A 52,402-nucleotide genomic window follows, 5' to 3' on the forward strand; every position below is an offset into this window, starting at 1 on the left:
CCGCTTGCGTCCAGCCATGTTGTTCAGTGTCCTATCCGCCCAGTTCACGGGCAACAAGACTCTAGAACGTCCTGGCCTCGTTTACCGGGAACACGCCACTACTTGTTCCTTACAGGGTCGATTTCGGCGCTGAGGCAGTGTTCATACAGATCCGCTGGTGTCCGGAAATCTGTGTTCGTTGAGCGAATGGACCTGGGCGGACGGAGCCACTTGATTCGGCTGGTTCGCTGTCAAGTAGCTACGGAGTCTGTAGGGGTCCGCGTCGAGTTGCAAACAGCGACTAGATCGGTGGCTCCGACATTGTTTCGTCCAGTTTCGCTGGCAGCACACTGTCAATGCGGTGTTTGCTGCTTATCGGCGTTTGCGTTGTCGACGAACTCGGGCATCTTCCGTTGCCGGTCGAGGCGGCGTCAGCGTTATTTCGGGTTTTGTCGCAACGGCATACGAAGACTTCGATCGTGATGATTACCAACCGTGGTGTCGGATCGTGGGGTGAGGTTGTCGGTGACAACACAGTCGCAGCGACGATGCTCGACCGGCTCTTGCATCGCTCCGCCGTGCTCAATCTGGACAGTGATTCCTATCGGCACCGGGACCACAACGCCCCGATCGGAGAATCTCCGTAAAGGCCACCACCGGAACTCGCCAACCACTACAGTGCGGACGGCTCAAAGGTGATGAAATGCGCCGTGCATGACTGCTGTATCTCGCTGAGCCTCGTCACATCGTCGCGTATGTTTCTTAACAGGCCCATGATCGCCCATGCCGCTGGTCTCACGTAAGTGGCAACATGTGGGACATGGTGACACTAGAGCCGAGCACTGCCATCGCTACCTGTGAAAACGCACTCAGGCATTTGATGGGGCACGTGTTCCTGAAGAAATACGGTGCCGGGTGGATCGAAGAGGTGACAACCGAGAAACAGCGACAGGGCTGGCCGGAAAGGGTCGAGGCTGAACGAAACACTAGGGAACGCCGCGGTGTAGCCGAAACCGACGGACCCGGGCTCACCTACGCGAACATGTACGACTTGCTCTTGATTGCCAAGAAGTACTGGTCGGATTTATCGCCTGCCCTCCGGGATGCCTATTCACTTCTTGAGCGCATGGAAAAGATCCGCAACACCACAGCCCACGGTCGGCCGCTGGTTACCTTCGAGCGGGAACTACTTTCCGGTATCGCCGGTCAGATACGAAATCAGGTGACGTTGTACATGAGCACACAAGATCCCGCCGGGGAAATCTACCCCCGGATCGAGTCTGCGGTGGACTGCTTCGGGCATCGACTTACTGGTCGGGACGGGCCAATTGGGGAACTCTTCGAGGGCAAGGTCACTGGTGCAATTATTCACCCAGGAGACCGGGTTCAGTTCGCGATGACAGGTTTCGACACTCACGATCGACCATTGGAATGGTGGTTCACCACTCCATCGAGCTTGCGAGTCACGAGTGTATCCAATAGCAGGGAGGAGGCTGCCCTCGAATGGATCGTTACGGAAGGAGATGTCGGTGAGACTGCTGTCATCGATATCCACATGCGGGCTGAAGGCTCGCAATACCAGCGTTATCACGGATTCGACCAGCGGGCCTACTTCCAATATGTTGTCCGCCCCCCGGTGGGTTACGACCCGAAACAGTGACTACGCGAGGCAACCAGTTGATCAATGATCATAACTCCACATCGCCTGTCGACCTCTTCTACAGGCCACGGCAGCGAGATATAGCCGGGGGCTCTGATCGGAATAAATCATCTTCGCTGGCCGTGGCCTGGCGTTAGACCGTTTCGGCTCGCGCAGCCGCCCTCGCGCGTATGGGTGATTCGTTTGACGTACTACCGAAGACGTAGGCACGGTTCTGTTGGCCGGACGCCTCGACGATTCGTTTTAACCACGCACCTTCGAGCGCCTATTGCAGGGCTAAGGCCTGCCGATCCCAACGTACGGGTCACGCTGCGCCGCATCAGTAACTCTGTTGATGCGGGCGAGCATCTTCTTTGTCGCGACAGGGCCGGACGGGACTGAATGGACCGATGAATTCGCTAAGAACGCGGTCTATTGGCGGTAGTCGATCGCGGTTATCGGTGGGAGCTGGGTGTGTTAGCCCATTTGGCGCGAGCGCGTTCCATGACCTTCCGGGCGCCGCTGTGATTCATCCTCCAGCGAGCGATCGCGAGGCTTACGTCGTAGGCATCTGCCGCCTCCTCGTCGGTGGCGTTCGCTCGGGCGAGCCGGAATGCTCCGTCGTTGGGAATCAGCATTTCCCCTGAGAGCCAGTCGGCTTCGGCTTCCTGGTCGCCGCCGAGCCCGCACTTCCGCTCGTCGGAAAGAGAGACGCCGAACTTGTGCTCCAGGACGACGTGGGCGAGTTCGTGGCACATGGTGGTGCGACGACGAGTCAGGGGCTGAGCGTCGTTCTCCAGGATTACCACGCTACTTCCGTTCGGGATCAACGCCCCGGACAGTGCACTTCCGTCCGCCCGCAGAAAGTGGTCACGCGCGGCACCATCGAGCTCGCTGAGCTGTACGACGGGTATTCCGTACTCAGAAGCGAAGGCGTAGGGGTCGAACGGCATATGGGCGTCGAGGCCGATCTCGCCACGTAGCTCCAGCGCAAGACTCTTGGCCTCGGTCTTGAATCCTCGACGCACGAGTCACCCCTGCGCCCGTGCACGTTCGATGGTAGCGCCGATGACCTGTTGCAGGTACCTGACGTCGGTCTCGCTGAGGTCCTTCCGGGCGCGCAGGAGAGGCGCGAGCTGCGCCATAAGGTCAGGTTCGCGGTCGTCGAAGGCGGCACGTTTTCCGTCGCGCTCGAAGAAGTCCTCGGCCGGCATGCGGAGCCAGGCGATGATTGTGGCAAAGCCGTCGGTGTCTGGCTTGAGGCCGTTGCCGAGCCGGGAGAGCAAAGAGGGGCTCACGCCGATCTCGCCAGCTAGTGCTCGCCACGAGAGTTGGCGCTCTTGACGCGCGGCGTCTAGGGCGGCGTATAGCGCGGCCGTGTTGATCGTGGTCTTGGCCATATCCCCAGTGTGTCACATCTGCGACAGACCGTCGACTTCGACGCGAAGTGTGTTAGAATTGAAACGGAGCGTCAAGTCTAGAACGCTGTGGGAGGGCATGACAGGCAAGCAGGGCGCGGGTCGTGAAGCGTCACCCGAAGACCACGAGCAACGGCACCACTGGCAAACGCGGCATGAAGAAGTAGTCATCGAGCTGCATCAAGCTCGATGCAGCAATGTCGGTGGCGGTAACTACGGCGAATCAAACAAACGAACAAACAGGAGACGATTATGAGCGTGACTGACGCCTTCGAGACCTTTCAGGACGTCGTAAACGCTGACATCACACACGTCCGCGAAGCACGCACTCGCCGCGATCTCTTCAAGGGCGCCTTCGGCGCCGAGGACGATGTGGAGGAAGTCGTAGCGTCCGGATCGCTAGCGCGGGGGACACACAAGGACCCGATCCATGACGTCGATGTGATCGTCGTCTTCGACCAGGACGAACATCCTGAGTGGGGGTCGCCGGGAAGCTCCGCCGCGGACGCTCTCGATCACACCCGCGAGCGTGTCAACACCTTGCTCGGAGCAACGAACGGCAGTTACGACCTAGCGGTCCGACTGGCCCGGTGGCGCAACCATGCCGTCAAGTGCTTCCTGGATGACCCTGATGATCCCGACGCGTTCACGGTTGACGCCATGCCCGCACTTCGCCGCGATGGGCGACTCCTCATTCCTGAAGCGCTCTCAGAACAGTGGGTCGCATGCGACCCCGAATTCCTAATCGCCGAGGTCGCGCATCGACACGCACAGTGGAACAAGTTCGCCGGTACTGTACGGATGCTCAAGTGGTGGGCTGCCGAGCAAGACACCAAGATCAAGTCTCTTGTCATGGAGGTCCTCGCACTCGACTTCCTACCGACGGATGTCAACCAGCCGGCTGCGATCAAGCAGTTCTTCGTGAGCGCCTGCTACCACATCGAGGGCGGGAACGAGGTCGCTGATCCCGCTGGACTCTGCGGACCGATTCAGCCCGACGTCGACTACTATGCATTCGCCGACGCTCTGCGGTCCGCACGAGACAATGCCATCATGGCATTCCAGGCACAGGCGAACAATGACACTGCGACTGCGCTCAAGCACTGGCGAGCGGTCTTTGGGGACGACTTCCCTAAGACTCCTGCCTCCACCGGCAACCTGGCGCCCGCGGTCGTGCCCGCTGCGCCCCGGCCAGTCAAGGACACTCCGCAGGGATGACTCGTGCAACAGATCCAGATCGCGGAACAGACACCACGGCGCTCAACCCCGTCCTCTGGACTGAGCGCGAACCTATGCGACTTGCGCGCGATCAGATCGAGGTCCGGGCGTTCGCACCATTGCTCGAATTCCAGAGCCCCGCGGACGGCGGCTTGCCGCACGGCGGATGGCTCGGTGTCCTCCCTCGCTGGCCTTTCGAGCGGTTACAGCCCGAAGCTCTCGATGAGCTGCTCGGGAACGAGGAACTGCGAGTGCTCGTCATCTACTCTGCAGCACACCCGATGGTTCCGCCGACCATCTACTCCCTCTACCCGGAGCCAACGATCCGGGAACAGACACAGTCCGCATGGCATGTAGCCCCAGGAGGATCGCTCTGTCTACTCCGGAGCGATGGCGGCTGGCAGCCCGAGGCCAGCCTCACCGAGCTTCTAGCGAAGGCATCGGGGTGGCGGATCGAGTACGCCCTCATGAAGGCTGGAGTCATCGATGAGATGACTGTCAGTGGCATCGTCTCCGACTCCTCGCACGACCACCTTATTGACCGAGCGATTCAGCGAAGAGCTCCAACACCGGACCCGACCAAGGCGGGAGAAACAGATGTCTCCCCGTAACCCCTACATCGTGATGCCCAAAGACGCGGTCACCAAGATCGCAGGCTCCGACCTGTCGGGCGGATCACTGGTGCTCCGCCGCGTTCCCGCGGACGATATGTACGTCGTCCGGACTGTGGAAACCAGCAAGGACGTCCGTCTTCCAGCCGAAGTCCCACGCGAGTACGCCGCGCTTCGGTCAGGCGACCCCCACCATGCAGCACAGTGGATCAAGGTTAAACCGAACGACGCCCATATTCACCATCTCTTTTTGTCCAGACGCCCCAATATCTCCATAGGGTTCGAAGAATTCAGGGAGCTGGTGCCGGGCGTTAACGACCCAGGCAACAACCTTGGCGTGGTCGTCACTCACGACCCCTGTCTTCCACCGGAGCTGGTGGAGGCCGGTGCCCCGGAGTTTGCAGGCTGGGCTGTCCGGCGCAACGGTGTGGAACCGCTCGCTATCGAGATCGAGCCCGAAGCTGTAGGGCTGGCACAGTTGGCTGGTAAGTGGCCAATCGAGCAGCTCGCCGCCGACAGCGTCATGGTCGTGGGCTGCGGCAGCATCGGCAGCGCAGCAGCAGAGGCGCTCGCAGGATACGGAGTTGGACGTGTGGAACTTGTCGACCCAGACCGGTTCCTCTGGCACAACATGCTCCGCCACACTCTCGGGGCCGAAAGCGTTGGGCGATTCAAGGTGGCGGCCATGAAAGATCACCTCGCCCAACAATGGCCGCAACAGACAGTGGTTGCCCACCAACTCGACGTGGTTACCGAGGCCCACTACATCCGGCCCATCGTCGACCGCGTCGATTTGGTGCTCTGTGCCGCAGACGGTATCGCTCCCAGGCGTGTCGTGAGCCACCTGTCCAGGCGTGCACGGAAGCCGGCGATCTTGGCGTGCGTGCTCGATAGTGGCTCGATCGGAGAAGTCATCAGGCTGCGACCAACACCTCGGTTCGGGTGTCTCCTCTGTCTACGGCAGCAGCTTGCAGATCAGGGAGCGATGGACGCTGAGGCGGATCAGGAGTTGGATTACGGCACGGGGCGGCTTCACCAGCCTATGACGGCTGTGACGCCCGATCTCAGATACCTCGGCACGTACGCCGCAAAAGTAGCGATCGCGACACTGCTGGAATCGCTTCACGGTGACCACACTCAGCAGGTTCCCGGTGAACACGCCATCCTCGGTCTCCGACCCGCAGGAGACCTCGCAGCCCCTTTCGACCTCAGAAACGTCGGCGATGTTCGGTGGTCGTCTATACCCAGACCTCGCGCATCGTGCCCGACTTGCTCGCCAGAATGACTGGTCGAAGAGAGGTGCCTCCGGTGACGATCACTGACGTCGCACTCAGTGCGATCGCGCGCGAGGCTTTGCGGTCGGTCGATGGACTCGAAACTGGCGGCATCTTGCTCGGGAACGACGCGACTGATCGGATCGACATCCGACACGCCGGCGGCCCTGGACCCAACGCCACCAGCGGCGAACGCTCCTTTATGCGGGATCTCGGCCATGCCCGCCGTCTCGCGGACTCCGCCTGGTCGGAGGACCGTAGCCAGTGGGTAGGCGAGTGACACACTCACCCGAGCGGAGAGCTCTCCCCAAGCGAGGTTAATCTCCACTCCTACATGCGACATCTGCACGACCCTGAACTGGGGTTCGACAACCTCGTCGTGATCATCGCTGGATTTGATCCATCGGCACGTGTGTAGCTGCAACTTGGCTCGTCGAACGGGACCGCATCTTGGCAGTGATACCCGAAAGGCTTCATACGGCGCCTGCTGTGAATAGCCCGTACGCCAGTGATGCGGTAGGGCACACAACCTTCGTAACTGAAGAACATAAGGAGACGCCATGACAACCGATTCCACCGCCCCCGACCCAGCAGACCCCGTCTTCATTTCGTACCGCCAGAAGGACGGGACTGGTGTTGCTGCGGAGCTCGCCTGGCTCCTCCGTACCGCCGGCATCCCTGTCTGGCGGGACCGAGACGATCTGCCCCCAGGCGACACCGAGGCCCGACTCAAGCAAGCGATAGATGCCGGCATCTCCGGCGGCGTTCTCGTGACCACACCGGACGTGGTGAACAGCAGAGTCGTGAAGACGCTGGAGGCACCCCGACTCCTGGAGCTACACCGCGACCACGAAGTGTTTGCACTCGGCATCATTAACTCGGTGAAGACAGACGACGGCCGAACAGATTACGACGCTCCTGACCGGCTTCTAGAGATTCGTCCCGGCACCTTGAGCGGTGTAGATCAGCAGTCCGCCGAGCATGATGGTCTGCTGGCATTGATTCGCGGTTTGGTCTGGTACCGGATCGCGTCTCTTCGCAAGCGAATCGAGGCAACCGAACAAACGTTCCACCTGAGCCTCCAGAGCAGGAACACGCCACAAGTTTATGACCGAACCGGTGACGAACTGGACATCCGGCTTAGGCCCTCCGATCACGAACGGCTTCCGAGCGTCGATGGGCTCCGGGATCTCAAGGACACCATCGGTCTCCTTCCCGATGCAGTGACCCGTTCCGGGGCACATCGCGTACGTATTGCTGGAGGGGCCCATCTTTCCGTGGCCTTCGCAGTTGGGGCGGCCTTGCCTTCGTCTCGAATCGGACACATGGACGTGATCGACCAACAGGGCACCACCTGGGCTAGCGATGGCGAAGCGCGGTTCATCACTCAACCGCAAGTGCAGATCGTAGAACAAGGCGGCGAGCCATCTAAGATCACGACCGGCCGTCCCTCCGTAGCCGTGTATGTCGATCTCCTGCCCCAACGCAGTGACACCGCCTTCACTCGCTACATCGACGACCATAGGTCGTTTCTCGCGGCCTGGCGTCATCTCACCAGCGCGAGCGGCGCGCTTCTCGACTCCGCTGATGCAGGCCTGATCGCCGCCGATGTCACCGCGCACATCCGTGCGTTGTCGAACGACAACTCCAACGCCGAGGTGCACCTCCTGCTGCGGTGCCCGTTTCCACTTGCGCTTCTTATCGGGCGTTTGACCAACACCTTGCGTGTAGTAGTTTATGAATGGGATGACTCCGACCCCACCGACGGTGAAGATTACCGCGCGAGGTACATGCCCACCTTACGAGTACGTACATCCGCGAACTCAGGTGTCATCCAAGATGTGCTCCTCCCGAATGCGTCCTAACTCGGCCAGCCTCGCGACGAGGTGCCCGTGAGAGTGTCCGATTAACGATAGATCCGATCTCGGCCTCGGTTAGTGACCGTTCGGGGTGATGCGTCCTTCGAAGGCGATAGCGAATGTATTGAGTGCCGGTTTCCACCTCATGGTGAATCACCCCAGAGTTGATGCCCATTCTTCTGAGGGCAGGGTGAGCACACCCCTAAGACGATTGATCGCGCCCGGAGGAGGCGCCTTCGTGTGTGATCATCCGCTAAAGATCCCGCGAAACAGATTTTTGGCGCCCGCAGACGGGGCAGCCGTGCCCGCCACCTGCTCGGCTGTACACATAGGCCGACCAGCTATGACCGCACTTGGGACAGATCCACCATGGCCGTGCCCCGCTTCCGGCTGTCACGTCATCGGGCGTCAGTGCGCCGTTCTTCTTCGAATCCCATTGCGCCGCGAGGTCCGGGTGCAGCGTTGCCAGCGACTTGTCGATCCGTCGTCGCTTGATGTATTCGGACGCGTCAATGCTGCCCCACGGCTGTTCTGTCGTGAAATACTTGTCGTGCTCGGGTATGTCGAAGCCGAGAGTTTTGAGCTTTGCGAGCACTGCCTTCGCTCGCGTGACCTCGCTTGAATTGCGCGCGACCACGACGTCATGCTCGCCGATTGCCGGTAGGTCGTCACGCACGCGGATTACGATCCACCCTTGCTCTGTGAGCAATTGCGTCTTGCGTCCGTCTTTTTCGACGCTTTCGTCTAGCTTGTGGAATCTGTTGCCGTCAAATTCGATTACTACGTTCCAAGCCGAACACACCATGTCGCATTGCAGCACACGGCCGGTTACTTCGTGCGCGACTCCGTGGTACGGGTCGACAGGTACGCCAGCGGCGAGAAGTTCATGCCGTAGACGTATTTCCTCAACGCTTGTTCCCCACAGCGTGCACTTCGGGCACCCCCGAGCTTTCCGTCGATTGTTGATCATGGCCTGCCACTGGTGCCGTCTGTCGCAGATCCACCAAACGGTCTGGCCAATGTTGGCTGTGACGTCAGAGGCGCGGAGCGCTCCATTCCGGGTGGGATGCCACTGCGCGGCGATCTCAGGATCTTTCTCGGCGAGCGACTGCCCCGGTTCAGCGGCACCGAAGGTGATTGCCCGCTGACGGTCGGCACAGGAGCGGCATCCGTGACCGCTTGCGCGACTGTATATTCTGGCCTCCCACTCGTTGCCGCAGGTTGCACACTGCCACCAGGCCTTGCGACTGCTTCTAGCTGCCAGCCGCTCGGGCTTTAGAGGTGCGTTGCGCTCGGTGTGCCATTCTGCGGCGAGTTCGGGGAACCTGTCGGACAGTGAGCCCCCGGGCTTGGGCTTAGCATTTGTGTCACCGACTCGGCGCCGACCGCATTGCGGGCATCCGGCGCCGCCCCTGCCCCGACTTTGGATGATTGCGTCCCATTCGTGTCCGCATTCGCGGCATAGCCACCAGGCTCTGCGATTACTTGCCCTTCCGACATTGTCGGGAGTAACGGCACCGTTGCGTGTGGGGTGCCATTCGGCAGCGGCATCCGGAAAGCGGTCCGCGAATGAGTCACCGGGCTGCGGCGAGCCTGTCGCCTTGCTCCGCTCCGGTAGCGTCTTCGATGCGCCGGACGTGTGCGAGCGACCGCGGAGCGAGCGGCCCCGGGCGGCATACGCGCACGGCGGACACTGCGCCCCCCTTGCGCGATTCCCGATTGACGCTTGCCACTCATGCCCGCAGTTCGCGCACACCCACCAGGCCTTGCCCTTCCGCGAGAAAGCGACATCAGCGGGCGTCAGCTCCCCGTTCCGCGTCGGATGCCACTCAGCAGCGGTGGATGGATTTCTCTCAGCGAGAGAGTTACCTGGCCTTGGTATCGCCCGACTCTTGCCGGCGCACTTTTTGCAGGAACTGCCTGCGGAGCGATTGGAGACTTGCGCTTGCCACTTGTTGTGGCAGACGTTGCATAGCCACCACACCTTCTTATTGCTTGCGTATCCGACGTCGGAGGCTGTCAGGTCACCGTTCAGGGTGGGATGCCATTGAGCCGCTATCGCGGGTAGCCTTTTCGCCAACGACTCGCCTGTACGTGGCGCGGCTTTTGCCTTTCCCGCGGCGCAGCGTCCGCACGCGGGACACCCGTAACCGCCGCGCGTTCTACTGTTGACCCGAGCCTGCCACCTGTGTTGACACGTCCCGCAGACCCAGCCAACTTTCTTCTTACTGCCGGGTGTGATCGTCTGCGGGCTCAGCGGGTCGTTCAGATCGGAGTCCCACTCGCGGGCGACCTCAGGGTACTGATCGGCAACCGAGTTATCGATATTCGTCGGCTCGCTGGTCATGCGCGAAATGAGCTCGATGTTGGGGGCCGCAGAGCTTCCATCCCTAAGAGAATAGATCAGGCGTTGCCGCGGGTGGAATGTCGTCGCCGAACGGGTGGACCCGCCCAGCCTATGTGGCCACGGTACCGCCTCTCATACCGCCATTGCGCCGAGTTGACCGCGGTTTTCTGCGCTCGTCCGTGACTGTGTGCGCGGCTTATTCCGTTGTGCGGCAACAACGGAATAAGCACTTGACGGGGCTCATCAACTGCTAGTCCCCATGCACGATGCGCAAAGGTTGAGCAGTACCGTCCCCACGGCACCGATGAGAGGAGCACGCTTCCGAGGGATAAACGTAGCCCCGGCGATGTGACGTGAGTCAGAGATCGTTCCGGGGCCTTCGCAGTCTAGTTTAGGGAACAGTCTCGGGATGTCAACCAATAGGGGGTGTGGCGTTGTCGTGGAGTAACGAGGTCATCGCCGATCTGTTGACTCGGCAGTGCCTCGGTTCGTACCTCTCGGCGAGTGGCGGTGACATCGATGCGGCGATTGCGTTGTACGACTGGAACATCGAAGCATCAGGTGCAGTGTTGTCGCTGGTGTCGATGGTCGAGGTGGTGGCTCGCAACGCGCTCGACGGTCAGCTGAGCGCGTGGCCGCAGCTCACTCGGGGGACCTCGGAGTGGTTCGATCACGTGCCTCTGGATCAGCGGGGTCGGCGCGATGTCATCGAAGCTCGAGGACGGGCTGTTCGTCGGCAGCCAAGCGAGGTGCACGGGAAGGTGGTCGCCGAGTTGTCGCTGGGGTTCTGGCGGTACCTCGCGGCGTCGCGGTATTTGACGTCGTTGTGGGTGCCGGCGCTCCATGGTGCGTTCCCGCATGGCGCCTCGGATCCGCGGCAGCGCCGCGGGGAGGTCGAGCGCCGGCTTCAGAGGCTGGCGTTCGTGCGGAACAGGGCTGCGCACCACGAGCCGATCCATCAGCGTCTGCTGGTCTCTGATGTCGCGGACGCCGTCACGCTCGCTGGGTGGGTATCGCCTGATGCGGCGGAGTGGGTTCGCGCACGTGAGTCGGTGACGTCGGTGTACGCGGAGAGGCCGTCATGAAAATCGATTTGGCTGCGGACGAGGCACCCGCACCGCCTGGGAGTGAGACCCTCGCGGGGCGATGCTCAGTCACTTTTCGCGGCGGTGGACCCATGTGGTGTGTGGGGATATTCGGTGGATCGGCATGGAGTAATCGGAATTCGAGCGTGCCGCGAGAGTGTCACTACTCGGTGCAACCGGGCATGGATCGGCGTGTACCGGCGCGGACGGAAGTCGCTGGTCAGAGGCGGTCCTATAGGTGCAGATGGGTCCATCGAAATATGGTCGATCTAGCTGGGGGTCAAGTGGTCGCAGGTTCAAATCCTGTCAGCCCGACACAGAAGTGCAGTTCAGAAGCGGTTCCGGAAAAATCCGGGGCCGCTTTTTCGTGTGTGGGCTGCGAGGACGTCACCAATCGTCGATACCGCCTGCGTTCGTTGGTGCGCCGTCATATGCCGTGAATGTCATCTGTGACGAGTTCGGGGAATGGAGAGATACTCCGCGCGTATCGGTGACGGATACAAGTAGAAAACACTCGGTTCGGTATCCATCCCACCTCGACGGTGGCTGCAACCGTCACCTCGAGGTGCGCGACGTGGGTCAAGGTAGGACCAGGCGGTGATGTCAGGTGACCGGTCCATCGATGGAGTCGACGATTGCCTGGGCGACGGACTCAGGGTTGTCGATCATCGGAACGTGGCCGACGCCGGGCAGGATCGAGAAGTGTGCGGCCGGTAGGCGCCTGCGCGCGGTGGGGACGAACTCGTGGGGCGGAAAGATGCGGTCGCCCTCCGACCATGCGACCGTGACAGGACATGGGAGATCGACGAATGGCTGCATGTATTCGCTTGTGGTCAAGAGGTCCTCGGCCGCTGTACACGCCACCAGGTCGTAGAAAGAGGTCCTCGCTTGTTTCGTAGTGAGCCGGTTACCGTGCAGCGCAATGTTTCCGAGGATCATTCGACGAAGCAGCCCGGAACGCATGAGCGAGGGGGTGAGCAGACGTGTGGCGTCGGCCATCTTCTTCGTTCGCATCAATGTGACTCGGCTACGACCCGGCTTCGCGGTCGGTTCCCAGATTCCGGCGGGGGAGAGAGCGCATACCGAGCTCGCGCGACCGCGCCGTGCCAGCTCGATGGCCATCCACCCACCCATCGAGTTTCCAGCGATGTGGACCTTGGTGAGTCCTAGCTCGTCGAGCAAAGATTCGATTGCGTCGGTCAAGGCGCCGACGCTTGCTCGTCCTTGCACCGGCGGGCCGCCGCGATGCCCGAGTGCCGTGGGAACGATCAGATCGAATCTGTCGTCCAGTAACGGCGCGACGGTGTCCCAGGCTGCGGCGGACATGGTGACTCCGTGGAGCAGTAGAAGAGGGGGGCGTGTGCTCATCGGTCTCCTGGAGTTTCGGACGTCGACGGTATCGTGCCGATGGTGAACAAGAACCGGAAGTCGGTAAAGCAAGCCGGCGCGGTCGTGGTCGACACCGAACCACCGACGATGTTCTACGTCGTCAAGCAGCTCGAGTTGGCTGTGCGTGCTCGCCTGGACGAGTTGCTGAGGCCGATGGAGGTCACCGTGCTGCAGTACACGGCATTGACCGTACTGGCTCGCCGCGACGGTGTGTCGTCGGCCGAACTGGCAAGAAACTCTTTCGTCACAGCGCAGACGATGGGCGAGATGGTCACCACTCTGGAGTCCAAGGGGTTGGTCTCGCGGCGCGCAGATGAATCGAACCGGCGTCGAATGTTCGTCGATCTGACCGACGCCGGTCGATTACTCCTGGAACGATGCGACGGTGGAGTCAGAGCGCTGGAGCAACACATGCTGTCGGGTTTGTCCGACGAGAAGCGTAACGGGCTGCGCGATGCTCTGACCGAATGCCGTCGTGCGCTCGGTGTCCCGCTCGACGGTTCCTGAACTAGCGACCACCGGCAGAGGGGTTGGATGCGAACCGGGCGAGTGTCGTGGAGACAACCTCTGGTCGGCCGTTGTTCTGGAGCGGCGCGGCCGTCAGAACGTCGATGTGGTTGTACCCGGGCAGGACGATGGGAATGTCTGTCGGGTTGTTCGACTCGGGCAACGAGATACCGCCGCCACCGTGGAAGGTGACGATCGGATTCCGGCTGACGCCATCCGGGTGGAGGTGGTGCGCGGCGATGGACGGGGCGGCCGTCTGGCCTAGGTCGAAGTTCAATCGTGAGGGGAAGTACCACTCGGTGAAATCGAGGGGTGGTTCGCTGAGGCTGCGTGCGACCTCGGCGATCGACGAGACCTCGCTCGCTCGGTTCGTGTAATCGCCTTCGTTCGGAAGCGATGCTTCGGTGCCGACTTCGTCGTAGTCCAGCCACCGATAGGTGATGTCCGGGTCGCCGAAAACCGACGGTGATGCTTTGTGTGCGTCGCCGAAAGCGCCACTTCCGCTGTCGCCGAGTGCTATCGAGGACGGCAGCGGGAACGACTTGTCGACCACCGGTCCTCCGGTAAGGAATCCCATGCTGGATTGCAGGAATCCGAGGGGCTGCGAATTGTCGTCGAGCAGGGCCCCGACTGTGGCTTCGTTGGTGACCTCGAGGTCTCGTACATCTGGAGTACCTGTGATTGCCATCGCGGCGTCCTGCGACAGCAGCGTGCGAAGAGTCAGATCGATGTTGGTGTTGTTCGGCGCCCGGTCGAGCAGGGCGTTGACCCCATCCGGATCCAATGTCGCAGCCAGGCCTGCCAGCGCAAGGAGGTTCGTAGTTTCCGGATTGATGACGGCCGGGAGGCGGAGCACCGGGTAGGCCGAGTCGAGTGCAAGTGACGCCTGCTCGAGCGGCCCCGCCAAGAAGGGGGGTATTTCACCGAGATCCGGTCCGCCCACCGCGGGCATTCCGGCCTTGATGACGGTGTCGAGGGCGAAATATCCGCCGCACTGGTTGTACCCGGCATCGTCGGTGGTGGCGGCATTACCGTCGAAGTCCCACTCCGCAAAGTATCCGGTGAGGAATCCGCCGAGCGAGTGCCCGCCGCAGAGCACCTTGTCTTTCCGCGTCGTGGGATCCGGTAACTCGAGCCTGAGGATGTCGAACTGGTCCCTCAATGTTTGTTCGAGCCCCTGGCTTTCGAGCCATTGCGTGTCCGCTCCATCGGCGTATCCGGCGAACGTTCTGCCGTCGACTTCCTGACCGCTGAAGTAGTAGTTCGCGGCCGTGTCGAAATCACCGGTCTCGAGAGCGGCTTGAACTCCGTGGTGATCTTCCAAACAATTCGATCGACGGTCCAGCGCCCAGAACTCGACCGAGTTGCCTTCGGCTGCCGCGGCTGCCACGGTGTTGCGCGCGACGCTGTCGAATGCGCCCGCACCTTCGAAGACACCCGGCTGTGCGACGAGAATGCGATCTGCTGCTGCGGAGTCCTCCGGTCCCGAGGACGAGCGCCACCGAAGGTAGGACAGGGTGTCACAGCGATCTGGGTGCGGGGCCACCTCGGCGGGCAGCGGAACGCGCAACGTGATCTCGGTGCTGACGACACCGTCGACCGGGGAGCTCGACGTCCACGGGGTCTCGGTCCGTGCGGGGTCAGCGGCAGCGGTGGACCCTGTGACGATGCTCAGCGACGCGATCAGGGTCATCGTCGCGGCGGTGGACACCACGAGTCGAATCGTGTCGGATTGGTATCGGGACCGTTTCATGTAAGGGATCCTTACATGAAGGAACGAGGTCCAGACCAGGTTTCCGTCAAGTCACCAATCAGGTGTGGCGTGTATGGGATGGGTCACAATCGGCACGCGATGATCTCGTCGTATCGCCGCGGCGCCCTCGGGTGTGGGCACCGATCCCGGCTGTGAGTTACCGACATCATGAGCAAATCCCTTCGCGTGCACAGACGGCGTGGGGTCGGTCCTCACGACATCGTCAGCCACAACATCGTCAGCCACAACATCGTCAGCTACAACGTCGCCAGAATATGGTCGTCACGCTGGGGTGGCAACGCCTGCGATCGGAAAACCGTCGTTCGAAGAGTTTCGGAGGTGTCACCGGCGCTTGGGTGACCGTGTGTGCGCAGAGTGATCGCATCCTGTCGAATGCGTTGTTGCAGAATCGAATTACCGACTATCGTGTACCGCGTTATTATGGCGACTACGAAAGAGGCTGCCGGACAGCGCATCGCAGCCGTCCACTGTGAGGGGTTCGGTTCGACAGGGGGGCAACCCCCGTCTATCAGATCAGTTGTCCGAACGAATGTAATTCCTTTGATCCTGCAGGCCTGCTGCACAGTGTCTTCGCAGTCGGCTAGAACGCGGCTTCCTTCGTGGCGCGTCCCCGGCGAACAGCTGTTGGAGTGAGTCCCCACCAGCGTCGGCAGCAGCGCGTGAGAGCAGACTGCTCGGAAAGGCCGAGCAGCGAGGCAACTTGCCCGAAAGGGAGGTCGGTACCGGCCAGGTAGCGGCGGGCTGCACTGCGGCGGCACTCGTCGAGTATCGACCCGAACGACGTTCCCTCCGCGGCCAACCGGCGTTGAAGTGTCCGCGGATGCAACGCCAACACGTGAGCGACGGAACTGACGTCGGGGACTGTCGTCCCCAGTGAACAGGTGACGGTGGAGCGTACTCGAGGTGCTACGTCGTCCGACTCCGAATTCGTTGCCTGCTGAAGCATGAAGGCCAACACCAGCTGCCGTAGATGAGGGTCCGCGCCGTCCAGCGACGTTCGGAGCAGACTCGTCGGTAGCCGAAGACGCGCAGCGGCACCACCTGTGTTCACGGGTGCCCCGAAATAGGCCTCGTACACTTCAAGCGACGCCGCAGGTACGTACGGCAATTCGACACTACGGAGACCATAGGGTCCGCCCGTCAACGACACGATCGCGCGGTGGATGAAACCGAGGCCGAGGTCCGTTCCCTGCACCGGAGCGGGCAGACCTTCGGTAGACCCATAGCGGAGTGCACTGACGCCCCTTACTTTGAGCGGATCTTCCTCGAGGCTCACACTCAGCGATTCGCCGTGTACGAACAAGTAGCGAGAGGTGCACTCGAGTGCGTCAGCGATGGTGGGGGAGTTCTGAATGACCAGCGCAAGAGGGCCAAGCATTCCCAGGTCCTGACGGCGCGCTATTCGAAGGCCGAGGTCGGAGCAATGCAGGTCGGTGGCAGCTCGTTCCAGCAGCGCTGCTACCGACCAGTCCGACACCAGAAGGTCGTCGGTGTCGAGTGCTGCAGCCGGAACATCGAGTGCCGCGGCGTAGCGATCTGCGTCACCGCCTAGCTCGGCGACCGTGGACCGAAAGCCACGCAAACCGGCCGATCTGATCAACGCCATGTCGTACAGAGTCAAATAGTTGTCGTGTGGTGTCAAGTCAACCGACCTGGTACGCGCCAGACTGGAGTGATGGGAAAGAGCGATGCGAGGACGGTCGAGTCGTACGTCGACGTGGTGATCGTGGGTGCAGGTTTGTCGGGTATCGGCGCAGGCTATCGAGTGCAGACCGAATGTCCGGACAAGACCTATGCGATCCTCGAGGCTCGTGAGTCCATCGGCGGAACATGGGATCTGTTCCGCTATCCAGGGGTCCGATCGGATTCGGACATGTTCACACTCGGGTACGAATTTCAACCGTGGACCGAGGGAAAATCGATCGCTGATGGTGCGTCGATACTGCACTACATCACAGATACCGCTCGAATCCACGGAATCGACCAGAACATCCGTTTCCGCACCAAGGTGGTGGAAGCTCGGTGGTCCAGTGTCGAACAGATGTGGACCTTGATCATCGAGAAGAGCGACGATACCGGCACTCGCTCCGAGACACTCCGATGCAATTTCCTTTACTCGTGCGCTGGATACTACGACTACGACAACCCGTACAACGCCGAGTTGCCAGGCCTGGAAAACTTCGAGGGGACTGTCGTACACCCCCAGTTCTGGCCGCAGGATCTCAATTACACGAACAAGAAGATCGTTATCGTGGGCTCGGGTGCGACCGCAGTGACCTTGGTTCCCTCCTTGGCGAAGGACGCAGCTCGAGTGACGATGCTGCAACGGTCGCCCACCTGGATAAGTCCGGTTCCCTCTCGCGACAAGTTCGCCGATCGTGTTCGCGCGGTCCTCCCGGCCGGGCCGGCCCACCGTCTGATTCGGACCAAGAACATCCTGTTCGGGATCGGGTTCTACCAGTTCTGCCGAAGACGACCCGCCGCCGCGCGGAAGCTGTTGACCGATCTGAGCACCCGGATCCTGGGTGACGAGAAGATTGTCGCCGAGCACTTCACGCCGTCGTACAACCCATGGGATCAACGGTTGTGCGCCGTGCCGAACGCAGACCTGTTCAAGTCCATCGAAAAGGGTGATGCGTCGGTGATCACCGATCGAATCGACACATTCGTACCGGGCGGTGTTTCACTCGAATCAGGTACGACGATCGACGCCGACATCGTGGTCACGGCAACCGGTTTGCAACTGCGCGCGTTCGGTGGGATGTCGTTGATCGTCGATGGGGAACCCGTAGCGCTGTCGCACCAAGTCGTGTGGCAGGGAACGATGATGACCGGGGTTCCCAACTTCGCCATCTGCATCGGTTACACCAACGCGTCGTGGACTTTGCGAGCCGAGTTGACGTCGAAGATGGTCTGCAAAGTACTGCGCTACATGGATCGAACCGGCGTGCGTGCTGTTGCGCCGCACACCGGCGACGACGTGGCTCGACAGCCGTTGCTCGACCTCGCGTCGGGATACGTTCAGCGCTCGATCGACGCATTTCCGGGACAGGGCAAGCGCCACCCGTGGCGTATGCGTCAGAACTACGTGCTCGATGTACTGAGCCTGCGCAGAACCAGGTTGTCGGCTTCGCTGCGACCGGTTGCGAAGCCGCCCGCATCGGTATCGGACATCCGAAGCACGGTGGGTGTGTCGTCGTGAATCCGACCGAAAAGTGTGCGGTCCCAATCGAACTATCGAAGGAGTTTTCCTGATGAGCACAGCCAAGTCCGTGCGGGGCAAGGTTGCCGTCGTCACCGGCGCCGGATCCGGTATCGGACGCGCCCTGGCCCTCGATCTCGCGAATCGGGGTGCGTCGATCGCGATCGCAGACGTACACGAACAGCGATTGGCCGACGTGTCCGACGAATTGACAGCGCTCGGTGTGAATGTATACACCGAAGCTCTCGACGTCCGAGACAACGACGCATGGAAGCAGTTCGCGAACAACGTGTTCGAGCATTTCGGAGTGGTGCATCAGTTGTACAACAACGCCGGGATCGCGGGAAATCATCCGTTTTCTCGCGAAGACGACGGATCGTTCGAGCGAATCATCGACATCAACATGTGGGGTGTGGTGAGGGGGACCCGTGCCTTCCTCCCTCACCTGGTCGCGTCGGGCGACGGTCACGTCGTGAACATCTCCAGCCTCAACGGTCTGCTGGGATATTCCGGATTGACGGCTTACTGCACGTCGAAATACGCCGTACGCGGTTTCACCGAGGCGCTCCGCGTGGAGATGCTCACCGAGAAACGCCCCGTCCGCGTTACCGTCGTTCACCCGGGTGGCGTACGAACGAACATCAGCGCCGACGCGGTCGAGGCGTCGAAGGAAGCGGGCAACTGGACGCCAGAGAAGGATCGCCGCGCGAAGGCATACGAGGCCAAGTACTTGAAGATGCTCCCCGCGGAAGCAGCGAAGACAATCGTCGACGGCGTCGTGAAAGGCAAGGGTCGGATCCTCGTCGGCCGCGACACCCGGATGATCGATCTCCTCGTACGACTGTTGCCTGGCCGCTATCCCTTCCTCGTCGCGTCGGTTCAACGAAAAGAGGCACAGTAGGCCGAGAAAGGCGTTGAAGGACCCGCTGTCGTTTGCCCGCGGGCGCACTGGGTACAGCACAGGGACAACATCCAACGACGACCGCTCGGCCGGAATCGCCAAGGTAACCAAGCTGCTGAGGGGTCACAGCTGTGCATGTTCACCTCGCACGGCCGCGACGGACACCTGTTCTCTCGTCCAATGGCATTGCAAGAGCATGATTTCGACGGCACCTTGTGGTTCTTCGCTCGAAACGACTTGCGCAAGGTCGGTGCCGGAATCGATCTCCAGCTCTCCGGACACACTCACGCAGGTCAGTTATGGCCTCTGCGGTATCTCGTTCCCTTGCAACGACCCTCGATCGAAGGGCTCGTCACCGTCGCGGGCATCCCCGTCTTCACAACGCGCGGCGCCGGTACGTGGGGACCGCCCGTGCGCGTAGGTGCCGAGCCGGAAGTATCGATGCTGGAACTAAGTTCGGTTGGTGCGTGACCTCGAGGCACTTATCGAAGTGCGCGCGGCGGGCCCACCTCACGCCCCCAACCCCACCACCAACCGCATCACGAGTTCACCGTCCACCACCCGGGTCCGTTGTTCGCAGATGGTGTTCATCAACGCCGTGCCCTCCACGATGTCGCGCCGGTGGGTCAGCAGTCCGTCGATCGCGTCGTCGGCTGCGGTCAGTGCCGTAGCCGCCGCGGTGAGTTGGTCGTTGGTGACGCCTCGATTACCAGTGAATGCCACTCGCTGCGCACCGCGGCTGAACGTGGTGACCGCGGGAGGCGTCGGGCCACCGGTGTTGGCTTGCCTCACCCCGGCGATGTCCACACCTGGTAGCAGGCCCGACGTCGCCTTGGCCGGCACCCCGCCGATAGGGTGCACGGCCACTACCCGATCCCCGAGACGCCGTATCGCCTCGTCGATCGAGGCGACAGTTCCCGCGCGGTGGGTCGCGCCGAGCACCGCAACGGACCCGGTGATGTGACGTTCCCAGTCGTCGCCGGAGGAGAAGTTCTGCACCGAGGGCAGGTAGTTGGCGGTCCACTTCGCACCCAGCTCCGTACGGTGCACCATCGCCACCTCGACGGTCGGGAACATCACCGAGGGTGCAAGCGTGGCCGCGAGGTTGCCGATCAAACCGTCCCCGAAGATGAGAAGCGTTTGCGGGGTCTCGCGCGCGAGACACGACAGTGCATAGCGAACCACGGCATACGGTTCCACAAGGGTCGCTCGGACACTCGACAAGTCGTCCGGCAGCAACGACACCAGACCGCTGCTGACTGCGGACGCTCCGATCACGACGCGTTCCTGAAACAGACCTTCCACATTGTGGCCGAGTAGGAAGGACGAATCGTGGGGATGGGTCGGGTTGACCACCACGCGGTCACCCACTGCGAATTCCGACACTCCTTCGCCCAGCTCGACGACTCGCGCAGCACCCTCGTGCCCGACGATCGGGGACGGATCGTTCCGGTTTCCCCGCACGATCTGAATGTCGGTTCCACACAGCGACACCGCTTCCGGCGCGAGCAGCAGCTCGCCGGGCCCAGGGGAGGGCGTCGGGCGAATCTCGACGGACGAGTGGCTACCGTGCCGGACGATGGCGCGGTGGGTGAGTTCGATTGTCATCGTTCCTCTTTCAAATCTTTGTCACACGAAGGTAACCGTCGGCGATTGCGTCCGCTCCGGAGAGTGTGTCGATGTCGCCGGGCGCGCACACGTGGATGATCTCGCGAACCCGATCCGACGTGAGCGAGTCGGCATACGAACGCGAGCCGGCAAGCTGCGCAATGAGTTCGCGCTCGTAGAACTCGACCAGTCCCTCCGCTACCCCGCCGCCGATCCCGATGCGGTCGAGTCGCGGATCGAGCGTGATCATGGTGCGGATCAACTCGGCAATGGGTTCGACTACAACGGTCAGCAATCGAGCGAGGTCATCGGTACCCTCCGCCAGCGAAGAAGCGAAAATCCGCTCCTCGTAGTCGATTCCGAGGACTTGCGCGACCGCCGCCACTCCGGGACCGGACGACATCGACGAAATGTGCCCGACGCCACCGCACGCGCACGGCAACCGCAGCACGGCCGGAGGCGCGGAACTGACGGCGCGCACGTGCCCGACCTCGCCTTGCAATCCGCGGTGATCGACCGGAACAACCTTCTCGGCCAGGTAGGCCGTGCGCACCGCGATGCCGCTGCTGATCGTGATATACGCCAGGTGCCGATCGGTGGGGCGCGCGAACCGTCGAGCGTACGACGCCAATCCTGCCGTCACGTCGTTGACCAGGGTCCAGCGCACATCGGGGCGTCGAGACGACAGCATGTGCAGTAGCGGAATCTCGCCCGAGGGCGCGTCGCCCCACAGTGGCCCGGAACCGAGTGCCACGCCCTTCTGCTCGTCGAGCGCCGCGCCGCAGGACATGTTCACCCTTGCACCGTGCGGCACGTGGACGTCGAGCGTATCCACCAACTGTTGCAGCAACCTGTCCACGGACAGGCCAGGCTGTTGCAGCACACTGGGCGCCGGGAACCGTTCGATCGCGCTCCCTACACGAATGCGCAGCCACGTACCACCCAGATCGACGGAGACAGTATCGGTCATCGCACGGGAACCGCGTCGATCACCGGATGCACGTCTTTCGCCGGGTGCAGGTCGATGACCAGCGACCGGTCGCGCATCTCGACCCGCAGGGAGTCGAAGTTGTCGACGCGCGCGATGTTCTGGCCGGGCTCGTCGCCGATGATGATGCACCGCATACCGGCATTCGCCGCGGCAGCCATTCCGGCCGACGAGTCCTCGAACACGATGCACGACTCGATGGATGCGCCCAGTTGCGCTGCCGCAGAGAGGAACCCGCCGGGGCCGGCTTGCCGACGGTCACGTCCTCCGCGGCGACGGCGATCCGCGGCGTCGGGAGCCCGGCGGCGGTGAGGCGTCGGACCATCATCGATCGCGTCGCCGACGTGACCACCGCCCACCGCTCGGGCGGCACCGACGCAAGGAATCTCGCGGCGCCGGCAATCGGCTGAACCGGCACCACGCTCCGGCGCTCGCGCTCCCGTATCCACTGCAGCTCGGATCGTACGTCGGCTGCGGGTCCGAGGACGCGCAGAACGATATCGGCGGCGAGTCGGCCCGGAAGTGCCTCGGCAACAATCGATCTGTCGACGTCGTGTCGCTGGGCGAACTCGAACCAGACCGCCTCGATGGATGCGTGCGAGTCGACGAGGGTGCCGTCCATGTCGAACAGGAACGCGCCCGCAGTGATGGACTGCCGAATCGGACTGGACTGCAGACTCATACCGTGACCCCCATCCCCAGGTTTTCTCCGGCGAAGCGGACGAGTTCGAGATCGTGCTCGGTGGATCGCCGCAACCGTTGATCGCCCGGATCGGTATCCAGAACCACGGTGCCGGCGCCGAGCCCCTCGAGAAAATCGATGTCCGAGTGGATCTGCTCGACGCTGCCGTACCCGAGGGGACGGTTCGGCGACTGGACCGGAGTCTCGGTGGGCAGGAAGTAGATACGTGGGACGAAGTCCTTGCCGTCGTCGAGGGCGTCGGCGCCGGCCGCGCACAGCTGCCTCGACGGGTGCAGCGGATGCCACCCAGTGCCCACGCGGTTCGTCCGCGCGATCGCAGCGGGGCCGTTGCCGCCGATCCACAGCGGCGGGTGCGGCGTCTGGGCGGGCAGCGGCCCACCGTGCACGCGGCGCGGGGTGCCACTGGCGCCGAGGGCCCCGTAGGTCTCCGACGACCATGCCGCCACCAGCGTGTCGAGGGTGTCATCGGTCAGCCGCCCGCGTTGGTGATAGGGGACACCCAGCACGTCGAACGCCTGAGACGTCCACCCGACACCCACGCCGACGATCAACCGCCCACCGCTGAGTGTGTCGATGGTGGCCGTCGCGTGCGCGAGGTGCGCCGGATGGCGGTGGCTGCCGATGAGCACGCCGCTACCCAGACGAATGGTGTGGGTCTGACCCGCCAACCACGACAGCGTCGCCAGGCACTCGTAGAACGGCGCAGGCGAGCGGCGATGGGCGTCGTCGGTCAGCACCACGTGATCCGACAGCAGCACGTTGTCGAAGCCGGCGGCTTCGGCGGTGGTGGCCCACGCGAGGATTCCGTCGGGATCGATCTGCGGCCCGAAGTTCGGGAGGTTGAGTCCGTACCTCACAGCGCACCCGGAAACAGTCGAACGCCGTCGCGCCGACCCTCAGCAGGAAGCGTCAGGAAGTTGCTGCCGTTCGCGGTGAGTGGGCGTGCGGCGTATCGACGGCCGATGTGGTGTTCGAACAGCTCGATGTTCAGCTCTCCCACCGACACCATTGCCATCCGCGACGTACCTTCCACGTCGAGGTCGAACTGCGCGGTCATGAAGCCGCGGTCGGCCTCGATGTCGGTCCGCAGAACTTCCGTCGCTGCATGGTGATTCACGAGGCGGTCGATGGCCGCGTCCAGATCGGCGACGCTGTACCCCGAGTGGTCCAGTCCGCGGCACGTGGGCAGAGTGGCCGACGGTAGGTCCTCGCGTCGGTGATGCAGCCGGGCGTCTGTGTCGCCGTAATAGCCCGGCACCTCGGGCCAGTTCTGCAGTTCGAACAATGTCCCCCACGGTGAACGGAAGTAGACCCATCTGTTGCCGGCAATCGGGCCTTCCGGCACGGTGATCACCTCGCCGAGAACGGACACACCGTCCAGCCCGGCAAGGTGATCGGCAGCGCGTTCGATGTCGCCGACGGTGAAGCAGAGGTGATTGGTGCCGATGTCGACCAGGCGCGGTGGGGCCTGATTCGGGCTGTGCGAGGACGTGAATTCGATCGATGTGGAGCCGACCGGAACCGTCGCGCCGTTTCCACTCTCGACGCCGAGCAGAGACGCGACGAAATCGGCTGCCTCGTGCGCGTCGGGAACAGTGATTCCGATCGTGCTGAGCGATGTTCGGTCATTCGTGGTGACGGTCATGGGATCAACAGCACCTTTCCTCGTGTTCCACCGGCAGCGAGCAGGGCGTGAGCCTGCGGGGCTTCGTCGAATCCGAATGTGCGAGCGATCGGCACGGTGATCTCCCCCGAGGAGACGAGTGAGGCGAACTCCGCCAGGCCGGGCCCGTCCTCGTTCACGTAGCTCTTACCCGGGGTGATGCCCCGCTGTGGTTCGGGTTGGTCGCCGTCTTCGATGGAGACGAACGATCCGCCGTCACGCACACCGTCGATGGCCTCGACCACTCCGGCGGTGTCGACCACCGCGTCGTACTTCCGTGGCTCGAGATCGACGGGCTTGTCCAACACCGTCCCCACGCCGAGCGTGAGAAGGTCGTCGGTGTCCGTCTCCCGCGCCAGCGCGTCGACCCGGTGGCCGCGCGACAACAGGATCGCCGACGCTATGCGCCCCACCGCGCCCGCAGCACCGGTCACCACGACGGTGGCGCCTGCCGGAAGCGTGATCTTGTCGAGCTGTTGCACGGCGGTGAGCGCCGCCAACGGGATCGCGGCCGCATGCTCGAGGCCGACGCCGGTGGGGGCGTGGGCGAACAGCGATTCGTCGGCGACGACGCGCTCGGCGTACGTACCGAAACGGTGCGCCGGCTGCGCGATCATCCCGATGACGGTGTCGCCGGGGGTGAATCGAGTGACGGACGAGCCGACTGCTTCGACCGTGCCCGACACGTCCCATCCCAGCACCGCGGGATACGTCAGTTCGATGGGCAGGAAGCCGGACCGGGTCTTGAGGTCTACCGGGTTGACGGCCGCGGCGGCCACCGACAGGGTGATATCGCCGGGCCCGGCGGTGGGCTCCTCGATCTCGCCGACGGTGAGGACGTCGGGTTCCCCCTTGCCGTGAACGATGATGGCTCTCATGCAGCTCCCTTCGATGTGGCGGCCTTCGATGTATCGGCCGTGTGCAGTTCGCCGGCATAGCGTGCGTTCTCCTCGGCGGCGGTGAGTACGAGTCCGCCGTCGACCGTGATGGTGGTTCCGGTGACATAGCTCGACGCGGAGCTCGCGAGAAACACCGCGGCAGTGGCTACTTCGTGCACACCCGCCGGACGACCGAGCGGGATCGCGGGCCGGTCGATGGCGGCGTAGGAGGACTCGTCGTCGACGCCGTTCATCGCGGTCGCCGTTTCGCCCGGTGCGACGCAATTGACACGGATACCGTGCTGCGCGAATTCGAGGGCGAGCACCTTGCTCGACGCCGCCAGCGCCGCCTTGCTCGCGCAGTAGATCGATCCCCCGGTGATGGGCACCGAGTCGTGAACCGAGGTGACGTTGACGATGGATCCGGCGATATCGTCGGCGATCATGCGGCGACCCACCGCCGACGCCAACGCCAACGGCGTGACCGTGTTGATCGCCAGCACATCCTCGATGCGGCCGACGTCGAGCGCATCGGCCGGAGAACGGTCGTTGACACCGGCGTTGTTGACCAGGCATCGGATCTCGCCCAGGCGATCTGCTGCGTCGAGAACGGTCTCGACGGCGGCATGGGCGTCGCGCAGATACAGCCGAAGCGGGACGACATCGACGGGATGACTCGCACGAATATCGTTGACCAGGACGTCGATTCGCTCGATTCCGTTGCCGTAGCCGAGGATGAGGTTGTGCCCTTCCGTGGCGAGCGCAAGCGCGATGGCGCGGCCGATGCCGCTGCTCGCGCCGGTGACGACCGTGTAGCCGGGTCTAGTCAATGGAGATCACCACCTTCGGCCGGGTTCGGTGGCTTTCGAGTCGATCGAAGGCGGATTTCGCGTCCGAGAGGGGCACGACGCTGTCGATGAGCGACGCCAGGGCGGGCCGGATGAGGGGGAACAGGGCCGCTGCACGCCGATAGTGATCGACGCCATGGCGCACCCCGATGATCGAGATTCCGGCCAGCGCAACCGCTCCGGGGTCGATGGACTCCGACTGCGCGGCGACCCCGACGAGTATGCACTTTCCGCCCGGTCGGAGTACGCCGATTCCCGTTCCCAGCGCGCCGTCGCCACCCGAGGCTTCCACGACGATGTCGTAGGGTCCTGCCAGGGCCTCGGTACTGGTGAAGCTGTGTGCGGCGGAGCCGGGACCGAGGTGGGCGATGGGTCGTGGTTCGAGCACGTCGACGGTGACGGGGTACTGCGACAGCATGGCGATAGCGAGGCTGCCGATGGTCCCCGCTCCGATGACGAGGACGCGATCGCCTGGGGAGACCGACGCCAAGTCGACGGCTTCGAGCACGGTGACCAGGGGTTCGATGAGAACATGTTCCGGTTCGGCCGGAGCGCGGCCCAGGGACACCAGGGCGCGACGCGGCATGACGAGGAATTCGGCTGCAGCGCCGCCGTGCTCGTAGAGGCCGACCTCACGGAGGTCGGAACATTGATTGCGTCGACCCGATCCGCAGGCCGTGCACGACTGGCAGAAGATCATCGTGCTGCCGGTGACGGCATCGCCGGCGGCGAGGTCATGGACGTGAGCGCCGGATTCCTGCACGATGCCCACCCACTCGTGTCCGAAGTGATGCGGATACGACGTCTTCCCGTCCACCAGATACGACGACGTGCCGTGCAGTAGTTCGAGATCCGTACCGCACAGGCCGACGTACTTCACCGCGACGACGACGTCGTCAGGACCGCATTCAGGCGCGTCGAGTTCGACGACCGACACCGAGTGAGGTGCGTCGATCACGGCCGCTCTCACGCGGCCACCCGGGCGGTACGGCGACTGAGGAACAGCAATCCGACGGCGGCGACGGCGAGAACAGCCCCGATGGCGGGCAGAATCCCGACACTGTTGCCGCCGGACAACGCAATGGACCCGATCCACGCGCCCGCGGCGTTCGCGAGCTGGAAACCGGCAATGTTGACCGTCGCGGCGAGGTGCGGCGCTTCACTGGCCGCGCCGATCAGTTTGGAGGCCAACGGCGGAATGATGGAGAAGCCTGCGGCGCCCAGGACGAACATCCACGCGAACGCGAACCACGGGGTGCCGCCGAACAGGAACAGCACCAGCAGTGCCGCGGCGAGTGCGGTGAGCGCGACGTAGAGCGTCTTGTCCAGGGCCTTGTCGGCGAAGTGGCCGCCGAGTTGGTTGCCGACCACCGAGCCGACCCCGAACACGAACAGCACGATGGTGACGGTGGACGCCGAGATCGCGGCGTGGTCGGTGAGGTACGGCGCGATGTAGGTGAACACGACGAACAGCGCGGCCTGGCTCAACGCGGTGAGGCCGATGGCCCAGAGCACCGGGCCGCGGGTGAACACGCCCAGTTCCGAGGTGACGCTGCCGGTCTGATGAGACGGCGCGGCGCGTCGGGTCGAGACGATGAGGGCTGCGGTGACGACGAGCTGGAAGATCGCGATGATGGCGAACGACCAGCGCCAGCCGAGTTGGGTGCCGATCAACGTGCCCAGCGGAACACCGAGAACCGTAGCGAGGTTGAGGCCGAGCGTGACGCGGGCGATGACGCGGCCCTGGAACTCGGGGGCCACCAGGGAGGTGGCCAGCACGAGGCACAGCGCGAAGAACGTCGCGTGCGGAAGCGCGGTGATGACCCGGAAGACGGCCAGGGTGGCGAAGTTCGGCGCCAATGCGGTGCCGATGTTGCCGACGATGAACAGGGCCATCAGCGCTGCGATGAGCGGTGTTCGCGGGACCCGGGTGGTGACGATGGTGAGCAGCGGGCCGCCGATCACGACGGTGACGGCGTAGATCGTGACGAGCAGGCCGGCCGTCGAATTGCTCACGGCGACGTCGGACGAGATGTCCGGGAGGACACCCGCGACGAGATATTCGACGGTGCCGACGCCGAATACGGCGAGGAGCATCCAGAGGATGGCGACGTTCGCGTTGGTAGGACGCGTGGCTGCGGGCTCGCTCAGACGTGTCTCGGTGACCATGGTCTATCCCTTCGTTGAGTTGTCGTGGCCGGTGTATTCGACGACTGCACATCCCCAGGTGAATCCGACGCCGATGCCGGTGAGCATGATTCGGTCACCCGGGTCCAGCGCCTCGGTTCGGCGGAGCAGATCGAGACCGAGCAAAGGATCGGCGGCACCGGTGTGGCCGATCTCGCGGCCGAGTTCGACAAGTGTCTGATCAGGGCGGATCTTCAGCGGCTCGAAGCATTGCTTGCGGAGCAGCACATTGCCGAAGTTCGGGACGATCCACCGGGTGATCTCACCGTGGTGCGTGGCGGCATCACCCAATGCTGTTTCGGCGCAACGCGACAGGGCTGCCGAGTTGCGGGACCAGAATTCGTCGATGGAATGCGTTTCGGTGAATCCGGCTACCCGCTTCCGCAGGTCGAGCGGACCGTCGGTGCCATAGACCTGCATGGCGAGACTGTCGTGGCCGCGGTGCATCTGCTCGAGGTGCGCGTCGCTCACCACGGAGGTGGACAGCAGGCGGAACGGGCCGGGATCCGGACCGATGACGGCGGCCCCCGCGCCGTCGCCGTAGACCAGTCCGCTGTCGGAGTTCCACCGATCGAACAGGGGCTCACGCCACGCGTCGGATGCGGTGACCAGGCCCTTGCCGCGACCGTCGAACCAGCGTCCGATCATCTCCATCCCGACGATCGCGCCGGCGCAGGCGGTCCGGATCTCGATCGGCAAACAGTCCTCGATACCGAGTTCGTTCTGGATGTATGCGCCGCAGTTCCACGCCTCGAGCCCGTTGTGCAGGACAACGGCGTGGACGAGGAGGTCGACGTCCTCGGTGCTGATTCCGCTGTCTTCCAACGCAGCTCGGCCCGCGAGAACGGCCATGTCCGGAGCGGACTCGCCGAGGTCGGGGTTGGACACTGCCGCCGACGTCTGCCCGGTCTTCTGATGCTCGACCTCCTCGAAGCGGCCTGCGGCGACCATGTCGGCAGCCTGCACTCGCGCATCCGGCAGATACGAACCGAAGCCCTCGATGTAGAGGCTGTCCCACTTCATGACGCGACCCTCGAGACCGTCGGTTCTCCGAGTTCGGCGTTCTTTCGGCTCAGCAATTTCAGCGCGGAGGCGATTTCGCCGGGCGTGACGTCGTTCGCGAAGTGGTGACCGCCGATGCCGACGGGGAGCGGCAATCGCTGCCGACCGTCACGGTGACGGACGGTGTCGGCGAGTGCGGCGTCGAGCAGTCCTGTCTTGTCCAACACGTCGTTCCAGACCGGCAGCCCGAGCTGCTTCATGACCGTCAGTATCCGGTCGAGGTCGGCGCTGCCGAGGCTGCCGCGCAGGAAACCCAGTGCCGACGTCAGGGCCATGTCGATGCCGACGGCTTCACCGTGTAGCAACGCGGGCAGCGCTTCCATCTCCAGAGTGGGGGAGAACGTGTGCCCGTAGTCGACGCACCGTTCGAGGCAGGACTCCCACAGATTCGGTTGCAGTTCCTCCAGCATCAGATGGATGGACTCCGCGATGACCTGCGTTGCGGCAGTGTCGAGTTCGCCTGACGTCCCCTGAAAGTTGTCGGCGATCAGACGCGGACCGTACGTATCGAGCAACTCGAACAGGTCGACCGACTTGATCAGCGCCATCTTCAGAATCTCCGCGAGACCGTTGGACAGGTGCCGGTCGTCGAGGGTGCGGAGAAACGCGCGGTCGACGTAGGTGGCGATCGCCGGCGCGTACGTTCCGAGACGGTTCTTGCCCATGGCGTAGTTGACGCCGGTCTTGACGCCGACACCGGCGTCGACCAGGCCGATGAGCGTGGTCGGGATGCGGATGTAGGGGGTTCCACGGCGGTACACGCTGGCGGCGAATCCGACGACGTCGAGCAGTACGCCACCACCGATGGCGATGACCGGCTCGCGGCGCCGGTCGATGCCGAAGCCGTTCATGGCGTCGACCACCCGGATTACCGAGCTCCACTCCTTGACTGTCTCGTCGGCTCGCATGGGCACGAAGTGTGCGTCGACGCCGTGGTGTTCGAAGTACCTGCGGATACGGTCGCCGTGGATGCGGTCGACATTGGCATCGATGATGATCAGACGACGGTCGCCGCGGGTCAAGGGTGCCGCGCTGCAACTGTCGAGTAGCTGCGTACTTTTCAGCGCGAACAGGTCTCGCGCGGCGATGACATGGTATTCGACTTGCTTGACGGCCTCGACCTTCCATGCGGAGTCGGCGTCCGTCGTGTGGCTGAGTCCCAGTTTGAATGAAGCGGCACTACGCATTTCGATCCCCCTGGACGATGAACTGCAAGCTCGGGCTGTGACGGTTCCTTTGCGGTGCTTCGGCGAACCAAAGTTCGTACCCGAGGGTAAGGGATTCGCGTAGTGATCGCTACAGGAGTAGACTGGATCACAATTCGGAGCGAGATCAGGAGGTCCTATGGCAGGCGTACCGGGGCAGGGGCGGAAGTTCGACGTGGGCACCGCGCTGGAACAGGCGATGTTTGCCTTCTGGGAGCATGGCTACGAGGGCACATCCGTCTCCAAGCTGACCTCCGCGATGCACATCAACCCGCCGAGCCTCTACAGCGCATTCGGTGGTAAAGAAGGCGTTTTCTTCGCTGCCGTGGAGCATTACCTCGCCACACGCGGTGACTTCATGGACCGCGCCTTCTCGGAGGAACCCCATGCGGTCAAGCTGATCTCCCGGCTGTTGTATGACGCCGCGTCGCACTACACCGACGAGTCGTGTCCGGGTGGGTGTCTCATCATCAGCTCTGCCGTCAGCGTCACCGCTGCCAACCAGGGTGTCGCAGATCGATTGCGCGACATGCGCAATGCCAACGTGGCGCTTCTGTCGGAGCGCATCACCGTCGGCATTGCCGACGGCGTCCTCCCGACATCCTGGGATCCTGTCGAGATCTCCGAATACATCGGCGTGATCATCCAGGGCATGTCGCAACGAGCCCGCGACGGCGCCACGCGTGCGCAGCTCGAGCGGGTGGCCGACCGAACCTTGGCGTCCTTGGGTGCAGCGGCTGCGACGCCTCTGCGCACATGATCACTGCCAGCCCTGTCGAAGACTGATGACCTAGGTCAGTTGAATTCGGGTCGAGTCCGAGCGCATCACGATTGACGTTCCGTTCGGCTCACCGACCGTTTCGGGGTCATCTGGATCATCGACGTCGTTGCACCCTGGGGCTGAACTCCGAAGGCTGCGTGAGAATGGGTTGGCGTGGTTCAGGTGTTCCTCACCCCCGGCGTGAGTTCGAGACTCTGCGGCGCTGTTCGCAGAACGAGCATCGGGTTGCGCGTTTCGAAAAACGGGGAGGCTCCCTGAAATGCGCCCTCGATTCGACATTCGAGTACGGCTCGGAACCTACTCCGGAGTAGTCGTCGGTGCTCCGGCGACTGCGGCCGGGCGGGCAAGTGAATCCAGTCGAATACGTTGTCGCAGTCGTGGATCACCGCCTATCGTGCTGTGCATGATCATCGTGACTACGAACGAGATTCCTGGCCATCGCATCACAGCGGTACACGGTGAGGTGTTCGGTTTGACCGTGCGCTCGCGCCACATCGGATCGAATATCGGTGCCTCGTTCAAAGCGCTCGCGGGCGGGGAACTGAAGGGCATCACCACGCTCTTGCAGGAAACTCGCACCGAAGCGCTGTCCCGATTGTCGGCGGAAGCCACGGCGAAGGGTGGCAATGCCGTGGTCGCGTTTCGATTCGAAACCAACGATTACGGCGACACCGGAGGAGTCGAGGTGTGCGCCTACGGCACCGCGGTCACCACCGAACCCAGTTGAGGGTTCCATCCGGACGGGTGCGATAACGGTCGGGTCCAAGTCCCTTGTCGTTTGCGGGGGCTCACTGTGGGTACAACCCTGAAATGACAATCGACGACGACCGTACGGCCGGTATCTCCAAGGTGACCGAGCTCCTGAGGGATTCGAAGCTGTGCATGTTCACCACGCACGGCCGTGACGGACACCTGCTGTCCCGTCCAATGGCACTGCAGGAGCACGACTTCGACGGTTCGTTGTGGTTCTTCGCGCGCAACGATTCCCGCAAGGTCGGCGACGTTCGCGCTGACAGTTCGGTGAATGTGTCGTTCCAGTCGGGGACAGCCTGGGTTTCCGTGTCCGGACGAGCAGAGATCGTTCTCGACGAGGCGAAGAAGAAGGAACTATGGAATCAGGCGGCGGCGGCATGGTTCGACGACGGCCCTGAGTCTCCCGAGGTCGTTTTGATCTCTGTCGAAGCGGAGGGCGCGGAATACTGGTCAGCGCCGGGGTCCAAGGTATCGACCCTGCTCGCGTACGCCAAGTCCAGGATTACGGGTGACAAGCCGGACGTCGGCACGAACGACACCGTCGAAATGTAGAAACTGGCGCGCTGGAGGAGGGTAGGGTGGCGGCCTCTGGACGGTGCAGGCACGAACGGTGATCGAGGGTGTGCGTGAAGTATTACGAGATGTTCGCTGGCGGCCCGCACGCGTCGAGCATCGTTCTCGGCCTGATGCGCATCGAAGCGCTCGACGATGCGAGTATCGCCAAGCTCGTCGGGACCGCTCGCGATGCGGGTGTTTCGGTGTTCGACCACGCTGATATCTACGGCACAAGTCGACACGGATGCGAGCGTCGATTCGGAGACGCAGTGACATTCCTGCCCTCCGAACGCGAGCAGGTCGTCATTCAAAGCAAGGTAGGGATCCGGGACGGGTTCTACGACTTCTCCAAGGCGCACATCCTCGACACCGTCGAGAAATCGCTCTCCGCGCTGCGCATGGATCATCTCGACGTGCTGCTGTTGCACAGGCCGGACAGTCTGGTCGAGCCCAGCGAGGTCGCCGCTGCATTCGATGCTCTGCACTCGGCCGGAAAGGTGCGCAGTTTCGGCGTCTCCAACCACACACCCGGTCAAATTCAGTTGCTTGCCACCGAGGTGACGCAGCCGCTGATCATCGATCAGGTGCAACTGAGCCTCACCCATGCGCCGTTGATCGCTGCGGGTTTGGCGTCGAACATCGGTGGTCTCGACCAATCGATCGACCTGAGCAACGGCCTTCTGGATTACGCGCGCATCAACGACATAGCCTTGCAAGCTTGGTCGCCCTTCCAGAGCGGCTACACAGGAAAGGTTTTCATCGGTGATCGCGAAAACTACCCAGAACTGAACGACGCTCTCGACGATCTCGCCCGCGATCACGGTGTGACTCCCACTTCCATTGCGACGGCATGGCTCACGCGTCATCCGGCAAAGATCCAAGTTGTCCTGGGAACGACCACGCCGAGTCGAGTAGCTGAAGCCGTGGCCGGCAGCGGTATCAGTCTGAGCCGGGAAGAGTGGTACCGACTCTTCCGAGCCGCCGGATACAGCCTTCCTTGACGGTCAGCGCTCGTTTGCTCGGATTCGTTTCGACCATCGTCGGACAGCTGTGAGCTCGTGCAGTCCCAAAGGTGCAGTGGGCGAGAGACAATGCGTCGATTCACTACTTCTGCACACGTCCTCGCATCTGGGCGGTAGGTAATCTGTGGGAATGGCGGCTTTCGAGGTTGGTGACGGGGTAACAGCAACGGGTGGGCCCATGAGCGGTGTCTACGGCACTGTGGTCTGGTTCTACGAGGAGAAGAACCAGATCCTGGTTCGTTTCGGTGCTACTCAACAGATGTACTTCGCGCCCGACGAATTGAAGCGTTGGGGCGGGTAGCGCCGGCGAGGCTGGAATCGTCGATCTTCGGGGCAGCCTGGAGTCATTCGGTCGAATGAATGTCTTTGGAGAGCGCCCGATCGTCCGGCGGACTGCATATTCTGAGACTTCGGAGTCTGTTTGTGCGACAGGAGCGATTGCGTGTGAGTTCACCTTTTCTGACCAAGGGCGAGAACGTCGCGTTACCGGCAGAGGTAACCGAACTGGATGTCATCGTGTCGTGGGTGGATCCGGACCGAGATCTCGATGCATCGGCTCTCCTCGTCGACGACAGCAACCGGGTTCGATCGGACTCCGACTTCGTGTTCTACAACCAGCCCGAGTCTGCCGATGCCGCAGTTCGATACTTGGGACGTAGCAGTACCGACGAGGGCAAACAGGAGCGGATATCGATCCATCTCCACTCGCTTCCGGCGGACGTGCTCAAGGTAGTGATCGCGGGAAGTTCGGAGGGGCGCCCACTGAGCGACTTCGGAAAGCTGGCGCTGCAGGTCAGAGACAGATCCGGTTCGATACTGGGTGAGTTCGTCACGGTTGATGCGACATCGGAGCATGCCCTCGTGTTCGGTGAGGTGTACCGCCGGGACGGCGTATGGAAGGTTCGGGCGGTGGGCCAGGGGTGGGAGTCCGGACTTGCCGGTTTGGCGCAGGATTTCGGTGTCGACGTCGACGACGCTGATCGAACCGAACAGGTCGACGACGTCGTCGTGGTCGAAGTCGCAGATTCGCATGCGCAGGCCAGGACGGAAACGGGCGAGGTCGTCGAAGTCTCGATAGTCGATGTAGATCCGCCCAAACGAGGCGTTCGAACGAAAAAGCCAGTGGCGAAGAAGGCGTCGCCGCCTCAATTCACTCTGGCGGGAGGGGAGGGGTGGCACACCGCCCGTTTGTTCTCCATCTCGGGTGTCGGCTCGGGTGAAGAGCAGGAGAAGCGGGCGACCTCCGCACTCATCGCAACAATGCAGGCGGTGCGTCCGTTCGCTCGCGCCATCTGTTCGCGCGCTGGGGCGCCGGCCGGTCCGTTCGAGGGGTACCTCGAGGTTCCCTTCGTCAAAGGTGATGGCAAGGTCATCCCCGACGGCGTATTTCGGGTGTCCCGCGCCGGACACGTATGGACGGCACTGCTCGAGGTGAAGACCGGCACCGGCAAGCTGACGAAGGAGCAACTCGAGAACTATCTCGACGTTGCCAAGCGGCACAAATACGAGGTCGTGCTCAGCGTGTCCAACGACATTCCGGCGTCGGTGGGCGAACTTCCGGTTCAGGTGAGCAAGTTCAAGCTGAACAATGTTGCCTTGCGGCACATGTCCTGGTCCGAAGTTATTCACGAAGCTCGAATGTTGCTGTCACACGGCGATCTCACGGACTCACTGCAAGTTTGGATCCTGAGCGAGTTCGTTCGATATCTGACTCATCCCAAGTCCGGCGCGACGGAATTCGTGGACATGGGGCGTCACTGGGTCGCGGTGCGCGATTCGGTGTCGGCAGGCACGCTTCGTCCGAGCGACGCGAAGGCACTGTCGGTCGCCAACACATGGGCGTCGTTGTCACGGCATCTGGCGTTGCGTATGACAGCGGATCTGGGAGCAACGGTGAAGCATCACCTGCCCAGGAAACTCGGCAGCCACCCGCAGGCTCGGAACGAGTTCATCGTCAACCATCTCGCCGCTACCGGTTGTCTTGTTGCCACGCTCCGCATACCCGATGCAGCGGGTGACGTCACCGTCGAAGCGGATCTGCGTACCAACAAGATTCAGTGCAGTACGAGTATCGACGCCCCGGCCGACGGAACGTCCCTCCGACGCGCGTCGTGGTTGTTGAAACAGTTGAAGGATGCGCCGGCGGACGTGCTCGTCGAGGCGGTGTTCGCCGATGTCAGCGAGGTATCGTGCGAAAACCTGGCGACCGTCCGCGCTGACACGAAATCACTGACTTCCGGGCGGGTCAGTGAACTGCGACGGTTCACCCTCACGTCACCCTCGAAGATGGGCAGCAAGCGGTCGGGAACTGCTGCGAGCTTCATCGGCAGTGTCACCGATGGGATAGATGCGTTCTACCGTGATGTGGTGCAACCGCTGAAGCCTTGGGTGCCGTCCGCGCCGGAATCGACCACGAGCACAGTCGATTCGTAGTGAGGATGCCAACCTCCGTACTTCATGCTGGCGCATGGAGTGGATCGAGATGCAGTTCCCATCGCGCACTGGTAGCCCCAGCATGATGTTCGAACCCCACGACAACAGTCACCGTGCAAGCGAATTCGCTCCCGTTGTGCGGCACCGGAAACTGGGTGCCGGTATCCGGGTGCGGTCAGGGCAGCACTCCGGGTAATCCTGGATGTGCTGCCCTTGGGCAATTCGTACCGTTGTTCCATGCGAACACGAGGCAGCACCGAGCGAACGAAGGCTTCGACTGCAGCGTTCGCGGTTGCCGCCGGGGCCGGGGTGGTTCACGGGTTGGCAAGCATGTACTGGGCGCTCGGCGGGCGATGGCAGCTCGAATCGGTCGGGGAGTGGGCCGTCCAGCTTTCGGCTGAACACCCGCTGAAGACCGGGCTGGCGCTGGGGACGATCGCTGTCGTCAAGCTGGTTGCGGCGGTCGTGCCGTGGGTCGACGAGCGTCATCAGGGGCGCTTCCACCGCCCGTTGCGGGCGGTCGGTTGGGCGGGCGGATTCGTTCTGGTCGGGTGGGGCGGCATGTCGACCATCGCGGCGGGCGCGGTGCTGGCTGGACTGTTCACACCGAGCGGTGGATTCAACGAGACGACGATGATCGGACACGCGATCGTGTGGGATCCGCTGTTCGCGCTGTGGGGAATCGCGTTGTTGACAGCGTTGTGTTTGACGCGCACCGCAGAATCATCGACTGCGGGCCTCGGTCGAGTGCGTCACCGCTGAAGCCCGATCTGCCGATAAACCAATACCTGCAGCCACGGAATCCGAATACCCATCGAGAGGCATTCGACGTCGACGTCGGGGCCTGCTGACTGGAGGAGTGAGTTCATGCGGGGCGACAGGAACCATCTCAGGCTCGTCGAAGATGCACCCGAGGTGTCCGCGTCGGTCACACGAAGCGATGCAGCCAACGTGATCGCAGTCCGAGCCGACAACGTTCGCGCAGGTCAGGTCTGCGAGGTGTTGCACGCGGGTGTGTTCGCACTAAGTCACCGCGTGGTGGTTCCCGAGGGTCACACGGGCGTCACGATGTCGACCTTCGCGCTGGTGGAAGGCGACTACGAGGTCTCATTGCGGATCGACGGCGTCCTTTACCCGAGCGCCGGTCCAGAGTCGGTTCGTGTGGGCGAACGACGCACCGAGCCGACGACCGCGCCCTCCACGCCGAAGCCGTCGTACCCGAACATCCGTACCGCTGCTGCCGGGCCACGCAGCCTGAGCCGACCGCGGTCGGCACAGGTCACTGCGCACTCGCGCTGAGCACCTGTCGACTCGTCGTGGGTGCGGCGGTCACGTCGTCTTCACGGTGCCCCCATCCACGATCACGTCGTGTCCCGTCATTGATGCAGCCGCGTCGGACACGACGAATCCAATGACGTCGGCTATCTCGGAGGCCGGCGCCAATCGACCGGCCGGAATCCCACCGAGCGAGTCCATGAGAACAGACATGCCCTCTTGCTCGTTCACATCGCGAGCCGCGGCTATCCGCCTGGCCAGATCGAGTGCGCCGTCGCTCTGAATCCCGCCGGGTGAGACCGTGTTGACGCGGATTCCACGAGGAGCGAGCTCGTTCGCGAGCCCTTTGCTGTACGTGCGCAACGCTGCTTTGGCAGCGGCATAACCCAGCGTCCCGTCGTACAACGGCATCCTGCCTTGTATCGATCCGACGTGCACGATCGCACCCGCTCCGTTCGCGAACAGAAGCGGCACCAACGCTCTGTCGATGCGGACTGCTGCCAGCAGGTTGAGCGCGAGTTCGTCGTCCCAGTGAGCATCGGTCATCGTCGCGTGACCACCGCCCGGCGAGGAGGACCCGCCGGCAACGTACACCACGATGTCGACTCCGCCCGCTTGCTTCGCTGCTCGAGCAATCTCGGCCGCCGATGTCGGATCTGTGACGTCGACCTGGATCGTGCCTGTCGCTCTGGTTTCGGGTGCAGCTGTACGGCCAACCGACAGCACAAGTGCCCCGGCATCTGCGAGGCGATCGACGACAGCTGCCCCGAGGCCTCGAGTCCCGCCGACGACAACTGCTCTTCGGCCGATCAGCGACAGGCTGGTCGGGTAGTCGATTCGAGAGTCCGGAGAAGTTTTCTCGTTCATCGTTCTACCGTCGATCCTCCCTGCGGGGGAGAGTCAAGTTTTCGAGGCTCCGTCTGCCGTCGCTTATCGGTTTCGCTGATAACGGGTATCTGGATTATCTCTTTGACCGATGCCGCCACCGCATACGAGAGTTGTGGGCAACCCCATCTGTTTCGACCGAAGGCATCTTTCGTGGATACTGCTTCTTTACCTCTCCCGTCGTTCGCGCTCGGTACGGCCTTGCTCGCGGACGGGCCGCACGCGGTAGTGCTGTCGTCCGGCAAACTTCTGGACCTCGATTCCGTCGCAGAGAGGCTCGGACTCGACGCTCCCGTCCACACGCGGCTGGTCCTGGAAGAGTGGGACCGGGTATTGCCGCTGCTGCGAGAGGCGGTGAGATCGAGCTCGGGTGCTTGGACCGATCTGAACGATGCGACAGTGCTGGCGCCGATCGAACCGCGTCAGATTCTCCAGGCCGGCGCCAATTACCGTACGCACGTCATCGATCTTGCTGTCAAGCACGCGGACATCGCGAACGGACGAACCGAAGAGCAGGTTCGAGCGGAGACCGCAGCGATGATGGACAAGCGGAAAGCCGAGGGTGAACCCTATTTCTTCGTGGGCCTACCGTCTGCTGTCACCGGACCCTACGACGCTGTCACTTTGCCGCCCGGCACCGAGAAGAACGATTGGGAACTCGAGTTGGCCGCGGTGATCGGACGCTCCTCGTACCAGCTGTCTCCTGACGAAGCGTTGGAAGCAGTCGCAGGTTTCACGATCGCGAACGATCTGACCACCCGAGAGCTGGTGTTCCGCCGAGACATGCCGGAGATCGGGACGGACTGGTTACGCGCCAAGAACGCGCCAGGATTTCTTCCGCTCGGACCGTGGATCGTGCCCCGCAGTGACGCGGGCGAGGTGTCGGCGATGCGCCTGACGCTCGAGGTCGGCGGACAGGTGATGCAGGACGAATCGACCAACGACATGCTGTTCGACGTCGCGGCACTGGTGTCGGCTGTATCCCGCACGGTTCGACTGCTTCCCGGCGACCTCGTGCTGACCGGAAGTCCGGCAGGAAACGGTATGCACTGGGGGCGCCTGTTGCGCGACGGAGACGTCATGACGTCGACGATCACCGGGCTCGGATTCCAGCAGACGCCGGTGGTGGACGCGTCATGACATCCGTACTCGTCGTTGGGGCTGGACTTGCCGGATCCGCGGCCGCGATCGCATTCGCGCGGGGAGGCGCGTCGGTCGACGTCGTCGAGTCGAGCCCGCGCGATCTCGCGCTCGGATCTGGAATAACGCTGCAAGGCAATGCACTCCGCGTCCTGAGAGAGCTGGGAGTATGGGACGAGGTGCGTGAACACGGGTATGGATTCGACACCCTCGGCTTCAGGGCACCCGACCCGACGGGGACGCTGCTGTTCGAAATGAAGGACGCACGTACCGGTGGATCCGATTTGCCCGCGAGTATGGGGATGGAGCGGCCGGTGCTGGCGTCGATCCTGCATGCCGGAGCCGAACGGGCCGGCGCGCGCATGCGGTTCGGTATCGCAGCTCATTCCCTGGCTCAGGACGGATCTGCGGTGGATGTGACGTTCTCCGATGGAACACTGGGTCGATACGACTTGGTGATCGGAGCCGACGGCGTTCGGTCGTGGACGCGCAAAGCCGTGGGAATCGATCTGATGCCGAAGCCAACGGGGATGGGTATTTGGCGGCTCGTCGGACCACGCCCGAACAGTGTCACGCGTACCGACATCATCTACGGCGGCGCGGGATATATTGCGGGATATTGCCCCACAGGCCCGAATTCGATGTACGCGTACATCGTCGAGGACGCTCGGGATCGAACCGGCTCCAGCCCCGAACAACGCCTGGAAGTGTTGCGAGGCCTTGCCCAGAATTACCACGGCCCGTGGGACGACATCAAGAACCACATCGATGATCCAGCGACTGTCAATTACACCTGGTTCGAAACTCACGTGCTGGACGGCCCGTGGCATCGCGGTCGCGTCGTACTGATCGGTGACGCAGCACATTGTTGTCCGCCCACAGTGGCGCAGGGGGGAGCGCAGGCGCTGGAGGATTCGCTCGTTCTCGCCGAGATGGTGCTCGCGACGGACGAAATAAGTGAAACGGTGCTCGAGGCGTTCACCGCTCGGAGGCTGCCGAGGGCTCGTGCCGTGGTCGAAGCCTCGGTCCAGATCGGCACCTGGATGTTGGAGCACGATGCCGATGCCGATATTCCCGGCCTGATGGGGCGTGTCGCTGCCCTCGTAAGCGAGGCACCGTGAGTATCGAAACAATCGACGTTCACGCCCATGCAATCGTGCCCGAGGTGGAGGCCGCGGTCGCAGGACAACCAGGGCTCGACGCGTACCGAGCACTCGACCGAGTACGAAACGGGGCGGAGTCACAGGCCGTGTCCCGAGACATGGTCGCGCGTCGTGCCGCTCAACTGACCGATCTCGATCGACGGCTGACCGACATGGACCGAGCCGGTATCGACGTTCAGGTCGTGTCCCCGTCACCCTCGCAATACCACTACTGGGCGGACCGCACGTTGGCCGAAATCGTGACGGCGAGCGCCAACCGGGGAATCGCAGCACTGGTCGCCGAGGAGCCCAGTCGGCTTGTCGGGCTCGGCTTGGTCGCCCTGCAGCATCCCGAGGACATGGTGAGGGCTTTGAACGACGCCGTCGTCACGTGCGGATTGGCCGGCGTGGAGATCTCGTCCTTCGCACCCGGGGTAGAGCTGTCGGATGTCCGACTCGAACCGTTCTGGGCGCGAGCAGCCGAGCTGGGCGCGGTGGTGTTTCTTCATCCCTTCGGGTGCTCGCTCGACGAGAGGCTCGATCGTTTCTATCTGTCCAACACGGTGGGGCAACCAGTAGAGAACGCCGTAGCGTTGTCACACATCATCTTCGCCGGTGTACTCGATCGTCATCCAACGTTGAAGTTGATCGCTGCGCACGGTGGCGGGTATCTACCCACGTACGTCGGTCGTTCGGACCACGCGTGGGCAGTGCGTCCGGAAGCGCGCCGTTGCGTCGACCGACCCAGCAGCTATCTGCCGCGAGTCACATTCGATTCGTTGGTGCACGGCCCCGCCGCACTTCGAACTCTGATCGACGCGGTCGGACCAGACTCGGTCGTGCTCGGTTCCGACTATCCGTTCGACATGGGCACCGTGGATCCAGTCGCCGAAGTACGCGCGGCAGCCTTGTCGGAGCGCACAACACTATCCGTTCTCGGTGACAATGCCGCTCGCCTCGGGCTGTCACCGATCTCGAGAGGAGCTGACTCATGAACGACTACGCGTTCACGCACCTACGGCATGTGGATCTCGCGGTGCCCGATTACCAGCAGCAGCTGGAGTTCTACACCAACCAGTGGGGATTGACGAATGTCGGAACCGACGGAGACATCACCTATCTCGCAGCAGAGGGATCGCCGGAGCAGTACGTAGTTCGCATCCGAAACAGTGCTGAGAAGCGACTGGATCTGGTGTCCTACGGTGTCGCCGACGCCGTTGCGGTGGACAGTCTGGCCGAAAAGTTGGCGGTCGGTGGTGTTCAGCTGGTCGACGAACCGGGAACACTGCACACGATGGGCGGTGGATACGGATTCAGATTTTTCGACATCGACGGTCGCACGGTGGAGGTATCTGCCGATGTGGCTGTGCGACAGCACCGGAAGGTCGAGGAGGGTGAGTCGATCCCTGTCAAGCTTTCGCATGTCGTGCTCAATTCTCCGAACCCCGAGGCGACGGTTGCGTTCTACGACAAGTGGTTCGGGTTCAAATTGTCGGATACCCTCATGCACCCGCGAATGGGCGAAATGATGTGGTTCCTGCGCACCAACGCGCAGCACCACAGCATGGCGATCGCGCGCGGACCGCACGTCTCGTTGCATCATGCGTCGTTCGAGCTGAGGGGTATCGACGAGTACATGCGTGGGACCGGTCGAATGCTGCGGGCCGGCGTCGAGAAGATCTGGGGTCCGGGGCGCCACAAAGCCGGAAACAACACCTTCTCGTATTTCCTGGACCCCAATGGCAACACGATGGAATACACCACCGAACTGGAAGTCCTCGACGAAGACACCTGGCATCCTCATCTTCTCGATTTCTCGGCTCCCGAGGTGTCCGATCAGTGGGGTACCGCCAACGCCATGAACGAGTTCGTGGCACAGAGATCCTTCAACGACCCGGACAAGGGTCTGTTCGTGGCGCCGCCGGTATGAGGTTCGCAACGTACGAACTCGGAGGCCGGATAGCGACCGGCGTGGTGCACGCAGACCGCGTGCATCAGATCGACGAATCCGTCCAGTCGCTTCTGGACGGAGGTCTGGATCGTGCGCTCGAGATCGGTTCGCGCGCACTCGGTGGCCCGTCGACGGACCTGAGCGAGGTCAGTCTTCGAGCGCCGTTGCAGCCGAGAACGATCCGCGACTTCGTCGCATTCGAAGAGCACGTCGAGGGCGTACGACGCAGCATGTCCGGCGAGGGCGGTGTCGGCGAGGCGTGGTACGAGGCACCTCGGTTCTATTTCACCAACCCGTACACGGTGACCGGTTCGGGCTCGACGATCAGCCCTCCAGCCGCATGTCGAGAACTGGACTTCGAGTTGGAGGTGGCTGCCGTGATAGGTAGATCCGGGTCGAGCGTGTCGGTCGAGGAGGCAGGCAACCACATATTCGGCTACACCATCTTCAACGATTGGTCTGCGAGGGACGTGCAGAGACGAGAGATGCAAGTAGGCCTCGGACCGGCGAAGGGCAAGGACTTCGCCAGTACGCTCGGCCCTTGGATCGTGACTGCGGACGAGTTCACCGACCGACGAGATCGAGACGGGTTTCTCGAGCTTTCGTGCTCGGTAGACGTGAACGGTGAGCGCGCGGGACACGATTCGTTGGCCAACATGGGTTGGAGTTTCGACTCGCTCGTTGCTTACGCGTCGCGCGACTCCTGGGTCCACCCCGGCGATGTACTGGGCAGCGGAACCATGGGCAACGGGGGTTGTCTTGCCGAGCTGTGGGGTCGACGTGGAGAGAAATCTCCTCCGCCCCTGCACCACGGAGACATCGTGACGATGACCGTCGAAGGTATCGGAACGTTGACCAACACTGTCGGTGAGAGCCGACGAGTTCCAGTTGTGCCTCCCGCCCGGATCGTCGACCACGCACGAGTTCGTTCCGAGAGGATCACCGAATGACCAGCACCGACCGCGTTTTCGTTCTGGATCGTAGTGACCCCGAGGGTGAGATTGCGAAAGCTGCTGAGCGCAATCGAAATTGGGGGAAGTGGGGTGAAGATGACGTTCGCGGCACCATGAACTACGTCACCGACGAACTACGCGCTGCAGCAGGCTCTCTGATCAAGCGGGGTGTCTCGTTCTCGCTGTCGCAGAGTTTCGATATGGACGGTCCGCAGAAGGGTTGGCGACGGCGAACGAATCCAGTTCATACGATGCTCGACACCGGCACCGATGCAGTCGCGGGTATCCAGGGGTTTCCACACGGTCTCGGTGGCGCGGACGATGTAGTGTCCATGCCGCTTCAGTGTTCGACGCAATGGGACGGGCTCGGACACATTTTCGACCACGGAATTGCGTGGAACGGACGACCCGCGGATTCAGTCGTAACCAGCCTGGGAGATGGAGTTACCGGCATAGAGACCGTGGCGAACGGAATAGTCGGACGTGGTGTTCTTCTCGATGTGGGTAGGCAATTCGGTGAGGACGGTGAGTTACCGGATGGCTTCGCCATCACGACGGAACATCTGAAGTCCACCATCTCGGCGCAGGGTGTCACCGCTGAAGTAAGGCGCGGCGACCTCGTGTTGGTGCGTACCGGACAACTCAGTCGTGTACGCCGCGAGGGCTGGGGAGAGTATGCGGGCGGGGCAGCTCCCGGCCTGTCCTTCACCACAGCCGACTGGCTGCACGACAGTGAGATCGCGGCTGTAGCGACCGACACGTGGGGCTTCGAGGTTCGACCCAACGAGTTCGACGTGGCGTTTCAGCCGTTGCATCAGGTTGCGATTCCCAACATCGGCTTGTTTCTCGGTGAGATGTGGGATCTCGACGAGTTGAGTGCCGATTGCGCTACCGACGGTGTGTTCGAGTTCTTCCTCACCGCTGCTCCCATCCCGGTGACCGGCGCCGTCGGAGCACCGGTCAATCCGATCGCGGTGAAGTAGGCTTTCGTACCGTCATTTCAGTTCGCGAGTGGCCAGTTCCGCGGCCCGAAGAACGATCTCACGGAGAAAGATGTGCTCCGGGTCGCGGTTGTAGACGGGGTGCCACCACATGGCTTCGACCAGCTCTCCGACCTCGACCGGGCACTGCATCGTCCGTAGACCTGAATTGAGGGGGAGCAGTTTGACCAATTGCTCCTGAAGTAACGCTATGCGATTGCTGCCTGCAACGAGGTTGGGGACGGTGAGGAAGCTCTCGGTGACGATCTGTACCTGCGGTTCGATTCCTAGCATCCGTAGCTGGCGGTCGGCCGGGGTGGCGGCGGAGTTTCCATGAAAAACCACGACCCAGGGTGATGTCTTCAAGTCCTCCACGGTGGCCTCGGCCCCGATGGTGTCGTTGTCCGACGAGACCACCATGACCCAGCGGTCCCGATACAGATCCTGGTGGGGTAGATCGGTGACGAATCCGTGCGGTACGAGCATGAGGTCTGTTCCGACGAGCGTTTGATCGGCGCGCGCGACCGAATCCGGACTGGTGGGTCGAAAGCGTAGGCGGGCGTGCGGTGCAGCCTCGGTGAACAGTCTCGCAAGAGTGTCTCCGAGAACCGTTATGCCGTAATCGCTTACCAGGACATCGAACTCGCGTAGCGACTCGGCCGGATCGAATTCCGGCTGAGCTGAAAACACACGTTCGACACCGTCGAGAGCCAGCCTGGCACGTTGGCGTAGCTCGGCCGCCAGTGGCGTGAGGTGGTACTCGTTTCCGACGCGGTACAACAGCTCGTCGTTGAAATGCCTACGCAGGCGTGCCAGTGCCGCCGACAGCGTGGGTTGACTCGAGCCGAGCTGCCCAGCCGCCTTGGTCACACTCTTGTGCTGGAGGAGCGCGTCGAGCGAGACCAGCAGGTTGAGATCCAGGTTCGAGACACCGATGACCTTTCGCACTGCCCGAGTATAGTCCGCGAAGACATCGCTCAGGGCTTGCTCGGAGCGCGCAGCCATGTGCCCCGAACGTCTCGATCGGCGGATTGCACCGTCGCGCAGCGAATTCTGGCTCGACGCGGCTGAGACGAACACAGGGACGCAACGTGCCCGGCGCGCGTCTGTGCACTACCGCGGTTTCCGGCCCACAAGTGTCGATGTGACCGATCGAACGGCCTCCACGATGAACTCGCGTCGGCGTTCTGCTCGTGCGTTCTCGTCCGAAGGGAGGCCGGCGATCTGCCGGTCCGTGGCCTGCAGAGCTACCCAGCCGTCGACCAGGGTGATGATGGTGATCAGGATCTCTTGGGCGTCGGCTTCCGACAGTTCGGGGACTGCCGCGCGAGCCTCACCGACGAGGTTTCGGGCGTGTTCACGGCGAGATTCGTCCGCGTGGAAGGGCTCTCGTTCCAAACCTTCCCAGAACAGCAGTCTCGTCAAAGATGGATTTGCGCGCTGGTAATCGAATCGCCTGCGTGCGTAATCGGCCAGGGCTGAGGGGCCGTGTCCGGTGATTGCAACCGCGGTGAGCGACGTCGACAGCTCCTTGTTCAGTACGGCGCTGAAGAGTGCTTGCTTGTTACCGAAGTATTGGTAGATGCGTTCCTTGCTGATTCCGGCCGCGGAGGCGATGCGATCCACGCGAGCACCGGCAAGGCCGTGTGTTGCAAACTCTCCGGTGCCGGCCTCGAGCAACGAACGCTTCGTACCTTCGATGTCCCACGCCACGGGCTCACTCTAGTCCATCTCCAACTGTTCGGTTGGAGATTCGACGCGACCGGGCATACGCTCATCTCCAACTGTTCAGTTGGAGATGGAAGGTCGGTTGCATGGAGTCGCTCGCGGTTGCCTCCGCAGTTTTGGAACATCTCGCTCAGCCGAGAGCACAACGGCGTCCGGTCGGTGACGCCCGACAGGCGACGATCGCGTCGACCGGAGCCCCGTCGATTCATGTCAGGGTTCTGCTGACCTGGATTTCGATCTTCCCCCTCGTCACCCTTGGTATGTCCGGCATGGCATTTCTCGGTCCGATCACAGGGGCGTGGCCCACCTGGTTCAGAGCCCTTCTCTTGACGGCCATCGTGGTTCCCACGTCGGCGTACTTCGTCGTTCCTCGGTTGATGGTGCTGTCGATGAAATGGACGCGGTGGCGTATGCGCCGCAGAGAATTGTCGGCTTAGTGCGGGTCGTCGTACAGGTCGGTCAAGCTGCCGGATCGGTCCAGATGCGGTAGCAGGACATCGCAGATGTCTCGGAGCTGCAGGAGCTGTTCTGCGGTGAGGGCGTCGACGACGTTGCGGCGGACTGCAGCGAGGTGGTCCGGTGCGGCCGACTCGACTGCGTGCCAACCTTTCTCGGTCAGAGTGGCGTTCGTGGCGCGCCCGTCGGTAGGGCACGGGCGTCGTTGTATCAGATCGTGCGTCTCCAGCCGTCGTACCACGTGCGACAGGCGCGCCAAGGTCGAATTCGTCCGCCGGGCGAGAACATTCATGCGCAACGTACGGTCGTCTGCCTCGGACAACCGCGTGAGGACGAAGTACTCGAAGTGGGACAGCCCCGCGTCTCGACGCAACTGCTGTTCCAGAACCCCGGGTAGCAACTCCACGACAGCGAGGAGTCGCAACCACGCTGCACGCTCCATCTCGTTCAGCCAGTTGGTGTCCATGGTCACACCGTACCTCTTTTACTTGACGCTACAACAAAAAGGGCGCAAGGTTGAAGCATCAACCAACCGAATCGTTTCTCAGGAGTTCGTCATGGCAACTGTGTCCATCATCGGAACCGGCAACATGGGCAAGGCAATCGGAGAGCTGGCGGCCAAGGGCGGTCACTCGGTTCAGGAGCTGACGCGCACAGACGCGGCAACGCCGGTGTCCGGAGACATCGTCGTATTAGCACTGCCGTTTTCGGCGCTCGATGACGTCATCGCCGAGCGTGGCGACTCGCTCGCGGGCCGAGTCGTCGTCGACATCACGAACCCGGTGAACTTCGAGACTTTCGACTCCTTGACCGTTCCGGCTGATAGTTCCGCGACGGCGAAGATCGCTGGAGCGCTCCCGAACGCCCATGTGGTCAAGGCTTTCAACACGAACTTCGCAAGCACCCTCGTCGACGGAACTCTGGGGCAAGCGCCGACGTCTGTGCTGATTGCAGGCGACAACGAGGACGCCAAGTCGGCGCTGGCGCAGGTCGTCGAATCTGCAGGCCTCGTGGCCGTCGACGCCGGTTCACTCGCTCGTGCGCGTGAGCTCGAGAGCGTCGGGTTTCTGCAGATGACACTGGCTGCACGCGAGAAAATCTCGTGGACAGGCGGCTTCGGCCTCACTGCGTGACCGAAACCTACTGACGAGAGCGACACCCCCATGAACGAGCACACCGATCCCGTCACCTCGACCTACGGTTCGACCGACGACAACGCTCCACTCGTAGTTCTGCTGCACGGCCGCGGATCCAACGATGAAGACATCATCTCGATCGCCCCGCACTTGCCGATCGGCCCACGATATGTGGCAGTTCGAGCACCGATCGCCGAAGGGGGTGGGTTCGCGTGGTTCGCCAACCGCGGAATCGGGCGACCGATCGCCAGTTCCCTCGAATCGACGATGGCATGGTTTCGGAGCTGGTTGGACTCCGTTTCGTCCGCCGGCCGACCGGTGATACTTGTGGGCTTCAGCGGCGGTGCGGCGTTCGCGGGTGGACTTGCTCTGGATGACCCTGCCCGTTACGCCGGCGCGGCAATCCTTTACGGCACGCTCCCGTTCGACGCGGGTGTCCCGGTCGACGCGGGCCGTCTGGCCCACCTCCCGATCTTCATCGCACAGGGCGACGACGATCGAGTCATTCCGGCTGAGTTGCTCTCGCGAACGTGGGAGTACGTGACCAGTGAATCGGGTGCCCCCGCCGATGCTCATCGCGACCCGGGTGGTCATGGACTGAGCGCCCCGATCGTGTCGGCTTTGGGGGAGTGGATCGCATCCAGAGTGCACTTCATCGCGAGTCGACCGGTGCCGACACCGGGACCGCGAAGTGATGTCGACTGGCCGACGGTGACGGGTGGACGACTGTCTGCGCGTCGCGGCGGCCATCCACGCGTGTCGTGGTCGATTCCGCAGCAGCAGCTCTCCGAAACAGCACCGGCAGCGCTACAGGAGAGACTGTTGCACGACATCGCGGTGCTCCCTGGTGTGGCAGTGGGTCCCTCGCACATCTCGGTACCGGGAGCCCGCGCGTTGACGATTGCAGATGGGGCAGCAGTCAGTGAGAACTTTCTGGTGCCCTCCGCGCGCGAGTTCGCGCATCTGCATCCGTCGTACGACGGCTCGTTGCATCTCGTACTTCCTGCCGACCAGGCCGCGGATCTGGTCGCTCACGGACGTGGACGGATGCATCCGTGGGCCGGGACACGTCTCGCTGTCGGTTTCGTGATGGTCTACGGACCCCGTGACGAGGACGAGGTTCAGCTGATCGGTCAGATCGTCGAGGCCAGCTACGTCTTTGCAACGAACGGTGCTGCATCCAGTGGACTCGCATTCAATGCAGCCGGGGCCGACGCGTGATTGCGGCAGCGAACGCCGCTCGAATTCTCGCGGCTGCACGGTTGTCCGGCCACACCGTAGAACCGTTCAGCGATACGGAGTCCGGCCTGACCGAGGATTGGGGCTACGCAGTACAAGACGAGGATCACCGGAGCCGAGTGGCAGACGGCGAGCGAACGATCGGCGCGAAGCTCGGATTGACCAGCCGAGCGAAGCAACGAAGAATGGGCGTGGACACGCCGATCGTCGGGTTCCTGACAGACGCGATGCTGTTCGAGGCAGCTCGAGTGACACGCGAACTGCACCGTTGGGTGCAGCCGCGCATCGAGCCGGAGATTGTATTCGTGACCGCCCAGGACATCTCGGCGCCGATCACCCTGGACGAGGCCGCGATGCTCGTGGACTCAGTGACTGTCGGGGCCGAGATTCTCGACTCCCGCTTCACCGATTATCGGTTCGGTCTCGGTGACGTGATTGCCGACAACACGAGTGCTGCTGGAGTGCTCCTCGGCCCACCGCACCGACTCGACCGCATCGGTGCACTTGCGTCGCTCAGCTGTGCCGTGGAAGTGGACGGAGCGGTCGTGCACGAGGCTGCGGGGTCAGCCGTTCTGGGCGATCCGCTGCGGTCCTTGGTGCTACTCGCAGAGCACGTGGCAGCGTGCGGCAATGTGCTTGCGGCAGGATCGTTAGTGCTCGCCGGTGCGATGACCGACGCTGTCACCCTACGCACCGGTCACACGTATTCGCTTCGCGTCGATACCCTCGGTTCATTGGATTTCGCTACCTAGCGAGCACACCGGTCATCGAAGATCAGCTTTGACACCAGCCTCCAACCCCAGGGCACCGGCCTCACCGCGGGTACTCACGTCGAGCTTCTTCAAAATGCTTGCGACGTAGAACTTCACGGTGCTTTCGCTCAGTGCCAACTCAGCCGCGATGGCCTTGTTGCGCCTACCGATTGCCAGATGGCCGAGCACCTGGAGTTCGCGCGCGTTCAGATTTGCCAACAGCTGTTCGTCCGGTAACGACGCCGGCGGGTCCAGGGGCAAGGTGATTTTCACGCGCGAACCCCACCCGGGGGTCGATTCGAACGAGATCTCTCCGCGCAGCGTCTGTACCCTGCCCGTGAGCTGTAACGACAGGGCGTCGAGATCGACCGAACCGCCTCCGTCGTCGCGTAATTCGAGAAGGAGATTTGTGCCGTCGCAGTCCCAGGCAATGCGGATTCGGCGTATGTCCGGCTGTGCGGCGTAGGCCAGCGCGACAGTTCTCACCGCGGCGCGTGCGGCGCGCGCGACCTCCCCAGGCACCGGCCGACCGTCGGCGGGAGGATCGACGTACTCGACGGCTATGGACTGCTGATCGAGCAGTGGACCTAGCTCGCCACGCAGCCGCGCGAACGCCGTGGTCACAGCTTCCTGGGCGAGTTCTCGATTGGACTCCTCCGTCGACCGGAGTCCGATCAGAGCAGCCGACGCTGTGAGACTTGCTGTCTCCCTGGCCCGTCGATCGTCGAGATCGTTAGATCGCAGGGTTGCCAGCAGTGATGTCAATGTCCCCGCCTGCACATCGACCATTTCGGAAATCGCTCGTGCACGTTCGCTGGACGCCGCCAGTGATTCAGCAAGATAGGCGGGCGACGCTTGGATCACTTGCTGTTGGATCGCTGTAGCCACCAAGCCGAACGCGGCGCCGGTTCGCGAATGGATGTCGAATCTCTGTGCAGACGGTCTCGGAACCAGTACCAGCAATGTTCCGGTCGCGTCGTCGAGCAGCGCGGCGATCCGGCGCAGCTCGCCTCCCAGTGCAGCGCTGTTGTCCATCGAAGGCTGCTCCGGTGAAAGCGACTCTTTGATCGCATCGAGTTCGGCAATCGTGGTGCTGTCGACGATGGTCGGATCGCCACTGACTTTCCTGGGTCGCCCGGTGCATTCCCTGGTGAAGATGATCAGGGCCGAATGAGGGTAGTCGGTGCCCACCCATGCGGAAAACCGTGAGGCGATCTCGACCAGGGGTCCGGACACGACGTCGCGAACGGTTCTGAACAACTCCGTCGCAGCGGAGTCGATCGGCGTCGAGGGTGTTGCCATGACACGAGCTTAGTACTAGGCCACTGGCCGAGTACTGGCCATTCGATCAGTGAGGTCTGGCCATAATGCGGAGTTCTTCCGACGGTGCGTAGGGGCAACCTGGAGTCGTACACACACGGAAAGGTTCTCGATGGGATCGACGACAAGCGAATTCGCACAGACGTTCTCGGCGGCACGTACACGTGTACTCGACGAGAACGCCCGAGTACTGGCCCAACTCGATGACGCCGCCTGGCGCAGTGCTGCTCGAATCATCGGTGATGCCACAGCAGTTTTCGTCATCGGAAACGGACGAAGCAGGTTGGCCTCGGAGATGGCCGCCATGAGACTCATGCACCTCGGGCTGACTGTCCATGTTGCCGGAGAGTCCACTGCACCTGCCGTCGCGCAGGGTGACGTGGTCATTGCGGTATCCGGCTCTGGTACGACGACGACGGTTGTCGCCGCGGCTCGCACCGCACTCGACGTCGGTGCATCTGTGATCGCTGTGACCACGGCAGCCGATTCCCTCCTGGCAGACACATCCACCCTCGTACTGACCATCGAAGCCGCCGACAAACTGGACCGAAGTGGCACTGTCACGACTCAGTACGCGGGCAGCCTGTTCGAACAATCCGTGCTCCTCGCATTCGATGCACTCTTCCATTCCATGTGGGTCGAGAGCGGGCAAACCGCGGAAACATTGTGGGCTCGCCACGCGACCATCGGATGAAGTGCTCGAAACCCGAATATCAACTCTCTCAGAAGGAATCATCATGACAAAGCTTCAGGTTGCGTTGGATCTACTCACCACCGCTGACGCACTCTCGCTGACCAACAAAGTGGCACCGTACGTCGATATCATCGAACTCGGCACCCCGCTCATCAAGAGTGAAGGTCTGCGCGTCATCAGCGCCATCAAGGCCGCACACCCGGACAAGGAAGTTTTTGCCGACCTCAAGACCGCCGATGCGGGCTTTTTGGAAGCAGACATCGCATTCGCAGCAGGAGCAGACATCGTCACAGTGCTCGGATCTGCAGGTGACGCAACAGTTAAAGGCGCAGTCGAAGCCGGCACCAAGCACGGCAAGAAGGTTGCCGCCGACCTGATCGGTGTCGTGGACCGCGTCGAGCGGGCACGTGAACTCTCGAAGCTCGGGGTCGCGTTCGTCGAACTACACGCGGGTCTCGACGAGCAAGCGCAACCGGGCTACTCGATTCAGGCATTGCTCGACGACGGCAAGATCGCGGGCGTTCCGTTCTCCATCGCCGGTGGCGTCAAGGTCGACACCATCGTCGCAGTTCGTGATTCCGGCGCCGAGATCGCTGTTGCGGGTGGCTCGATCTACAGCGCCGAGGATCCTGCTGCTGCCGCCAAGGCTCTCCGGGATGCCTTGTCCAGCTGAAAAGCGTAGATGCACAGCTATATTCGGACGCACAAGAACCAAGAAGGAGATTCGATGCCGCAAACTGTGCGTGCTGTCGTTGCCAAGGCCAAGGGTGAGCCGGTCTCGATCGAGCAGGTCACTATTCCTGATCCTGGTCCCAACGATGTCGTGGTGAGGATCGCCGCGTGTGGGGTCTGTCATACCGAT

53 protein-coding genes and 3 pseudogenes are annotated in these 52,402 nt (G+C 62.6%); 34 read left to right on the plus strand and 22 right to left on the minus strand.

Annotated elements, in window-relative coordinates; all coding sequences use genetic code 11:
* Positions 1-335 precede the first annotated feature (335 nt).
* Both CH293_RS22555 and CH293_RS22560 read left to right on the plus strand, forming a co-directional pair.
* The gene (locus CH293_RS22555) at positions 336-626 is read left to right on the plus strand and encodes an ATP-binding protein (RefSeq protein WP_217900779.1); all 291 of its coding nucleotides are present in this window, start codon (positions 336-338) and stop codon (positions 624-626) included.
* 173 nt (positions 627-799) lie between these two features.
* A complete protein-coding gene (locus CH293_RS22560) occupies positions 800-1,639 on the plus strand; it encodes a hypothetical protein (protein WP_141217212.1) in 840 nt (279 codons plus the stop codon).
* 434 nt (positions 1,640-2,073) lie between these two features.
* Here the strand turns inward: CH293_RS22560 and CH293_RS22565 are convergent, their stop codons facing one another.
* Positions 2,074-2,646: an ImmA/IrrE family metallo-endopeptidase gene (locus CH293_RS22565; RefSeq protein WP_094721545.1), complete on the minus strand. Its 573-nt coding sequence runs from the start codon at positions 2,644-2,646 to the stop codon at positions 2,074-2,076.
* A 3-nt stretch (positions 2,647-2,649) separates the two neighbouring features.
* Complete coding sequence (locus CH293_RS22570; protein ID WP_094721546.1) at positions 2,650-3,018, minus strand: transcriptional regulator; 369 nt, start codon at positions 3,016-3,018, stop codon at positions 2,650-2,652.
* A gap of 270 nt (positions 3,019-3,288) precedes the next feature.
* Between CH293_RS22570 and CH293_RS22575 the strand changes: the two genes are divergently transcribed.
* From CH293_RS22575 to CH293_RS22595, 5 genes are all read left to right on the plus strand, one after another.
* Positions 3,289-4,254 (plus strand): nucleotidyltransferase domain-containing protein, encoded by a 966-nt coding sequence (locus CH293_RS22575; protein WP_094721547.1) that lies wholly within the window; start codon positions 3,289-3,291, stop codon positions 4,252-4,254.
* A gap of 74 nt (positions 4,255-4,328) precedes the next feature.
* Positions 4,329-4,865, plus strand: a complete 537-nt coding sequence (locus CH293_RS22580) for a hypothetical protein (protein WP_217900780.1) — start codon at positions 4,329-4,331, stop codon at positions 4,863-4,865.
* Entirely contained in the window at positions 4,852-6,150 is a 1,299-nt protein-coding gene (locus CH293_RS22585; protein ID WP_094721549.1) for a ThiF family adenylyltransferase, read from the plus strand. Before CH293_RS22580 ends, CH293_RS22585 begins: the two co-directional genes overlap by 14 nt.
* Before the next feature lie 23 nt (positions 6,151-6,173).
* Positions 6,174-6,419: a hypothetical protein gene (locus CH293_RS28410; protein ID WP_217900781.1), complete on the plus strand. Its 246-nt coding sequence runs from the start codon at positions 6,174-6,176 to the stop codon at positions 6,417-6,419.
* Between the two features lie 280 nt (positions 6,420-6,699).
* Positions 6,700-8,004, plus strand: coding sequence for an SAVED domain-containing protein (locus tag CH293_RS22595; RefSeq protein WP_094721550.1), 1,305 nt, complete (start codon positions 6,700-6,702; stop codon positions 8,002-8,004).
* A gap of 247 nt (positions 8,005-8,251) precedes the next feature.
* Here CH293_RS22595 and CH293_RS22600 read toward each other — a convergent pair whose 3' ends face one another.
* Entirely contained in the window at positions 8,252-10,345 is a 2,094-nt protein-coding gene (locus CH293_RS22600; protein WP_094721551.1) for a zinc-ribbon domain-containing protein, read from the minus strand.
* Positions 10,346-10,779: 434 nt separating this feature from the next.
* Between CH293_RS22600 and CH293_RS22605 the strand changes: the two genes are divergently transcribed.
* A complete protein-coding gene (locus CH293_RS22605; protein WP_094721574.1) occupies positions 10,780-11,430 on the plus strand; it encodes a hypothetical protein in 651 nt (216 codons plus the stop codon).
* A gap of 603 nt (positions 11,431-12,033) precedes the next feature.
* Here CH293_RS22605 and CH293_RS22610 read toward each other — a convergent pair.
* A complete protein-coding gene (locus CH293_RS22610; protein WP_094721552.1) occupies positions 12,034-12,798 on the minus strand; it encodes an alpha/beta fold hydrolase in 765 nt (254 codons plus the stop codon).
* A gap of 42 nt (positions 12,799-12,840) precedes the next feature.
* Here CH293_RS22610 and CH293_RS22615 point away from each other — a divergent pair, with 42 nt between their 5' ends.
* Entirely contained in the window at positions 12,841-13,326 is a 486-nt protein-coding gene (locus tag CH293_RS22615) for a MarR family winged helix-turn-helix transcriptional regulator (protein WP_241483904.1), read from the plus strand.
* A gap of 1 nt (position 13,327) precedes the next feature.
* On the opposite strand, the gene CH293_RS22620 is transcribed toward CH293_RS22615, so the two are convergent.
* Together CH293_RS22620 and CH293_RS22625 are read right to left on the minus strand one after the other, a co-directional pair.
* A complete protein-coding gene (locus CH293_RS22620) occupies positions 13,328-15,079 on the minus strand; it encodes a hypothetical protein (protein ID WP_255122957.1) in 1,752 nt (583 codons plus the stop codon).
* A 601-nt stretch (positions 15,080-15,680) separates the two neighbouring features.
* The gene (locus tag CH293_RS22625) at positions 15,681-16,706 is read right to left on the minus strand and encodes an AraC family transcriptional regulator (protein ID WP_094721553.1); all 1,026 of its coding nucleotides are present in this window, start codon (positions 16,704-16,706) and stop codon (positions 15,681-15,683) included.
* A 69-nt stretch (positions 16,707-16,775) separates the two neighbouring features.
* Between CH293_RS22625 and CH293_RS22630 the strand changes: the two genes are divergently transcribed.
* The 4 genes and pseudogenes from CH293_RS22630 to CH293_RS28665 all read left to right on the plus strand — a co-directional run.
* Positions 16,776-18,302, plus strand: coding sequence for an NAD(P)/FAD-dependent oxidoreductase (locus tag CH293_RS22630; RefSeq protein WP_094721554.1), 1,527 nt, complete (start codon positions 16,776-16,778; stop codon positions 18,300-18,302).
* Positions 18,303-18,354: 52 nt separating this feature from the next.
* The gene (locus CH293_RS22635) at positions 18,355-19,203 is read left to right on the plus strand and encodes an SDR family oxidoreductase (protein ID WP_037112668.1); all 849 of its coding nucleotides are present in this window, start codon (positions 18,355-18,357) and stop codon (positions 19,201-19,203) included.
* Positions 19,204-19,338: 135 nt separating this feature from the next.
* Positions 19,339-19,392, plus strand: a pseudogene (locus tag CH293_RS28660) (pyridoxamine 5'-phosphate oxidase); the annotation flags it as partial.
* A 66-nt stretch (positions 19,393-19,458) separates the two neighbouring features.
* Positions 19,459-19,674 (plus strand): annotated as a pseudogene (locus CH293_RS28665) (metallophosphoesterase); the annotation flags it as partial.
* Between the two features lie 39 nt (positions 19,675-19,713).
* Here CH293_RS28665 and CH293_RS22645 read toward each other — a convergent pair.
* Genes CH293_RS22645 through CH293_RS22695 form a run of 11 tightly spaced genes read right to left on the minus strand, consistent with a single transcriptional unit; the run spans position 19,714 to position 30,327 of the window.
* Positions 19,714-20,811: an alcohol dehydrogenase catalytic domain-containing protein gene (locus tag CH293_RS22645; protein ID WP_094721556.1), complete on the minus strand. Its 1,098-nt coding sequence runs from the start codon at positions 20,809-20,811 to the stop codon at positions 19,714-19,716.
* A 10-nt stretch (positions 20,812-20,821) separates the two neighbouring features.
* Positions 20,822-21,781, minus strand: a complete 960-nt coding sequence (locus CH293_RS22650) for an ROK family protein (protein ID WP_094721557.1) — start codon at positions 21,779-21,781, stop codon at positions 20,822-20,824.
* A gap of 19 nt (positions 21,782-21,800) precedes the next feature.
* Entirely contained in the window at positions 21,801-22,481 is a 681-nt protein-coding gene (locus CH293_RS22655) for an HAD family hydrolase (protein WP_369597572.1), read from the minus strand.
* A complete protein-coding gene (locus CH293_RS22660; protein WP_037139184.1) occupies positions 22,478-23,359 on the minus strand; it encodes a TIGR03619 family F420-dependent LLM class oxidoreductase in 882 nt (293 codons plus the stop codon). Before CH293_RS22660 ends, CH293_RS22655 begins: the two co-directional genes overlap by 4 nt.
* Positions 23,356-24,147 carry a VOC family protein gene (locus CH293_RS22665; RefSeq protein WP_037112903.1) on the minus strand — a complete coding sequence of 264 codons (792 nt, stop codon included), beginning with the start codon at positions 24,145-24,147 and terminating at the stop codon, positions 23,356-23,358. Before CH293_RS22665 ends, CH293_RS22660 begins: the two co-directional genes overlap by 4 nt.
* Positions 24,144-25,043, minus strand: a complete 900-nt coding sequence (locus CH293_RS22670; RefSeq protein WP_094721558.1) for an NADP-dependent oxidoreductase — start codon at positions 25,041-25,043, stop codon at positions 24,144-24,146. The genes CH293_RS22665 and CH293_RS22670 overlap by 4 nt, the downstream gene beginning before the upstream one ends.
* Positions 25,040-25,873, minus strand: coding sequence for an SDR family oxidoreductase (locus CH293_RS22675; RefSeq protein ID WP_094721559.1), 834 nt, complete (start codon positions 25,871-25,873; stop codon positions 25,040-25,042). The genes CH293_RS22670 and CH293_RS22675 overlap by 4 nt, the downstream gene beginning before the upstream one ends.
* Positions 25,866-26,861, minus strand: a complete 996-nt coding sequence (locus CH293_RS22680) for a zinc-binding dehydrogenase (protein ID WP_094721560.1) — start codon at positions 26,859-26,861, stop codon at positions 25,866-25,868. Before CH293_RS22680 ends, CH293_RS22675 begins: the two co-directional genes overlap by 8 nt.
* On the minus strand, positions 26,858-28,060 hold the full coding sequence (locus CH293_RS22685; RefSeq protein ID WP_094721561.1) for an MFS transporter: 1,203 nt from the start codon (positions 28,058-28,060) through the stop codon (positions 26,858-26,860). Before CH293_RS22685 ends, CH293_RS22680 begins: the two co-directional genes overlap by 4 nt.
* A gap of 3 nt (positions 28,061-28,063) precedes the next feature.
* Positions 28,064-29,101, minus strand: a complete 1,038-nt coding sequence (locus CH293_RS22690) for a 3-oxoacyl-ACP synthase III family protein (RefSeq protein WP_094721562.1) — start codon at positions 29,099-29,101, stop codon at positions 28,064-28,066.
* The gene (locus CH293_RS22695) at positions 29,098-30,327 is read right to left on the minus strand and encodes a sedoheptulose 7-phosphate cyclase (RefSeq protein WP_094721563.1); all 1,230 of its coding nucleotides are present in this window, start codon (positions 30,325-30,327) and stop codon (positions 29,098-29,100) included. Before CH293_RS22695 ends, CH293_RS22690 begins: the two co-directional genes overlap by 4 nt.
* Before the next feature lie 157 nt (positions 30,328-30,484).
* Here CH293_RS22695 and CH293_RS22700 point away from each other — a divergent pair, with 157 nt between their 5' ends.
* The 8 genes from CH293_RS22700 to CH293_RS22735 all read left to right on the plus strand — a co-directional run bounded on the left by CH293_RS22700 (position 30,485) and on the right by CH293_RS22735 (position 37,188).
* Complete coding sequence (locus CH293_RS22700) at positions 30,485-31,105, plus strand: TetR/AcrR family transcriptional regulator (protein WP_094721564.1); 621 nt, start codon at positions 30,485-30,487, stop codon at positions 31,103-31,105.
* Positions 31,106-31,529: 424 nt separating this feature from the next.
* Positions 31,530-31,853 carry a YbjQ family protein gene (locus CH293_RS22710; RefSeq protein ID WP_026348243.1) on the plus strand — a complete coding sequence of 108 codons (324 nt, stop codon included), beginning with the start codon at positions 31,530-31,532 and terminating at the stop codon, positions 31,851-31,853.
* Positions 31,854-31,936: 83 nt separating this feature from the next.
* Positions 31,937-32,431 carry a pyridoxamine 5'-phosphate oxidase family protein gene (locus CH293_RS22715; protein ID WP_094721566.1) on the plus strand — a complete coding sequence of 165 codons (495 nt, stop codon included), beginning with the start codon at positions 31,937-31,939 and terminating at the stop codon, positions 32,429-32,431.
* A 74-nt stretch (positions 32,432-32,505) separates the two neighbouring features.
* Positions 32,506-33,435 (plus strand): aldo/keto reductase family oxidoreductase, encoded by a 930-nt coding sequence (locus CH293_RS22720; protein ID WP_037112912.1) that lies wholly within the window; start codon positions 32,506-32,508, stop codon positions 33,433-33,435.
* A 151-nt stretch (positions 33,436-33,586) separates the two neighbouring features.
* Complete coding sequence (locus tag CH293_RS28280; RefSeq protein ID WP_170945327.1) at positions 33,587-33,757, plus strand: hypothetical protein; 171 nt, start codon at positions 33,587-33,589, stop codon at positions 33,755-33,757.
* A gap of 143 nt (positions 33,758-33,900) precedes the next feature.
* Positions 33,901-35,889, plus strand: coding sequence for a TerD family protein (locus CH293_RS22725; RefSeq protein WP_094721567.1), 1,989 nt, complete (start codon positions 33,901-33,903; stop codon positions 35,887-35,889).
* Positions 35,890-36,126: 237 nt separating this feature from the next.
* Positions 36,127-36,651, plus strand: a complete 525-nt coding sequence (locus CH293_RS22730; protein ID WP_037112915.1) for a DUF3995 domain-containing protein — start codon at positions 36,127-36,129, stop codon at positions 36,649-36,651.
* A gap of 105 nt (positions 36,652-36,756) precedes the next feature.
* A complete protein-coding gene (locus CH293_RS22735; protein WP_037112918.1) occupies positions 36,757-37,188 on the plus strand; it encodes a hypothetical protein in 432 nt (143 codons plus the stop codon).
* A 30-nt stretch (positions 37,189-37,218) separates the two neighbouring features.
* Here CH293_RS22735 and CH293_RS22740 read toward each other — a convergent pair whose 3' ends face one another.
* Positions 37,219-38,031 (minus strand): oxidoreductase, encoded by an 813-nt coding sequence (locus CH293_RS22740; protein ID WP_241483911.1) that lies wholly within the window; start codon positions 38,029-38,031, stop codon positions 37,219-37,221.
* Positions 38,032-38,202: 171 nt separating this feature from the next.
* Here CH293_RS22740 and CH293_RS22745 point away from each other — a divergent pair, with 171 nt between their 5' ends.
* The 6 genes from CH293_RS22745 to CH293_RS22770 are packed head-to-tail and all read left to right on the plus strand — an operon-like array spanning position 38,203 to position 44,218.
* Complete coding sequence (locus CH293_RS22745; RefSeq protein ID WP_037112921.1) at positions 38,203-39,189, plus strand: fumarylacetoacetate hydrolase family protein; 987 nt, start codon at positions 38,203-38,205, stop codon at positions 39,187-39,189.
* The gene (locus CH293_RS22750) at positions 39,186-40,310 is read left to right on the plus strand and encodes an FAD-dependent monooxygenase (RefSeq protein ID WP_094721568.1); all 1,125 of its coding nucleotides are present in this window, start codon (positions 39,186-39,188) and stop codon (positions 40,308-40,310) included. The genes CH293_RS22745 and CH293_RS22750 overlap by 4 nt, the downstream gene beginning before the upstream one ends.
* Positions 40,307-41,326, plus strand: coding sequence for an amidohydrolase family protein (locus CH293_RS22755; RefSeq protein WP_094721569.1), 1,020 nt, complete (start codon positions 40,307-40,309; stop codon positions 41,324-41,326). The genes CH293_RS22750 and CH293_RS22755 overlap by 4 nt, the downstream gene beginning before the upstream one ends.
* Positions 41,323-42,261: a VOC family protein gene (locus CH293_RS22760; RefSeq protein WP_037112928.1), complete on the plus strand. Its 939-nt coding sequence runs from the start codon at positions 41,323-41,325 to the stop codon at positions 42,259-42,261. The genes CH293_RS22755 and CH293_RS22760 overlap by 4 nt, the downstream gene beginning before the upstream one ends.
* Complete coding sequence (locus tag CH293_RS22765) at positions 42,258-43,232, plus strand: fumarylacetoacetate hydrolase family protein (RefSeq protein ID WP_037112929.1); 975 nt, start codon at positions 42,258-42,260, stop codon at positions 43,230-43,232. The genes CH293_RS22760 and CH293_RS22765 overlap by 4 nt, the downstream gene beginning before the upstream one ends.
* Positions 43,229-44,218: a cyclase family protein gene (locus CH293_RS22770; protein WP_176460093.1), complete on the plus strand. Its 990-nt coding sequence runs from the start codon at positions 43,229-43,231 to the stop codon at positions 44,216-44,218. Before CH293_RS22765 ends, CH293_RS22770 begins: the two co-directional genes overlap by 4 nt.
* Positions 44,219-44,230: 12 nt before the next feature.
* Here the strand turns inward: CH293_RS22770 and CH293_RS22775 are convergent, their stop codons facing one another.
* The gene (locus CH293_RS22775; protein WP_241483912.1) at positions 44,231-45,163 is read right to left on the minus strand and encodes a LysR family transcriptional regulator; all 933 of its coding nucleotides are present in this window, start codon (positions 45,161-45,163) and stop codon (positions 44,231-44,233) included.
* A gap of 165 nt (positions 45,164-45,328) precedes the next feature.
* On the minus strand, positions 45,329-45,928 hold the full coding sequence (locus tag CH293_RS22780) for a TetR/AcrR family transcriptional regulator (RefSeq protein WP_037112930.1): 600 nt from the start codon (positions 45,926-45,928) through the stop codon (positions 45,329-45,331).
* Between the two features lie 101 nt (positions 45,929-46,029).
* Between CH293_RS22780 and CH293_RS22785 the strand changes: the two genes are divergently transcribed.
* On the plus strand, positions 46,030-46,380 hold the full coding sequence (locus CH293_RS22785) for a hypothetical protein (RefSeq protein ID WP_037112931.1): 351 nt from the start codon (positions 46,030-46,032) through the stop codon (positions 46,378-46,380).
* Here the strand turns inward: CH293_RS22785 and CH293_RS22790 are convergent.
* The gene (locus CH293_RS22790; protein WP_037112933.1) at positions 46,377-46,865 is read right to left on the minus strand and encodes a MarR family winged helix-turn-helix transcriptional regulator; all 489 of its coding nucleotides are present in this window, start codon (positions 46,863-46,865) and stop codon (positions 46,377-46,379) included. The two genes, CH293_RS22785 and CH293_RS22790, sit on opposite strands and share 4 nt — an antisense overlap.
* Before the next feature lie 91 nt (positions 46,866-46,956).
* Between CH293_RS22790 and CH293_RS22795 the strand changes: the two genes are divergently transcribed.
* Genes CH293_RS22795 through CH293_RS22805 form a run of 3 tightly spaced genes read left to right on the plus strand, consistent with a single transcriptional unit; the run spans position 46,957 to position 49,526 of the window.
* Positions 46,957-47,532 carry an NADPH-dependent F420 reductase gene (locus CH293_RS22795; RefSeq protein ID WP_094721570.1) on the plus strand — a complete coding sequence of 192 codons (576 nt, stop codon included), beginning with the start codon at positions 46,957-46,959 and terminating at the stop codon, positions 47,530-47,532.
* 30 nt (positions 47,533-47,562) lie between these two features.
* Positions 47,563-48,756, plus strand: coding sequence for a luciferase family protein (locus CH293_RS22800; protein WP_094721571.1), 1,194 nt, complete (start codon positions 47,563-47,565; stop codon positions 48,754-48,756).
* Positions 48,753-49,526 (plus strand): 2-keto-4-pentenoate hydratase, encoded by a 774-nt coding sequence (locus CH293_RS22805; protein WP_217900782.1) that lies wholly within the window; start codon positions 48,753-48,755, stop codon positions 49,524-49,526. Before CH293_RS22800 ends, CH293_RS22805 begins: the two co-directional genes overlap by 4 nt.
* 12 nt (positions 49,527-49,538) lie before the next feature.
* On the opposite strand, the gene CH293_RS22810 is transcribed toward CH293_RS22805, so the two are convergent.
* Positions 49,539-50,828, minus strand: a complete 1,290-nt coding sequence (locus CH293_RS22810) for a LuxR C-terminal-related transcriptional regulator (protein ID WP_094721572.1) — start codon at positions 50,826-50,828, stop codon at positions 49,539-49,541.
* A 130-nt stretch (positions 50,829-50,958) separates the two neighbouring features.
* On the opposite strand from CH293_RS22810, the gene hxlB reads away from it, so the two are divergent.
* From hxlB to CH293_RS28670, 3 genes and pseudogenes are all read left to right on the plus strand, one after another.
* Complete coding sequence (gene hxlB / locus CH293_RS22815; RefSeq protein WP_094721573.1) at positions 50,959-51,540, plus strand: 6-phospho-3-hexuloisomerase; 582 nt, start codon at positions 50,959-50,961, stop codon at positions 51,538-51,540.
* Between the two features lie 43 nt (positions 51,541-51,583).
* Complete coding sequence (gene hxlA / locus CH293_RS22820) at positions 51,584-52,213, plus strand: 3-hexulose-6-phosphate synthase (RefSeq protein ID WP_037112944.1); 630 nt, start codon at positions 51,584-51,586, stop codon at positions 52,211-52,213.
* A gap of 54 nt (positions 52,214-52,267) precedes the next feature.
* Positions 52,268-52,402: pseudogene (locus CH293_RS28670) on the plus strand (S-(hydroxymethyl)mycothiol dehydrogenase); the annotation flags it as partial.

It is taken from the genome of Rhodococcus sp. 14-2470-1b, assembly GCF_002259415.1.
Lineage (GTDB): Bacteria > Actinomycetota > Actinomycetes > Mycobacteriales > Mycobacteriaceae > Rhodococcoides.

Excerpts from the sequence above, each read along its gene's own strand:
- CH293_RS22555 (WP_217900779.1), top strand. The coding sequence starts at position 336 with ATGCGGTGTTTGCTGCTTATCGGCGTTTGCGTTGTCGACGAACTCGGG.
- CH293_RS22560 (WP_141217212.1), top strand. The coding sequence starts at position 800 with ATGGTGACACTAGAGCCGAGCACTGCCATCGCTACCTGTGAAAACGCA.
- CH293_RS22570 (WP_094721546.1), bottom strand. The coding sequence starts at position 3,018 with ATGGCCAAGACCACGATCAACACGGCCGCGCTATACGCCGCCCTAGAC.
- CH293_RS22575 (WP_094721547.1), top strand. The coding sequence starts at position 3,289 with ATGAGCGTGACTGACGCCTTCGAGACCTTTCAGGACGTCGTAAACGCT.
- CH293_RS22580 (WP_217900780.1), top strand. The coding sequence starts at position 4,329 with ATGCGACTTGCGCGCGATCAGATCGAGGTCCGGGCGTTCGCACCATTG.
- CH293_RS22585 (WP_094721549.1), top strand. The coding sequence starts at position 4,852 with ATGTCTCCCCGTAACCCCTACATCGTGATGCCCAAAGACGCGGTCACC.
- CH293_RS22595 (WP_094721550.1), top strand. The coding sequence starts at position 6,700 with ATGACAACCGATTCCACCGCCCCCGACCCAGCAGACCCCGTCTTCATT.
- CH293_RS22600 (WP_094721551.1), bottom strand. The coding sequence starts at position 10,345 with ATGACCAGCGAGCCGACGAATATCGATAACTCGGTTGCCGATCAGTAC.
- CH293_RS22610 (WP_094721552.1), bottom strand. The coding sequence starts at position 12,798 with ATGAGCACACGCCCCCCTCTTCTACTGCTCCACGGAGTCACCATGTCC.
- CH293_RS22620 (WP_255122957.1), bottom strand. The coding sequence starts at position 15,079 with ATGAAACGGTCCCGATACCAATCCGACACGATTCGACTCGTGGTGTCC.
- CH293_RS22625 (WP_094721553.1), bottom strand. The coding sequence starts at position 16,706 with ATGGCGTTGATCAGATCGGCCGGTTTGCGTGGCTTTCGGTCCACGGTC.
- CH293_RS22630 (WP_094721554.1), top strand. The coding sequence starts at position 16,776 with ATGGGAAAGAGCGATGCGAGGACGGTCGAGTCGTACGTCGACGTGGTG.
- CH293_RS22635 (WP_037112668.1), top strand. The coding sequence starts at position 18,355 with ATGAGCACAGCCAAGTCCGTGCGGGGCAAGGTTGCCGTCGTCACCGGC.
- CH293_RS22645 (WP_094721556.1), bottom strand. The coding sequence starts at position 20,811 with ATGACAATCGAACTCACCCACCGCGCCATCGTCCGGCACGGTAGCCAC.
- CH293_RS22650 (WP_094721557.1), bottom strand. The coding sequence starts at position 21,781 with ATGACCGATACTGTCTCCGTCGATCTGGGTGGTACGTGGCTGCGCATT.
- CH293_RS22655 (WP_369597572.1), bottom strand. The coding sequence starts at position 22,481 with ATGAGTCTGCAGTCCAGTCCGATTCGGCAGTCCATCACTGCGGGCGCG.
- CH293_RS22665 (WP_037112903.1), bottom strand. The coding sequence starts at position 24,147 with ATGACCGTCACCACGAATGACCGAACATCGCTCAGCACGATCGGAATC.
- CH293_RS22670 (WP_094721558.1), bottom strand. The coding sequence starts at position 25,043 with ATGAGAGCCATCATCGTTCACGGCAAGGGGGAACCCGACGTCCTCACC.
- CH293_RS22685 (WP_094721561.1), bottom strand. The coding sequence starts at position 28,060 with ATGGTCACCGAGACACGTCTGAGCGAGCCCGCAGCCACGCGTCCTACC.
- CH293_RS22690 (WP_094721562.1), bottom strand. The coding sequence starts at position 29,101 with ATGAAGTGGGACAGCCTCTACATCGAGGGCTTCGGTTCGTATCTGCCG.
- CH293_RS22695 (WP_094721563.1), bottom strand. The coding sequence starts at position 30,327 with ATGCGTAGTGCCGCTTCATTCAAACTGGGACTCAGCCACACGACGGAC.
- CH293_RS22700 (WP_094721564.1), top strand. The coding sequence starts at position 30,485 with ATGGCAGGCGTACCGGGGCAGGGGCGGAAGTTCGACGTGGGCACCGCG.
- CH293_RS22710 (WP_026348243.1), top strand. The coding sequence starts at position 31,530 with ATGATCATCGTGACTACGAACGAGATTCCTGGCCATCGCATCACAGCG.
- CH293_RS22715 (WP_094721566.1), top strand. The coding sequence starts at position 31,937 with ATGACAATCGACGACGACCGTACGGCCGGTATCTCCAAGGTGACCGAG.
- CH293_RS28280 (WP_170945327.1), top strand. The coding sequence starts at position 33,587 with ATGGCGGCTTTCGAGGTTGGTGACGGGGTAACAGCAACGGGTGGGCCC.
- CH293_RS22730 (WP_037112915.1), top strand. The coding sequence starts at position 36,127 with ATGCGAACACGAGGCAGCACCGAGCGAACGAAGGCTTCGACTGCAGCG.
- CH293_RS22735 (WP_037112918.1), top strand. The coding sequence starts at position 36,757 with ATGCGGGGCGACAGGAACCATCTCAGGCTCGTCGAAGATGCACCCGAG.
- CH293_RS22740 (WP_241483911.1), bottom strand. The coding sequence starts at position 38,031 with ATGAACGAGAAAACTTCTCCGGACTCTCGAATCGACTACCCGACCAGC.
- CH293_RS22750 (WP_094721568.1), top strand. The coding sequence starts at position 39,186 with ATGACATCCGTACTCGTCGTTGGGGCTGGACTTGCCGGATCCGCGGCC.
- CH293_RS22760 (WP_037112928.1), top strand. The coding sequence starts at position 41,323 with ATGAACGACTACGCGTTCACGCACCTACGGCATGTGGATCTCGCGGTG.
- CH293_RS22765 (WP_037112929.1), top strand. The coding sequence starts at position 42,258 with ATGAGGTTCGCAACGTACGAACTCGGAGGCCGGATAGCGACCGGCGTG.
- CH293_RS22770 (WP_176460093.1), top strand. The coding sequence starts at position 43,229 with ATGACCAGCACCGACCGCGTTTTCGTTCTGGATCGTAGTGACCCCGAG.
- CH293_RS22785 (WP_037112931.1), top strand. The coding sequence starts at position 46,030 with ATGGAGTCGCTCGCGGTTGCCTCCGCAGTTTTGGAACATCTCGCTCAG.
- CH293_RS22790 (WP_037112933.1), bottom strand. The coding sequence starts at position 46,865 with ATGGACACCAACTGGCTGAACGAGATGGAGCGTGCAGCGTGGTTGCGA.
- CH293_RS22795 (WP_094721570.1), top strand. The coding sequence starts at position 46,957 with ATGGCAACTGTGTCCATCATCGGAACCGGCAACATGGGCAAGGCAATC.
- CH293_RS22800 (WP_094721571.1), top strand. The coding sequence starts at position 47,563 with ATGAACGAGCACACCGATCCCGTCACCTCGACCTACGGTTCGACCGAC.
- CH293_RS22810 (WP_094721572.1), bottom strand. The coding sequence starts at position 50,828 with ATGGCAACACCCTCGACGCCGATCGACTCCGCTGCGACGGAGTTGTTC.
- hxlB (WP_094721573.1), top strand. The coding sequence starts at position 50,959 with ATGGGATCGACGACAAGCGAATTCGCACAGACGTTCTCGGCGGCACGT.
- hxlA (WP_037112944.1), top strand. The coding sequence starts at position 51,584 with ATGACAAAGCTTCAGGTTGCGTTGGATCTACTCACCACCGCTGACGCA.